Source organism: Streptomyces sp. NPDC001493 (assembly GCF_053597235.1).
The window spans coordinates 1-56,447 of record NZ_JBSFHV010000032.1; the positions used below are offsets into that span (position 1 = coordinate 1).

At 71.6% G+C, this 56,447-nt stretch carries 46 protein-coding genes, 3 pseudogenes and 1 riboswitch (1 of these 50 running past the window's edge); of the genes and pseudogenes, 34 read left to right on the forward strand and 15 right to left on the reverse strand.

Annotated features, from left to right (window positions below; genetic code table 11):
* Positions 1–142: 142 nt before the first annotated feature.
* Positions 143–350: pseudogene (locus ACWCWD_RS32200) on the reverse strand (transposase); the annotation flags it as partial.
* A 282-nt stretch (positions 351–632) separates the two neighbouring features.
* Between ACWCWD_RS32200 and ACWCWD_RS32205 the strand changes: the two are divergent.
* Positions 633–881, forward strand: a complete 249-nt coding sequence (locus ACWCWD_RS32205; protein WP_450778366.1) for a hypothetical protein — start codon at positions 633–635, stop codon at positions 879–881.
* Positions 859–1,593, forward strand: a pseudogene (locus ACWCWD_RS32210) (IS5 family transposase); the annotation flags it as partial. The gene ACWCWD_RS32205 and the pseudogene ACWCWD_RS32210, both read left to right, overlap by 23 nt.
* A 10-nt stretch (positions 1,594–1,603) precedes the next feature.
* Here ACWCWD_RS32210 and ACWCWD_RS32215 read toward each other — a convergent pair.
* Positions 1,604–2,032, reverse strand: coding sequence for a DUF6221 family protein (locus tag ACWCWD_RS32215; protein ID WP_450778368.1), 429 nt, complete (start codon positions 2,030–2,032; stop codon positions 1,604–1,606).
* Between the two features lie 347 nt (positions 2,033–2,379).
* On the opposite strand from ACWCWD_RS32215, the gene ACWCWD_RS32220 reads away from it, so the two are divergent.
* The gene (locus tag ACWCWD_RS32220) at positions 2,380–3,456 is read left to right on the forward strand and encodes a hypothetical protein (protein WP_450778370.1); all 1,077 of its coding nucleotides are present in this window, start codon (positions 2,380–2,382) and stop codon (positions 3,454–3,456) included.
* 67 nt (positions 3,457–3,523) lie between these two features.
* On the opposite strand, the gene ACWCWD_RS32225 is transcribed toward ACWCWD_RS32220, so the two are convergent.
* Together ACWCWD_RS32225 and ACWCWD_RS32230 are read right to left on the reverse strand one after the other, a co-directional pair.
* Complete coding sequence (locus ACWCWD_RS32225) at positions 3,524–4,015, reverse strand: NUDIX hydrolase (protein ID WP_450778372.1); 492 nt, start codon at positions 4,013–4,015, stop codon at positions 3,524–3,526.
* A gap of 89 nt (positions 4,016–4,104) precedes the next feature.
* Positions 4,105–4,521 (reverse strand): ATP-binding protein, encoded by a 417-nt coding sequence (locus tag ACWCWD_RS32230; protein WP_450778374.1) that lies wholly within the window; start codon positions 4,519–4,521, stop codon positions 4,105–4,107.
* 280 nt (positions 4,522–4,801) lie between these two features.
* On the opposite strand from ACWCWD_RS32230, the gene ACWCWD_RS32235 reads away from it, so the two are divergent.
* Entirely contained in the window at positions 4,802–4,969 is a 168-nt protein-coding gene (locus ACWCWD_RS32235; RefSeq protein ID WP_327174049.1) for a DUF5670 family protein, read from the forward strand.
* Between the two features lie 173 nt (positions 4,970–5,142).
* On the opposite strand, the gene ACWCWD_RS32240 is transcribed toward ACWCWD_RS32235, so the two are convergent.
* Positions 5,143–6,075 carry an aminoglycoside phosphotransferase family protein gene (locus tag ACWCWD_RS32240; protein ID WP_450778376.1) on the reverse strand — a complete coding sequence of 311 codons (933 nt, stop codon included), beginning with the start codon at positions 6,073–6,075 and terminating at the stop codon, positions 5,143–5,145.
* A 547-nt stretch (positions 6,076–6,622) separates the two neighbouring features.
* Here ACWCWD_RS32240 and ACWCWD_RS32245 point away from each other — a divergent pair.
* Positions 6,623–9,193, forward strand: a complete 2,571-nt coding sequence (locus ACWCWD_RS32245) for a discoidin domain-containing protein (protein WP_450778378.1) — start codon at positions 6,623–6,625, stop codon at positions 9,191–9,193.
* A gap of 127 nt (positions 9,194–9,320) precedes the next feature.
* Here ACWCWD_RS32245 and ACWCWD_RS32250 read toward each other — a convergent pair whose 3' ends face one another.
* Entirely contained in the window at positions 9,321–10,316 is a 996-nt protein-coding gene (locus tag ACWCWD_RS32250; RefSeq protein ID WP_450778379.1) for a polysaccharide deacetylase family protein, read from the reverse strand.
* 973 nt (positions 10,317–11,289) lie between these two features.
* Between ACWCWD_RS32250 and ACWCWD_RS32255 the strand changes: the two genes are divergently transcribed.
* The 7 genes from ACWCWD_RS32255 (at position 11,290) to ACWCWD_RS32285 (ending at position 22,320) form a co-directional block, all read left to right on the forward strand.
* Positions 11,290–14,586 (forward strand): LamG-like jellyroll fold domain-containing protein, encoded by a 3,297-nt coding sequence (locus ACWCWD_RS32255; RefSeq protein ID WP_450778381.1) that lies wholly within the window; start codon positions 11,290–11,292, stop codon positions 14,584–14,586.
* Between the two features lie 454 nt (positions 14,587–15,040).
* Positions 15,041–16,132 (forward strand): ABC transporter substrate-binding protein, encoded by a 1,092-nt coding sequence (locus ACWCWD_RS32260; protein WP_450778383.1) that lies wholly within the window; start codon positions 15,041–15,043, stop codon positions 16,130–16,132.
* Between the two features lie 161 nt (positions 16,133–16,293).
* Positions 16,294–17,943, forward strand: a complete 1,650-nt coding sequence (locus tag ACWCWD_RS32265) for a sugar ABC transporter ATP-binding protein (RefSeq protein WP_450778385.1) — start codon at positions 16,294–16,296, stop codon at positions 17,941–17,943.
* Entirely contained in the window at positions 17,940–18,914 is a 975-nt protein-coding gene (locus ACWCWD_RS32270) for an ABC transporter permease (RefSeq protein WP_450778387.1), read from the forward strand. The genes ACWCWD_RS32265 and ACWCWD_RS32270 overlap by 4 nt, the downstream gene beginning before the upstream one ends.
* The gene (locus ACWCWD_RS32275) at positions 18,911–19,981 is read left to right on the forward strand and encodes an ABC transporter permease (protein ID WP_450778389.1); all 1,071 of its coding nucleotides are present in this window, start codon (positions 18,911–18,913) and stop codon (positions 19,979–19,981) included. The genes ACWCWD_RS32270 and ACWCWD_RS32275 overlap by 4 nt, the downstream gene beginning before the upstream one ends.
* 41 nt (positions 19,982–20,022) lie before the next feature.
* Positions 20,023–21,051, forward strand: coding sequence for a LacI family DNA-binding transcriptional regulator (locus ACWCWD_RS32280; protein WP_390960620.1), 1,029 nt, complete (start codon positions 20,023–20,025; stop codon positions 21,049–21,051).
* Positions 21,052–21,240: 189 nt separating this feature from the next.
* The gene (locus ACWCWD_RS32285) at positions 21,241–22,320 is read left to right on the forward strand and encodes an aldose epimerase family protein (protein ID WP_450778391.1); all 1,080 of its coding nucleotides are present in this window, start codon (positions 21,241–21,243) and stop codon (positions 22,318–22,320) included.
* Positions 22,321–22,404: 84 nt separating this feature from the next.
* Here ACWCWD_RS32285 and ACWCWD_RS32290 read toward each other — a convergent pair whose 3' ends face one another.
* Both ACWCWD_RS32290 and ACWCWD_RS32295 read right to left on the reverse strand, forming a co-directional pair.
* Positions 22,405–25,422: a carbohydrate binding domain-containing protein gene (locus ACWCWD_RS32290; protein WP_450778393.1), complete on the reverse strand. Its 3,018-nt coding sequence runs from the start codon at positions 25,420–25,422 to the stop codon at positions 22,405–22,407.
* Positions 25,423–25,704: 282 nt separating this feature from the next.
* Positions 25,705–26,922, reverse strand: a complete 1,218-nt coding sequence (locus ACWCWD_RS32295) for a Dyp-type peroxidase (protein ID WP_450778395.1) — start codon at positions 26,920–26,922, stop codon at positions 25,705–25,707.
* Between the two features lie 289 nt (positions 26,923–27,211).
* Here ACWCWD_RS32295 and ACWCWD_RS32300 point away from each other — a divergent pair, with 289 nt between their 5' ends.
* Entirely contained in the window at positions 27,212–28,417 is a 1,206-nt protein-coding gene (locus ACWCWD_RS32300) for a cytochrome P450 (protein WP_450778397.1), read from the forward strand.
* Positions 28,418–28,451: 34 nt separating this feature from the next.
* On the forward strand, positions 28,452–29,582 hold the full coding sequence (locus tag ACWCWD_RS32305; protein WP_450778399.1) for a type III polyketide synthase: 1,131 nt from the start codon (positions 28,452–28,454) through the stop codon (positions 29,580–29,582).
* A gap of 160 nt (positions 29,583–29,742) precedes the next feature.
* Here the strand turns inward: ACWCWD_RS32305 and ACWCWD_RS32310 are convergent, their stop codons facing one another.
* Positions 29,743–30,363: an L-threonylcarbamoyladenylate synthase gene (locus tag ACWCWD_RS32310; protein WP_450778401.1), complete on the reverse strand. Its 621-nt coding sequence runs from the start codon at positions 30,361–30,363 to the stop codon at positions 29,743–29,745.
* A gap of 97 nt (positions 30,364–30,460) precedes the next feature.
* On the opposite strand from ACWCWD_RS32310, the gene ACWCWD_RS32315 reads away from it, so the two are divergent.
* The 3 genes from ACWCWD_RS32315 (at position 30,461) to ACWCWD_RS32325 (ending at position 32,686) form a co-directional block, all read left to right on the forward strand.
* On the forward strand, positions 30,461–30,778 hold the full coding sequence (locus ACWCWD_RS32315; RefSeq protein WP_390960630.1) for a cupin domain-containing protein: 318 nt from the start codon (positions 30,461–30,463) through the stop codon (positions 30,776–30,778).
* A gap of 231 nt (positions 30,779–31,009) precedes the next feature.
* Positions 31,010–31,969, forward strand: a complete 960-nt coding sequence (locus tag ACWCWD_RS32320) for a YihY/virulence factor BrkB family protein (protein WP_450778403.1) — start codon at positions 31,010–31,012, stop codon at positions 31,967–31,969.
* Positions 31,970–32,056: 87 nt separating this feature from the next.
* Complete coding sequence (locus ACWCWD_RS32325; protein WP_450778405.1) at positions 32,057–32,686, forward strand: GNAT family N-acetyltransferase; 630 nt, start codon at positions 32,057–32,059, stop codon at positions 32,684–32,686.
* A 15-nt stretch (positions 32,687–32,701) separates the two neighbouring features.
* On the opposite strand, the gene ACWCWD_RS32330 is transcribed toward ACWCWD_RS32325, so the two are convergent.
* The gene (locus ACWCWD_RS32330) at positions 32,702–33,562 is read right to left on the reverse strand and encodes a M12 family metallo-peptidase (RefSeq protein WP_450778407.1); all 861 of its coding nucleotides are present in this window, start codon (positions 33,560–33,562) and stop codon (positions 32,702–32,704) included.
* A 275-nt stretch (positions 33,563–33,837) separates the two neighbouring features.
* On the opposite strand from ACWCWD_RS32330, the gene ACWCWD_RS32335 reads away from it, so the two are divergent.
* The 5 genes from ACWCWD_RS32335 (at position 33,838) to ACWCWD_RS32355 (ending at position 38,465) form a co-directional block, all read left to right on the forward strand.
* Positions 33,838–34,719 carry an ABC transporter substrate-binding protein gene (locus ACWCWD_RS32335; protein ID WP_450778408.1) on the forward strand — a complete coding sequence of 294 codons (882 nt, stop codon included), beginning with the start codon at positions 33,838–33,840 and terminating at the stop codon, positions 34,717–34,719.
* Between the two features lie 48 nt (positions 34,720–34,767).
* Positions 34,768–35,286, forward strand: a complete 519-nt coding sequence (locus ACWCWD_RS32340) for a DUF6584 family protein (protein ID WP_450778410.1) — start codon at positions 34,768–34,770, stop codon at positions 35,284–35,286.
* Between the two features lie 297 nt (positions 35,287–35,583).
* Positions 35,584–35,847 carry a type B 50S ribosomal protein L31 gene (locus ACWCWD_RS32345; RefSeq protein ID WP_450778412.1) on the forward strand — a complete coding sequence of 88 codons (264 nt, stop codon included), beginning with the start codon at positions 35,584–35,586 and terminating at the stop codon, positions 35,845–35,847.
* A gap of 280 nt (positions 35,848–36,127) precedes the next feature.
* Positions 36,128–37,150, forward strand: a complete 1,023-nt coding sequence (locus ACWCWD_RS32350; protein ID WP_450778481.1) for a beta-ketoacyl-ACP synthase 3 — start codon at positions 36,128–36,130, stop codon at positions 37,148–37,150.
* Complete coding sequence (locus ACWCWD_RS32355) at positions 37,134–38,465, forward strand: beta-ketoacyl-[acyl-carrier-protein] synthase family protein (protein ID WP_450778414.1); 1,332 nt, start codon at positions 37,134–37,136, stop codon at positions 38,463–38,465. Before ACWCWD_RS32350 ends, ACWCWD_RS32355 begins: the two co-directional genes overlap by 17 nt.
* A gap of 51 nt (positions 38,466–38,516) precedes the next feature.
* Here ACWCWD_RS32355 and ACWCWD_RS32360 read toward each other — a convergent pair whose 3' ends face one another.
* Positions 38,517–39,014 carry a pyridoxamine 5'-phosphate oxidase family protein gene (locus tag ACWCWD_RS32360; RefSeq protein WP_450778416.1) on the reverse strand — a complete coding sequence of 166 codons (498 nt, stop codon included), beginning with the start codon at positions 39,012–39,014 and terminating at the stop codon, positions 38,517–38,519.
* A gap of 372 nt (positions 39,015–39,386) precedes the next feature.
* Here ACWCWD_RS32360 and ACWCWD_RS32365 point away from each other — a divergent pair, with 372 nt between their 5' ends.
* The 6 genes and pseudogenes from ACWCWD_RS32365 to ACWCWD_RS32390 form a co-directional block, all read left to right on the forward strand.
* On the forward strand, positions 39,387–41,309 hold the full coding sequence (locus tag ACWCWD_RS32365; RefSeq protein ID WP_450778418.1) for an acyl-CoA dehydrogenase family protein: 1,923 nt from the start codon (positions 39,387–39,389) through the stop codon (positions 41,307–41,309).
* A 293-nt stretch (positions 41,310–41,602) separates the two neighbouring features.
* Positions 41,603–41,863 carry an acyl carrier protein gene (locus tag ACWCWD_RS32370; protein ID WP_450778420.1) on the forward strand — a complete coding sequence of 87 codons (261 nt, stop codon included), beginning with the start codon at positions 41,603–41,605 and terminating at the stop codon, positions 41,861–41,863.
* Entirely contained in the window at positions 41,860–43,083 is a 1,224-nt protein-coding gene (locus ACWCWD_RS32375; RefSeq protein WP_450778422.1) for a beta-ketoacyl-[acyl-carrier-protein] synthase family protein, read from the forward strand. The genes ACWCWD_RS32370 and ACWCWD_RS32375 overlap by 4 nt, the downstream gene beginning before the upstream one ends.
* A gap of 127 nt (positions 43,084–43,210) precedes the next feature.
* Positions 43,211–43,399, forward strand: a riboswitch (cobalamin riboswitch).
* A 71-nt stretch (positions 43,400–43,470) separates the two neighbouring features.
* Positions 43,471–44,556, forward strand: a complete 1,086-nt coding sequence (locus tag ACWCWD_RS32380; RefSeq protein WP_450778424.1) for an ABC transporter substrate-binding protein — start codon at positions 43,471–43,473, stop codon at positions 44,554–44,556.
* A complete protein-coding gene (locus tag ACWCWD_RS32385) occupies positions 44,553–45,680 on the forward strand; it encodes a FecCD family ABC transporter permease (protein ID WP_450778426.1) in 1,128 nt (375 codons plus the stop codon). The genes ACWCWD_RS32380 and ACWCWD_RS32385 overlap by 4 nt, the downstream gene beginning before the upstream one ends.
* A gap of 50 nt (positions 45,681–45,730) precedes the next feature.
* Positions 45,731–46,483 (forward strand): annotated as a pseudogene (locus ACWCWD_RS32390) (ABC transporter ATP-binding protein); the annotation flags it as partial.
* A 115-nt stretch (positions 46,484–46,598) separates the two neighbouring features.
* On the opposite strand, the gene ACWCWD_RS32395 reads toward ACWCWD_RS32390, so the two are convergent.
* The gene (locus ACWCWD_RS32395) at positions 46,599–47,615 is read right to left on the reverse strand and encodes a PRC and DUF2382 domain-containing protein (RefSeq protein ID WP_450778428.1); all 1,017 of its coding nucleotides are present in this window, start codon (positions 47,613–47,615) and stop codon (positions 46,599–46,601) included.
* Between the two features lie 412 nt (positions 47,616–48,027).
* On the opposite strand from ACWCWD_RS32395, the gene ACWCWD_RS32400 reads away from it, so the two are divergent.
* Positions 48,028–48,702, forward strand: a complete 675-nt coding sequence (locus ACWCWD_RS32400) for an adenosylcobinamide amidohydrolase (protein ID WP_450778483.1) — start codon at positions 48,028–48,030, stop codon at positions 48,700–48,702.
* A 13-nt stretch (positions 48,703–48,715) separates the two neighbouring features.
* On the opposite strand, the gene ACWCWD_RS32405 is transcribed toward ACWCWD_RS32400, so the two are convergent.
* Entirely contained in the window at positions 48,716–49,972 is a 1,257-nt protein-coding gene (locus ACWCWD_RS32405) for a sulfite oxidase (protein WP_450778430.1), read from the reverse strand.
* A 239-nt stretch (positions 49,973–50,211) separates the two neighbouring features.
* On the opposite strand from ACWCWD_RS32405, the gene ACWCWD_RS32410 reads away from it, so the two are divergent.
* Positions 50,212–51,138, forward strand: coding sequence for an oxidoreductase (locus tag ACWCWD_RS32410; protein WP_450778432.1), 927 nt, complete (start codon positions 50,212–50,214; stop codon positions 51,136–51,138).
* Positions 51,139–51,253: 115 nt separating this feature from the next.
* On the opposite strand, the gene ACWCWD_RS32415 is transcribed toward ACWCWD_RS32410, so the two are convergent.
* Positions 51,254–52,126 carry an RNA polymerase sigma factor SigF gene (locus ACWCWD_RS32415; protein ID WP_450778434.1) on the reverse strand — a complete coding sequence of 291 codons (873 nt, stop codon included), beginning with the start codon at positions 52,124–52,126 and terminating at the stop codon, positions 51,254–51,256.
* A gap of 502 nt (positions 52,127–52,628) precedes the next feature.
* On the opposite strand from ACWCWD_RS32415, the gene ACWCWD_RS32420 reads away from it, so the two are divergent.
* The gene (locus ACWCWD_RS32420) at positions 52,629–53,432 is read left to right on the forward strand and encodes a GNAT family N-acetyltransferase (RefSeq protein WP_450778436.1); all 804 of its coding nucleotides are present in this window, start codon (positions 52,629–52,631) and stop codon (positions 53,430–53,432) included.
* A gap of 158 nt (positions 53,433–53,590) precedes the next feature.
* On the opposite strand, the gene ACWCWD_RS32425 is transcribed toward ACWCWD_RS32420, so the two are convergent.
* Positions 53,591–54,013: a GNAT family N-acetyltransferase gene (locus ACWCWD_RS32425; protein ID WP_450778438.1), complete on the reverse strand. Its 423-nt coding sequence runs from the start codon at positions 54,011–54,013 to the stop codon at positions 53,591–53,593.
* A gap of 169 nt (positions 54,014–54,182) precedes the next feature.
* On the opposite strand from ACWCWD_RS32425, the gene ACWCWD_RS32430 reads away from it, so the two are divergent.
* The 3 genes from ACWCWD_RS32430 to ACWCWD_RS32440 form a co-directional block, all read left to right on the forward strand.
* Positions 54,183–54,854, forward strand: coding sequence for a TetR family transcriptional regulator (locus ACWCWD_RS32430; RefSeq protein WP_450778440.1), 672 nt, complete (start codon positions 54,183–54,185; stop codon positions 54,852–54,854).
* Positions 54,851–55,627: an SDR family NAD(P)-dependent oxidoreductase gene (locus ACWCWD_RS32435; RefSeq protein ID WP_450778442.1), complete on the forward strand. Its 777-nt coding sequence runs from the start codon at positions 54,851–54,853 to the stop codon at positions 55,625–55,627. Before ACWCWD_RS32430 ends, ACWCWD_RS32435 begins: the two co-directional genes overlap by 4 nt.
* A 119-nt stretch (positions 55,628–55,746) precedes the next feature.
* A protein-coding gene (locus tag ACWCWD_RS32440) for an NAD(P)-dependent alcohol dehydrogenase (RefSeq protein WP_450778444.1) crosses the window boundary here: on the forward strand, positions 55,747–56,447 show its 5' portion. It continues 340 nt past the right edge of the window; the window shows 701 of its 1,041 coding nt (coding positions 1–701); its start codon is at positions 55,747–55,749; its stop codon lies off the right edge, out of view.

Sequence of the window (56,447 nt, forward strand, 5' to 3'; positions counted from 1 at the left end):
CCCGGCACGCACGCTCGCCGCGTTGTCGGGATCACCCCGATACATCCAGTATCGGGGTGACCCTCCGCCTTGCGATCGCACGCACCGGACGCCGCCGGACCCGCCCTCCGGGCGGACGGCGCCACTTTCGACACACGGCCTAGCACGTCATGCCCGAACCGAAGCCCAACTCCTGTGGCAGGAAATCCCATTGAATGCCCGTGTGGAGCACGGAGAGGATGCCGCACAGCACCTTTCCGGTCGGGCAACGGCTTCCGGCCCGAGTGCCGGAACCGACGCTCCTTGCGCGGCAGGAGCGGCTCGATCCGCTCCCGCACGTCATCCGACACGATCCACGGCGAAGTCCCCATGCACCGCCAACGCCCAACTCCTGACGCGGACACGGCCACCAAGGCCCAGCCGGCAAATGATCACGATGGGGGTGACTGCGTCGCGTTAAGCTGAGATGCCTTTCGTCCAGGACAACGATCTAGGCTGGCTCGATGGGGAATGATCGACGTCTCCGCCACCTCGTGGTCAACGAGACTGTCTGGTGTTGGACTGTCCGGCAGCGAGTGAGACGGGACTACGCCAACTGCCGGCTGACGCTTTCTCTCTTCCCAGAGGTCCCAGCGCAAGGCGTTCGACGTCGATTGACCTTGGTCTTTGCCCCGGGACCGGACAGAATCGTTTCGAACTCGTACTTCGAGGCAGGCACGGTCGTGCGCCTCCCGGACCGCGCCTGGCTCAACCTCTACGAGCCGGGAACGGTTCGACGCCTGCTCGACGCTGCGGCGCCTGCTCTGGACACCCGGCCATCGGTGCAGAACCTCGAAGTGGACGGCTGGCCCTACTTCGCTGAAGTCGTGGACCACGGCAATGCCGCCGAGTCTCATACTTGATCTTGAGGCTGGTCGTGGTGAGTTGACGGATGCGGCGTGGGAGCGGACAGCTCCGTTGTCGCCGGTGCTGGATGGCCGGGGGTCCTGGCGAGATCACCGGCAGGTGATCAACGCAGTGTTGTGGCCCTTGCGGACCGGGGCTCCGTGGCGGGATCTGCCGGAGCGGTACGGGCCGTGGTAGACGGTCCATGAGCGATTCGCCCGGCGGGAAGCCGACGGCACTTGGGCACGGTTGCTGGACTATGTTCAGGTCCGTGACGACGCGGTTGGCCACGTGGAGTGGACGGCTTCGGTGGACTCCACCATCAACCGGGCTCACCAGCATGCCGCCGGCGCCCGGAAGAAGGGGACCCGAACGGGGGCACACTGGAAGATCCGCAACGCTCGGCGCCGCGGCAGGCCCTCGGCCGGTCCCGCGGCGGGCTGACTACGAAGGTCCACCCGGTGATGGACGGCCGTGGCCTGCCCCTGTCGTTTGCCGTGACTTCCGGGAACGTGAACGACTCCACGGTGTTCGACGCGGTGCGGGATGCCATCAAGGTGCCCCGCTCCACGGTCGGCAGGCCGCGACGTCGTCGTCCCGACCGGGTGCCGGCCGATAAGGCGTATTCCTCCCGGGCCATCCGGGCCGACCTTCGGAAAACGCGGCGTCAGGGCCACGATCCCCGAACGCTCCGACCAGGTGGCCAATCACAAGCGCCACGGCGGGGCGTGTCACGCGTTCACGGACGCCAGGCGGCGAGGTAGTCCGGGTGGCCGGAGTGGGGCAGCGCCAGGTGGCGCACGGCCAACAGGACGGCGCTGCGCTCCGTGGCCGCCGAGAGGCGGTTCGCCGAGTCCGGCAGCGCGTCGCTCGACTCCGGCTCCTCGTAACGCCTCAGGAGCTGCCGTACCGCGTCGATCTCCCGCAGGGTGTGCTCCGGGTCGTGCAGCGCGATGTGTTCGGCGAGAGCGGCATCCTCGTCCGACCCGCCGACTTCCGGGCCGGTCGTGGCGAGCGGCGGGACGTCGTCCGCGAGGGCGGCGGCGGAGTACACACCCGTGCCCAGGGCCCGCCACGAGGAGTCATCGCCCCCGCCTCCGGCCGCGAGCGCCGCTGTTTCGCGCTCGGTGAGACGGGCCTGGAGGAAGGCCACCAGAGCATCGGACATGTTCGGTTCCTCGCTGTCGCGGACGTGGGGTCGTACGGGCGGACGATCTTCCCGCCTCCCGGCGGATGGTTCAAGGATGCAGCATTGCCTCGGGCACGACCGTGGAGGCGTGCTGACCCGCGAGGGCGGCTGCTCCCTGTGACGCGCGGCGGCAACTCCCACCCAGCAGGGATTCCTGTCACCGGCCGGCCGGTCGCCGGGCGGTGCACGAGCCGAGGCACGGTGGTCGCCAAGGGGCAGACGCACACTGACGCGGGGCCGGATCGGTGGGCGGGCACGGCCGGTTGAGCGCTGACGTGGATTCGGGCGGCAGGGGACTGTCAGTGGCCGGTGGCAGGATCACCGGCATGGGACTCGTACGCACTACGCCACCACGGCCGGTCGAGGTGACAGCTGTCTTTCCCGAACTGGCTCCGCTGGCACGTCCTGCGATGCGGCTGCATCCGCGTCCGGGGGCGCCTTCGGCCAGGGACAGCTCGGTCGGTGGGCCGTTGCTGTGGCCGGCGGGGGAGCCGTGGCCGCACTGCGAAGACGCGCACCTGCACGTGGACAGTGGATTCCGCCGGTCACCGGCCGAAGTACGGCTCGACAGACGCCTGCAGTCACGGTGGCGCCCCGACGGCCCGGCCGCCACGCTCACGCCCGAGGAAGAGGCGCTCAAGGAGCGCAATGCCGCGTGGCTCGCCGAGCGGCTCGACGCCGGTCCTCCCGGGCCCGCCGAATGCCCGGTGCCGATGCTGCCCGTGGCTCAGCTGTTCCTGCGTGACATACCCCTGTTGCAGCCGCCCGGGCAGGCCGATCTGCTGCAGATTCTCTGGTGCCCGTACGAGCACCGCCCGCACTACAAGCCGTCGACCGCACTGTTCTGGCGGTCGGCCGCGGAGGTCGGTGACATCCTCGCCGTACCACCGGAACCGTATGAGGCGGATTACCCGGGTTATGTGCCGGAGCCGTGCGTGCTGGCACCGGAAGCGATCACCGAGTACCCCAACCTCCTGGACCTGAGCCCGGAGCTGCGGCGGATGCTGGAGGACTGGGACAGGTGGCAGGCCGCCGGCACCGGCGTGGACAGCTCCTACGCGGAGTATCCGCCCGAGTTCTACTCCGTCCATCTGGGCAACGCGCCCGGCTGGAAGGCCGGCGGCTGGCCCCCGTGGGGCCGCACCGACCCGGTTCTCCGGTACTGCGCCGTGTGCGAGGCGCACATGGTCCCCCTGCTGACGATCGCCTCCTGGGAATGGGACGGCGGTGGCGGGCACAGCTGGGCGCCGCGGGAAGACCAGGCCGCCGCTCGCGCCGACTCCCACCACGCGGGCCGGTTCCCTTCGCAGCCGACGAGGGTGGAAGTGGGCAGCACGGACAACATGCAGATCTACGTCTGCCCGGCCTCCCCCGAGCATCCGCACACCGACCTGATCCAATGAGCTGCTGTCCAGCCGGCCGTGATCCCTCGGAAACGCCCGGCCACGTGATCGGCCGGGGCGGACGCGGTCAACCTTCCGATGGCCGGCAAAGACGGGCCAGATACGCGTCGAGCGGCTCGTCGGGGTGCCACCAGTGCACGGCGCCGATCTCGTCGTTGGCCTCGAACGGGAGGGGGCGGTCGATCCGTCCCGTGTACAAGGCCAGGAATTCGGTGCGTCGTTCCAGCCCCAGAAGGAAGTGCGCGAGCCCGACGAACCGCACCGGGCCGTCCGGTATCTGCCCTGTCTCTTCGAGCAGTTCGCGCAAAGCCGCCGCGCGGGGTGTCTCCTCCGGCTCGATCATGTCGCCCGGCAGCTCCCAGGACTTCCGGTACCGATCGTGGACGAGCAGCACCCTGCCTCCGCACCAGAGCGCCGCGGGCATGGGGTGATGCGCCGTGGTGAGGGCGTGCTCGGGGCCGTGGGTGAAGGAGACCGGCGCCTGACCGGTGGCGTCGACGGCGAGTGGCCGACGGTCTGTTCCGTCGTCCGCGGGTGCGCTCGTGGTGTCGTCGGGCATGGGCCGAGAGTGCCCGGGCGCTCCGTCTCCCACGCATGCGGTGGTGGGACCTTGTGTCCTCCGACCCGGCCGGCTCTCGTGCACCCGCCTCAGCGGGCCACCGTCGCCACGACGACCTTGCCGCCGCCCTCCCGGCTCCGCACCTGCACGTCGTGGGCGAGGCGCCGGATCATGGGCCAGCCGAAGCCACCGGTGCGGCCCGTGAGGTCGGGCGTGCGGTCCTGGGGGTGCGCGGAACTGTGGTCGGAGACACGGATCTGCAGGACCCGGCGATCGGCGGCGAGCCGGAGCGCACAGACGCCACCCGCGTGACGGATCGCGTTGGTCACCAGCTCCGACACGAGGAGGAGCAGGTTCTGGACCGCGTCGGCCCGGGGCGGTGGATCGAGTTGTTCGAGGAAGGCGGCGATCGCGTCCCGGGCCTCGGCGGCGCGCTGCGGCTTGCAGACGAATTCGACACGTGAGTCACGGGAGGTCGAATCTTTGGTCAGAACCTGGTGGTGCATATGAATTACCCCGTCAAGAGAATTCGATGGTCCCTCCTCGCGTACCCCGAAGGAAAGAGTTCAAGGACGGAGCCCGTCGATCGGTTGCGGAGAGTGTGCGGAAATGTGCGGGGCGCGTGAAGTCTCCTCGCGTGCGCGGTGCGCTCGCCCGTGCGGGAGTCTGTCGTAGCTGGTCACGGCGGCCCGACTGCAGGTGAGCGACGGCTGTCGGAAGCGTCTCGGGCGAGAGAGGTGTGCGCTTCGGAAGGGCGGGCACATGAATGGCCGGAGGTTGATAATCATGGTCCCGCTTCTTCTTGTTCTGCTTCTCGCTCTCATTCTCTTCGGTGCCGGATTCGCGCTGAAGGCATTGTGGTGGATCGCTGTGATCGTACTGGTGGTGTGGCTGCTGGGCTTCTTCGTACGCCCGGCTTCCAGCGGCCGGAAGGGACGCTGGTACCGCTGGTGAATCCGGCCCGCAATTCGTGACGGGACGGATTCTTGACCCACTGCCGGTCTGCGGGTGGCCCCGGTGACACGACGTCGCCGGGGCCGCCCGCGTTCCGTTCCGTCCCGTTCGGTGTTCTGTCCGGCCGGTGCTCACGAGGCGGTGCTCACGAGGCGATGCTCACGAGGCGGTGTTCATGAGCCCGGGGTGAGAAGGTCCGAGAGGTGCGCGGTGAAGGCGGTGAGACGGTCGAGGTCCGGTCCGCTCCGGGCGACGCGGAAGCCGTGGTGGATTCCCCAGTAGGTGGCGGTGACCGCGTGCCACTGGGCCCAGCGTCGGACGCGTTCGCGGTCGATTTCCGCCGCCTCCGCGTAGATGTCCAGCGTGCGGTCCACCGCACGGCGCAGGTTGTCCGACCCGATGAGGGAGAGGGCGCGTGATTTCAGGAAGGTCCCCGCGTCGTAGGCGGGGTCACCGGCGCAGCCCTTCGGGTCGACGGCCAGCCACGGTTCGCGGTCGGCGCGCAGGACGTTCCGGCCGTGGAGATCGCCGTGGACGACCGTATCCGGCTGAGCTCGGCCGAACTCCCGTACGGTCGACCGGGCATGGTCGACCACCCGGTCCGGCACCGCGTGTGGCATCCGTACGGCGTGGGCGCGCAGCTCCTCCTCCCAGAGGTCCGCCCGCTCCCGCAATCGGGGCAGGCCGGGCGGTGCGGGGACGGCGAGTCTGCGGCTGAGGGAGCCGGTGACGGCCGCGACCGTGTCGCCGTCCTCCGACTCCGCAAGCGTGGACGCCGCCACCCGTTCGAGGAGCATGGCGAACCGTTCGTCGTCCCGTTCGTGCAGCAGTACGGCACCGCGGCCACCCCACACCGAGAGGCCGTCCGGCTCGTGGACGTTGCCCGGATGAGGGAAGGACACCTTGATCACAGCCGGCCCCTCGGGCCGCCCCCGGACCGGTACGACGATCCCGACGCCACCATGGGTGACCTGCCCGTCCGGGGCGCAACTCCACCGGTCGAGCAAATCGTCGACGAGTGAGGGAAGTTCGTCGAGCCATGCTCTTCCGCGCGCACCCTCGCGGCCGACAGTGGCACGGGCGAAAGCGTCCGGAATCTCGGTCATCCGCTGAGGCTAAGGGCTGTCCCCGCCGGACCGTCCCGGCCCGGCCTCCGCCCGGACCCGCCCGGCCTCCGCCCGTCCCCGCCCGGACCCGCCCGAACCCGCCCGGCCTCCGCCCGGCCTCCGCCCGGCCCCCGCGGACGGTTCTGCGGGCGGGCTCGGAAAACGTGCTCGGAAACCTTGCGAGGATGAACGGACGGGCATCGCTCAGAGCGGTGGCGCCTCCACTTCCCGCACGCCGGCACAGCGGCAACTTCATTGTCACGTATGGGGTTTGGCCAGGTGGCGGGCGGTTCGCGGCCGCCTGCCCGCCCGCTCCTTCCGAAGCTGTCGGCCGATCTCTGCTGCATCTATTGACGGTCCAGGGGCCTCCTCCTACGGTATGCGCCGGGAGAGCGCTCTCTCCGAGTTCTCCTCTCTGCATCAGTTCTGATGAACCTTCACGCACTCTGACGGGCGGGGTGTGCGGCTGGGTGAGAGAGCGCTCTCCCGTAGGGTGGTCCGCCGGTCGGCGGGCTGCGGTGTGCGTTCCGAGAAGGAGCAGCGACATATGAGATTCAGACCCGGCCGAGCCGCGGCGGCAGTGGTGGCAGGCATCCTCGCCATCCCCGTCCTGGGAGCTCCGGCCTTCGGCGCCGACACGCCGGTCCTGCTGTCGCAGGGCCGGACCGTGACGGCGTCCTCCGAGGAGAACGGCGGCACCACGGCCGCGAAGGCGGTCGACGGCGACACCGGCACCCGCTGGTCCTCCGCCGCATCGGACAACCAGTGGCTCCAGGTGGACCTCGGCACGTCGTCCAGCATCAGCAAGGTGGTGCTGAACTGGGAGGCCGCGTACGCGAAGGGGTACCGCATCCAGGTCTCCGGGGACGGTTCCAGCTGGACCGACCTGCGCACCGTGTCGGACGGGGACGGCGGCATCGACACGCTCGACGTCAGCGGTACGGGCCGCTACGTGCGGGTCCAGGGCACCGTGCGGGCGACGCAGTACGGCTACTCCCTCTGGGAGTTCCAGGTCTACGGCTCCGCGTCGGGGACCACGAACCCGGGCACGGGCTCGGGCAGTTGCGGTACGGACAACGCGGCGCTCAACCGTACGGCCACCGCATCCTCCGTGGAGGGAGCCGGCACCCCGGCTTCCTCCGCCTTCGACGGCAACGGCGCCACCCGCTGGTCCAGCCTGGCGGCCGACCCCCAGTGGATCCAGGTCGACCTCGGCGCGGTCAAGAACATCTGCCAGGTGGACCTCTCCTGGGAGGCGGCCTACGGCAAGGACTTCGCCATCCAGGCGTCCACCGACGGCGCCACCTTCACCGATCTGAAGAAGGTCACCGGCGCCACCGGCGGCAACTCCTCCTACCAGGTGCAGGGTTCGGGCCGTTACCTCCGCATCGCGGGCACGGCCCGGGGCACCGCGTACGGCTACTCCCTCTGGGAGGCGGCCGTCCACGTGCAGGACGGCTCCACGGCGCCGATCCAGGGCGGTGGTGACCTCGGCCCCAACGTCAAGGTCTTCGACCCGTCCATGTCGGCCGCCACCATCCAGCAGCAGATCGACACGATCTACCAGCAGCAGGAGTCGGCGCAGTTCGGCGAGGGGCGCTACGCGCTGGCCTTCAAGCCCGGCAGCTACGACGTCAACGTCAACACCGGCTTCTACACCTCGGTTCTCGGCCTCGGGCGCAACCCCGACGACGTGACCGTCAAGGGAGTCAGCGTCGACGCCGGATGGTTCAACGGCAACGCGACGCAGAACTTCTGGCGCTCCACCGAGAACCTCTCCATCGCCCCGTACGACGGCACCGACCGCTGGGCGGTCGCCCAGGCCGCGCCGTTCCGCCGGATGCACGTCAAGGGCGGGCTCAACCTCGCGCCGTCCGGCTACGGTTGGGCGAGCGGCGGGTACATCGCCGACTCCAAGATCGACGGCACGGTCGGCCCCTACTCGCAGCAGCAGTGGTACACCCGCGACAGCTCCATCGGCGGCTGGACCAACTCGGTCTGGAACATGGTCTTCTCGGGAACCGAGGGCGCCCCGGCGACCTCCTTCCCGGAGCCCCGGTACACGACCCTGGACACCACCCCGGTCAGCCGTGAGAAGCCCTACCTCTACCTCGACGGCTCCACCTACAAGGTGTTCGTGCCCTCCAAGCGGGTCAACGCCCGCGGCGTGAGCTGGGCCAACGGCTCGACCCCCGGCACCTCGATCGGCCTCGACCAGTTCTACGTGGCCAAGCCGGGCGTCTCCGCCGCCACCATCAACCAGGCACTCGCCCAGGGTCTCCACCTGCTCTTCACCCCGGGCGTCTACCACCTCGACCGCACGATCGAGGTCAACCGCGCCGACACGGTGGTCCTGGGCCTCGGCCTCGCCACCCTCGTCCCGGACAACGGCGTCACCGCGATGAAGGTCGCCGACGTCGACGGCGTCAAGCTCGCAGGCTTCCTGATCGACGCGGGCACCACCAACTCGCCCACCCTGCTGGAGATCGGCAAGCAGGGCGTGCACACCGACCACGCCAACAACCCGACCTCGATGCAGGACGTGTTCGTGCGGGTGGGCGGCCAGTTCGCGGGCAAGGCCACGACGGCCGTCGAGATCTACAGCGACGACACGATCATCGACCACACCTGGATCTGGCGGGCCGACCACGGCTCCGGCGTCGGCTGGAACGTCAACGCCTCCGACAACGGCCTGCTGGTCCACGGCGACGACGTGCTCGCGACCGGGCTCTTCGTCGAGCACTTCAAGAAGTACGACGTCGAGTGGTTCGGCGAGCGGGGACGGACGATCTTCTTCCAGAACGAGAAGGCGTACGACGTACCCAGTCAGGCCGAGTGGATGGACGGCAGCAGCAAGGGGTACGCGGCGTACAAGGTCGACCCCGCCGTCAACACCCACGAGGCATGGGGCGTGGGAAGCTACTGCGCCTTCACCCTGACGAGCATCGAGACGGACCGGGGCTTCCAGGTCCCGGTGAAGTCCGGCGTGAAGTTCCACAGCATCCTGGCCGTCTCGCTCGGTGGGGCCGGGCGCTACAACCACGTCATCAACGACACGGGTGCCCCCGCGTTCGGGACGGACACCGTTCCGTCCACGGTGACGAACTTCTCCGGCTGATTCCGGGGTAGTCGACGGTCACACCGGCCTTCGGGCCGGTGGACCCGGCGGGGCGGGTGCCGGACGGCGGTCCGGTACCCGCCTTCGTCGTTCCGGGCGGAGGCGGCTCCTCGTGGACCTCGGGGGGTCAGCCCGCGCTGCAGGAGACCGTCGGCCAGGTCGTGGCGCCGTTGGTCTGGATCGTCACTCCCCAGTTGTTGCCGCTGCCGTTGGGCTTGGCGGTCAGTACCTGGGCGCTGGGGTAGGCCGCGGCGATGTTCCACGTCGCGATGATCTTCTCGGGGGAGGGGACGTTCATGGTGACGGTCCAGTTGGCGGAACCGGTGACCGAGACGTTGAGGTTGTAGCGGTCGCTCCACTGCTGGCCCGCGGAGAGTGTCGCGGAGCAGCCGCCGCCGGTGCCGCCCCCGCCGCCGGTGGTGCCTCCGTCCGGTGCCACGGCGCGTCCCGTCTGCGGCGAGATCATCCCCGCGCAGAGCCCGCGGGCCGCCAGCCCCTGGGCGATGCGCGGGATCGCCGCGAGGGTGGCGGCGGGCCATTCGTGCATGAGGATGACCTGGCCGTTGGTGAGTCGCCCGGCGGCCTGGACGATCGCGTCGGTGCTCGCGCCGTTCCAGTCCTGCGAATCGACGTCCCAGATCACCTGCGTCAGACCGTACTTGGCCTCGACGGCCTGCAGCGTCGCGTTGGTCTCACCGTACGGAGGCCGAAAAAGTTTCGGAGTCCCGCCGCCCGCCGCCGCAATGGCCTGCTGGGTCCGGGAGACCTCGGAGTCCACCTCCGCCTGGCTCTGCTGGATCAGGTGCGGATGGGTGTAGCTGTGGTTGCCGACCCACATGCCGGCATCGACCTCCGCCTTCACCTGGGCCGGGTAGGAGGCCGCGAACTGGCCCTCGTTGAACATGGTCGCCCGCAGCCCGTTCTGCTTGAGGGCGTTGAGTACGGCGGGGGTGTGGTCGTTCGAGGGGCCGTCGTCGAAGGTGAGCCCGACATAGCCGCTGCACGTGGCGGCGTACGACGGGGAGGCGGCTGTCGTGAGGGCGGCGACGGTGGTCACCGTCGTCATGATCGCCGCGAGGCCGGCGGCCAGGGAGCGCGGCGAGAAGACCGAGGGTGTTCGCATGTGTTCCTCCGTGGGGGAAGGCGCGCTGCTACCGGGCCGTGCCGGAAGACGGTTTTTGCAGCAGGGTGGTACTCGTCAAGTCCGGTGCTGCTGAGTCGAGTTCGGGCGCTGCGGTCGGATCGGCGCATCGGGGGTTCCGGGTCGGCGATCAGTGTTGACGTGGCTCCTTGGGCTGTCAATGGTTTCGGTCGCAGTGGCGAAAGATTCGAAGTGGTCCCTTCGGTGGGAGACGCATGCATCGGCAGAACATGGACGTGTGTCGGCCACGGCCTTCTGGAGGGCGCGGAGAGAGCAGGTGTGGGCGTGTCGGAGCGGGGCCTCCGCGGTCGAAAGTTTCGACGCCTGTTGCGGCACCGTGTCGGCCCGGCGGGTGTGACGGTTGTTCACGCCGGACCGCGTGAAAGTCGCTTGCGCGGGCCCGCGTGGCGGCTGCTCACGCCGGCCCGGGGCGGAGCCGTGAGGCGTCCGGTCGGTGAGTGAGCGCGCCCCGTCGGCGGGTGTCCCGCGCGGGCGGGTGACCCGCGCCCGGTGGCGGCGGGCTCGGGCGACCCGCGCCCGGTAGCAGCGGGCTCGCGTGTTCCGGTGGTCCGCAAGGGCATTCCGCCCGTACGTCGCACCGCCTCCGGGTCGCGCATGGGCGGTACGGATCCCTGACGGCCCCTCAGGCGGGGGGATTGGCTCAAAAGCTCCTTGCGGGCTCTGCCTGCGAGGGGGAGGCGGGAGCGTTCGCGTCGGCGGCGACACGGCGGCGAAACCCCTTCGGCCGCCTGCCCCGTGCAACGCCCCGCGTTCCGCCGGTTTGTTGGGCGCGTTTCCGTCGTGTGAACGGTACGCCCTCAGGTCACAAATTTCTATCGTTGAAAATTTTCTGTGCACGACCGTTGTGACAGGGCTGGGGGCTGTGGCTCAATGATCGACCATGTGCGGTGCCTCGCTCGTTCGAGGCGCTCAGCTCCTTCGTGAGGACAATGCCATGAGACGACAACTACCGCGCCGACGTGCGGCTTTGACGACGCTCGCTTGTACGGCGGCCCTGGCGATGCCCCTCGGCATCACCATGGTCCCGGCGGCTGCCGCGGCACCTGCCGGCCACTCGGCGTCCGAGGCCACGGCGCCGGCGTTCGTATCCGAGAACCCGGCCACTCTGGTCCACGGGCTCAAGGGCGAGTACTACGCGATGTCCGCCCCCGGGGCACGGGACTTCGCCAAGCTCGGCGCCACAGCCCTGGACCCGGAGATCAACTTCGGGGATCTCACGGGTACTTTCAAGTCGGCCACGGGCCAGACCGAGAACACCACCGCGCGCTGGACTGGCCAGATCCAGGCCCCGGCGACCGGTGACTACACCTTCTCCGCGAGCGGCGACAACGGCTTCCGGCTGCTGATCGACGGCGTTCCGGTCATCGACCACTGGGTGGGCGACTGGGACGTCGAGCAGACGAGCAAGACGGTTCACCTGGAAGCGGGTGTGCAGCACGACTTCAAGCTGGAGATGTTCCAGGACGTCGGCGGCGCCAACATGTACCTGCGCTGGTCGAGCCCGGCGCTCGCCAAGCAGATCATCCCCGAGTCGGCGTTCACCCCGCCCGCGGACTACGAGGTCTACCCGGTCGCCCTGACCGTCGCCGAGGACGGCAAGCGCCTCCAGGCCACGTTCGACGACAAGGTCGGCAACCTCGCCGCCGTGAAGGACCACCTCGTCATCGAGGCGGACACCACGCCGATGCCGATCAAGTCCGTCGTCAAGACGTCGGGCAAGGGCAACTCGCTCATCGTGACCCTGTCCGAGGCCATCCAGAAGGGCCAGCAGGTCAAGGTCACCTACGGCACCGAGGGTGGGCTCACGGTGGGCGGCGAGACCGTCCCCGACATCAGCCGCAGCGCCAAGAACCTGTCGACCAAGCGCCTCACCACGGTCTGGGGCGACAAGCTCGACCGCAACAACCCGCTGCCCGAGTACCCCCGGCCGCAGCAGGTCCGCAACCAGTGGAAGAACCTCAACGGCACCTGGGAGTTCGCCGGTGCCGCCGCGGGCGAGCAGCCCGTCTTCGGCAAGAAGCTCGCCGAGAAGATCACCGTGCCGTTCGCGGTGGAGTCCCAGCTCTCCGGACTGGAGCGCCACGAGGACCACATGTTCTACCGCAAGCTCGTGACGGTGCCGAAGAACTGGAAGGTGGGCAAGTCCGGCAAGGACAAGCGGCTGAAGCTCAACTTCGGCGCGGTCGACTACAACGCGACCGTCTTCGTCAACGGCAAGAAGGTCGCCGAGCACACCGGCGGCTACACCGCCTTCGACGCTGACATCACCGACGCCCTCAAGGGCACCGGTCAGCAGGAGATCGTGGTCGCCGTCACCGACACCACCGGGGACAACCAGCCCAAGGGCAAGCAGTCCTCCAACCCCGGCGGCATCGAGTACACCGCCACCTCCGGCATCTGGCAGACCGTCTGGATGGAGCCGGTCTCCACCGCCTCCATCGACTCGCTGACCACCACCCCGGACATCGACAAGGGCCGGCTCGCCGTCACCGTCAACTCCGGTGATGCCTCCGCCGACGCCCGCGTCACGGCCGTCGCCCGGGACAAGAAGGGCAAGGTCGTCGGTACCGTCTCCGGTCCCGCCAACCGTGAGCTCAGCCTGCCGGTGGCCAAGGAACACCTCTGGTCGCCCGACGACCCGTACCTCTACGACCTCGACGTCAAGCTGACCGACGGCCGTTCCACCGACAAGGTGGGCAGCTACTTCGGTATGCGCTCGCTCAAGGTCGAGAAGGTGGGCGGCTACCAGAAGCTCACCCTCAACGGGAAGCCGTTCTTCTCGCTCGCCCAGCTGGACCAGGGCTTCTACCCCGACGGTCTCTACACCCAGCCCAGCGACGACGCCCTCGTCTTCGACCTGAAGGCGCAGAAGGACCTCGGCTTCAACGCCGTGCGCAAGCACATCAAGGTCGAGTCGCCCCGCTGGTACTACCACGCCGACCAGCTCGGACTCCTCGTCTGGCAGGACTTCGTCTCCGCCGGCATCAACAACGAAGCCGGCCAGCAGGCCTTCGTCTCCCAGGCCCAGGAGGAGATGAAGCAGCTGCACAACTACCCCTCCATCGGTGGCTGGATCGTCTTCAACGAGGGCTGGGGCGAGTGGGACCGCACCGCGACCGGCAAGCTCACCGAGGCCGTCAAGGCCGCCGACCCCTCGCGCGTCGTGAACGCCCACAGTGGCGTGAACTGCTGCAACTCGAAGGGTGACTCGGGCGCCGGCGACATCATCGACCACCACGACTACGGCAACAACGACCCCGCCTTCCCGGACGCCACCCGGGCGGCGATGGACGGCGAGCACGGTGGCTTCACGCTGCGCTCTCCCGGACACATGTGGCCGGGCGCCCCGACGGTGATCTACAGCGGGGTCGAGGACAAGGCCGCGCTCACCGCCAAGTACGTGGAGAACACCGAGAAGTACTACCTCGAAGCGGCCGGCGCCGAGCTCTCCGGCTCCGTCTACACCCAGGTCACCGACCTGGAGCACGAGCTGAACGGCCTCTGGACGTACGACCGTCGTGAGGCCAAGGTCGACATCGCGGCGGTGCGCGCGATCAACGAGAAGGTCATCGCGGCCGGTGCCGCGGCCGGCAAGCGCGACGAGGTGAAGGGCGGAGCCGCCTGGAACCTGGACGAGAACAAGGGCACCAAGGCCGCCGACAGCGGCCCGAACCACGCTTCGCTCACCCTGACCGGTGGCGCTTCGTGGACGCAGGGTGTCTCGGGCTCCGCGCTGAAGTTCTCGGGCGACGCCCAGTACGCGCAGACCGCCGGTCCGGTCGTGGACACCACGAAGGACTACTCGGTCTCCGCGTGGGTCACGCTGGACCAGCTGCCCAGCAACTACGCCTCGGCGGTCAGCCAGGACGGCCGGCGCACCGAGAACCCGTTCTACCTCCAGTACGGACAGGGCGCGTTCGCCTTCTCCCTGCCGGGCGGCAACCGTGCCCGCGCGGTGACCACCCCCGAACTGGGCAAGTGGTACCACCTGGTGGGCGTGCGCCAGGGCGACACCATCTCGATCTACCTCGACGGCAAGCTCGCGGCGAGCGCCCCGGCCGGCGGTGCCGGTGACGTGAGCACCGGTCCGCTCTCCCTGGGCCGTGCCAAGTGGAACGGCAACCCGACCGACTTCTGGAACGGTTCGGTCGACCAGGTCCAGGTCTTCGACAAGGCGCTCGGCGCCGCCGACGTGAGCGCGCTGTACGCCGCTCACGCTCCGAAGGCCTGATCCGACGGTGGCCCGCCGGCGCGTCCATGGCGCCGGCGGGCCACCTTCCCGGCGGGGCGGAACGCTTCCGTGCGTCCGTGCCCGCCCTCTTGAACCTAACGGTTTTCCACCGGTGTTGGACCCTCAGCGGTCCGCAGCGGTGCTGTCGCGCGCCCGCATACGGCGCGGGCGCGCGGGTGCGCGCGAGCCGGGCAAAGGCCCCGTCCCTCGCCCCACGACACATTTTGGAAACGCATCCGTCGTGCTCTTGCCGTCGCGCCGAAGCCGCATATATAACGTTGTAAACCGAGCCGCCGACAGGCCGCGCCGCCCCTCCCGACCCCGGTCCGTACCCACGGAACATGTCGAGGACAGGCAACCGGCATCAGCCGCACATGAGCTGATGCTTCATCAGAAACAGCCCGACCGCACGTGGTTCCGCGTGCCGTCATCCCGCCCAAGGAGCGTCCCGCGCATGATGATCCAGCGCCGATCCCGTACCCTCGCCGCGGCCTGCGTGCTCGCCGCCACCGCAATGCTCACCGCGGCCGGCTGCTCGAAGTCGGAGACCAACGACACCGCCTCCTCCTCCGACACGGGGCAGGCCGCCCAGGCAGCCACCACGGCTCCCGACAGCACCTCCGGCTCCGGCTGCTCCCTCCAGACCTACGGGGCGCCCAAGCTCGACCTCAAGAACGCGATCGTCGGCTTCTCCCAGTCGGAGAAGGAGGCCAACCCGTTCCGTATCGCCGAGACCCAGTCCATCAAGGACGAGGCGGCCAAGGTCGGCGTGAAGAAGCTGCTCACCACCAACGCCCAGTCGCAGCTGTCGAAGCAGATCAGCGACATCCAGGACATGCTGTCCCAGGGTGCGCAGTTCCTCATCGTCGCCCCGCTCAACTCGGACGGCCTGGAGCCCGCGCTGAAGGCCGCCGCAGCGAAGAAGGTCCCGGTCCTCACCATCGACCGCAAGCTCAACGCCGGCGCCTGCAAGGATTACGTGGCCTTCCTCGGCTCGGACTTCGTGGAGCAGGGCAAGCGCGCCGCCGACGCGATGATCAAGACGACCGGTGGCAAGGGCAAGGTCGCCATCCTCCTCGGCACCTCCGGCAACGGCGTCACCACCGACCGCACCAAGGGCTTCGTGGACGAGCTCGCGGCGAAGGCCCCGGGACTGGAGATCGTGGCCCAGCAGACCGGCGAGTTCGCCCGTGACAAGGGCCAGCAGGTCATGGAGCAGCTGATCCAGTCGAAGCCCGAGATCACCGCCGTCTACGCCGAGAACGACGAGATGGGCCTCGGCGCCGTCACCGCGCTCAAGGCCGCCGGCAAGAAGCCGGGCAAGGACGTCAAGATCGTGTCGGTCGACGGCACCCGCAACGCCGTCCAGGCCGTCGTCAACGGTGACTACAACGCCGTGATCGAGTCCAACCCGCGCTTCGGCCCGCTGGCGTTCCAGACCGCCCAGAAGTTCTACGGCGGCGAGGAGATCCCCGAGAACGTCATCATCTCGGACCGTGCGTACGACGAGACCAACGCCAAGGCGTCGGTCGGCGGCGCGTACTGATCCGTCGTCCAGCCGGACACCACCTGAGGCTCTCCCGCGACCGCCGTGGCGCGAACCGTGCCACGGCGGCCGGGAGTTCCCTCCGTCGCCAACCGGTACGGGGGACCCTCCACCCCCGTGCCCGCCCTTTCGGCACCTTGGAACTTGGAAGGCCAGGATTCATGGCACCACCCGAAGCAGTAACCCAGCCGCCCGAGCCCGTCGCGACCGGCCAGGGCCCCGCCCAGGAAGCCGGCTCGGTCCTCGAAGCCCGCGGCGTCAGCAAGCGGTTCCCCGGCGTCGTCGCCCTGGACGACGTGTCGTTCTCCCTGCGGGCCGGCGAGACCCACGCCCTGGTCGGTGAGAACGGTGCCGGCAAGTCCACCCTCATCAAGGTGCTCACAGGGGTCTACCGGCCCGACGGCGGCGAACTCCGGATGAACGGCGGAGCGGTCCGCTTCGCCCGGCCCTTCGAGGCCCAGCAGGCAGGCATCTCCACCATCTACCAGGAGGTGAACCTCGTCCCGCTGATGAGCGTGGCGCGGAACATCTTCCTCGGACGCGAGCCCAAGAACCGCGTCGGGATGATCGACTTCGGCCGGATGCACCGCGAGACGACCGAGCTGCTCGACGGCTTCGGCGTCCGCGTCGACCCCAAGCGTCCGCTGAACACCCTCGGCATCGGCACCCAGCAGATGGTCGCGCTCGCGCGTGCCGTCTCGGTCAACGCCCAGGTCGTCATCATGGACGAGCCCACCTCCTCGCTGGAGCCCCGCGAGGTCGAGACGCTCTTCCGGGTCATCGCCAACCTCCGTGAGCGCGGCATCGCCGTCCTCTACGTCAGCCACCGCATGGACGAGCTCTACCGGATCTGCGACCGGGTCACCGTGCTGCGCGACGGCCGCCACATCCACACCGGCGACCTCGCCGACCTCAACCGGATGCAGCTCGTGTCGATGATGCTCGGCCGTGACATGGCCGAGGTCAAGCGGTCGGGCCTCACCAACTTCACCGAGGGCGGCCACGACACCACCCGTACGCCGGTCCTCACCGCGTCCGGCGTCTCCAGCCGCCACCATCTCGACGACATATCCCTGGAGTTGTACGGCGGCGAGGTCCTCGGACTCGGCGGCCTCCTCGGCTCCGGCCGCAGCGAGACGGCGAAGGCCCTCTCCGGCGCGCTGCCCGTCGACGCGGGGAACATCACCGTCGACGGCAAGAGCCTCGGTCGGCTGACCCCGGCCGCCGCCATCAGGGCCGGGATCAGCCTCCTCCCCGAGGACCGCAAGGCGGAGGGCATCATCCCCGGCCTGTCGGTGCGCGAGAACATCGTGCTCGCCGCGATGCCCCGCCTCTCCCGGGCCGGAGTCGTCTCCCGCGCCAAGCAGGATCGCGTCGTCGAGATCTTCATGAAGCGCCTGCGCATCAAGTGCTCCAGCCCCGAGCAGAAGGTCGGCGAACTCTCCGGCGGCAACCAGCAGAAGGTGCTGATCGCCCGCTGGCTCTGCCTGGAGCCCAAGGTCCTGCTCCTCGACGAGCCCACCCGCGGCATCGACGTCGGCGCCAAGGCCGAGGTCCAGAGCCTCATCGACGAACTCGCGGGCGAGGGCCTGGCGGTTCTGCTCATCTCCTCCGACATCGAGGAGCTCATCGAGGGCGCCGACCGCATCGTCGTCCTGCGCGGCGGAGCCGTGGCGGGCGAGCTCGCCGGCGACGAGGTGGCCGAGAGCCGGCTGCTCGAAGTGCTCGCCGACCACGCCCCGGACGCGTCGCCCACGAACGCGCCGGCCACGCCGGAGAAGACCCCGGTCGCACAGGAGGAACCCCGATGACCCAGGCCACCCTGGCCCCGCCCGCAGCGAACCCGCTGGCCCGGCTGCGCACCCCCGCGTGGTGGCAGGAGTACGGCGTCTACGCGGCCGTCGCCGTGCTGCTGCTCTTCAACGCGTGCTTCACCGACCACTTCCTGACGACCGACAACCTGCGCACGCAGCTCGTCCAGGTCGCCCCGATCGTGATCGTCGCCCTGGGCATGGCCCTGGTCATCGGCACCGAGGGCGTCGACCTCTCCGTCGGCTCCACCATGGCACTGGCCGCGGCGCTCCTGCCTCTCTACCTCGGGTACGGCCTGGTACCGGCGCTCGGCATCGCCCTGCTTGCCGGAGCGGTCGTCGGTGCGGTCAACGGATCGCTCGTCTCCCTGGTAGGGCTCCAGCCCATCGTCGCCACCCTCGCGCTCTTCGTGGGCGGCCGCGGCCTCGCCCTGGTGATGGCGGACGGCCAGCTCAAGCAGATCGAAAACCCCGATCTGCTCGCGCTCGGCACCGACTCCTTCCTCGGCATTCCGCTGGTCGTGCTCATCGCCGGCGTCCTCGCCGTCGCCGTGGCCTTCCTGATCGGGCGCACCACCTTCGGCCGCCAGGTCGTCGCCATCGGCGGCAACCGCGCCGCCGCCGGACTCGCAGGACTGCCCGTCAAGCGCGTCCTCATCGGCGTCTACGTGCTCTGCGGCGTGCTGGCCGCCCTGGCCGGCGTGCTGGCCACGGCCCGGCTCACCGCCAGCGACCCGTCCTCGCTCGGCACCCTGATGGAGCTCTCCGCCATCACCGCCGTCGTGGTCGGCGGAACCCCGCTCACCGGCGGTTCCGTCCGCGTGCTCGGCACCGTCGCCGGAGCCCTGCTGATGCAGCTCCTGCGCGCCACCCTCGTCAAGCACGACCTGCCCGACTCCACCGCCCAGATCGCCCAGGCAGCCATCATCATCGCCGCCGTCTACGTCGCCCGGGAGCGCCGGTCCCGATGAACGAAACCTCCTCCGCCCCGGTGGCCCGGACCACGGCCCCGCACGCGACCCCCGCTCCGGCCAAGGCGCCCGAGCCCCGTCTCCAGAAGGGTGCCGGCTCCACCGGCCCCACCACGGGACAGCGCGTCCTCGACCTCCTCCAGCGCCAGGGCGTCCTCGCCGTGCTGATCCTGGTGATCGTCGGCGCCTCCATCAAGTACCCGGCGTTCCACAGCCTGGACAACGTCCGCGGTGTCACCGTGCAGGCGTCCTTCCCCGCCGTGATCGCCCTCGGCATGACCATGGTCATCATCACCGGCGGCATCGACCTCTCGGTCGGCTCCGTCTTCGCCCTCGGCGGCGTCCTCGCCGCCTGGGCCTCGCAGTACGGATTCCTGCCCGCGCTGCTCGTACCGCTCGTGGTCTGCTCCGCGATCGGCCTGCTCAACGGGTTCCTCATCGCCCGTGCCGGGATGGCCCCCTTCATCGTCACCCTCGCCACCCTGCTCGGCGCCCGCGGTCTGCTGCTCTCCCTCACCGACGAGGGCGGCACCACCTACCTCGTACCGAAGGACTCGGCCTTCGCCGAGCTGGGACAGGGCGCGGTCTGGGGCTTCGGGTACCCGCTCCTGATCGCCCTCGCGCTCTTCGGGATCGGCGGACTCGTTCTCCAGCGCACCTCGTTCGGACAGTCGATCTTCGCCGTGGGCGGCAGCAGCGACGCCGCGACCCTGATGGGTCTCCCCGTCGCCCGGACGAAGATCATCGTCTACACGCTGAGCGGTCTGCTCGCCGGCCTCGCCGGCGCGCTGAGCGCGGCACGGCTCACCTCCGGCGTCACCATCGTCGGCGTGGGCATGGAGCTCGACGCGATCTCCGCCGTCGTCATCGGCGGAACGCTGCTGGTCGGCGGCGCCGGATCGATCAGCGGAACCCTCTGGGGCGTGCTGCTGCTCGCCGTCATCCAGAACCTGATCAACCAGATCGGTACCCTCAACTCCTCCTACCAGTCGGTGGTCAGCGGCGGCTTCCTTATCGTTGTCGTGGTGGCGCAGCGCTATCTGTCGCGCAACCGCAGAACCACGTGAGCGGAGCCGTTTCTCATAGCCGAACCGAGTGAAGGAGTGCCGTGGGCGTCAGCCTCAAGGATGTCGCGCAGCGGGCGGGCGTGTCGATCAAGACCGTGTCCAACGTGGTCAACAACTACCAGCACGTCACCCCGAAGATGCGGGCCAAAGTGCAGCAGGCGATCGACGAGCTCGGCTACCGGCCGAACCTCACCGCCCGCCACCTGCGCAAGGGCCGTACGGGCATCATCGCGCTGGCGGTCCCCGAGTTCGGCAACCCGTACTTCGCCGAACTGGCCGGAGCCGTCGTCGACGCCGCCGCCCGGCACGACTACACCGTGCTGGTCGACCACACGGCAGGACTCCGCGAGAAGGAACTGCTGGTCAGCCAGGGGTTCAGGTCGCATGTGATCGACGGGCTCATCATGAGCCCGATCCATCTGGAGACCGAGGACCTGATGGCCCGCGAGGAGACCGCACCCCTGGTCCTGCTGGGGGAGCGGGAGTACGAAGCGCCCTACGACCACATCGCGATCGACAACGTCGCCGCCGCCCGTACCGCGGTACGCCACCTCCTCGACCACGGGCGCAGCAGGATCGCCTTCCTCGGGTCCCGTACCGGCCGTGAACGCCAGCCCGCGCACCTCCGGTTGCGCGGCTGGCGCGAGGAGCTGACGGCCGCCGGCATCGAACCGGACGAAGCGCTGGTCGTGGTCACGGACGGATTCGGGCGTGAGGACGGCGCCATCGCGATGGCATCCCTGCTCGACCGGGGCGAACGGCCCGACGCGGTCTTCGCCTACAACGACCTGATCGCGATCGGGGCCATGCGCACCGTCACCGCACGCGGGCTGTCCGTCCCGGACGACATCGCCTTCGTCGGCTTCGACGACATCGAGGAAAGCAGTTACGGCACCACCACCCTCACCACCATCGCCCCCGACAAGGAGGCCATCGCCCGCCTCGCCGTCGACAGCCTCGTCGAGCGGCTCGCGGGCGAACCGGTGACCGAACCGCGGCGCCCACGCCCCGGCTACCGGCTCGTCGTCCGCGAGTCGACGGTCCCCCGGCCGCCCGGCCCGGCTGCCTGAACGGCCGCCCGACCGGGGCGCTCCACCGGCGCGCGCCGGGGCACCGAGCCCCGGCGGCGCGGGCCGCCCTGCCGGCTCGCGCCGGGCCGCGCGGCCACCCACCCGTCCACGACGGCCGTCGGCCGCCGTCCCTCCGGCCGACCGCTGCGCCCACCCGCACCGGCCGGCCGCTTCCACCAAGGAACGCCGATGCCCCGCCCCACCGCGCACCGCACCCCCTTCGGCTCCGCTCCCGGTAACGCCGAAGCAGACCTCTGGACGCTGGATTCCGGCACCGGAGTGCGGGCCGAAGTCCTCACCTACGGGGGCGTCCTGCACCGTCTCACCGTGCCGGACACCCACGGCGAGAGTCGACAGATCGTCAGATCTCTTTCGACGATAGATGAATACGCGAAGGACCACCCCTACTTCGGGGCGCTCGTGGGCCGTTACGCCAACCGCATCGCGCACGGCAGCTTCGCACTCGACGGCACCACCCACGAGATCCCCGTCAACGACCGCGGCCACGCGCTGCACGGCGGACCCGAAGGCTTCAACACCAGAATGTGGGAGGCCTCCGGCAGGGAGGACGGCGACGCCGCCTTCGTCGACCTGCGCCTGTACAGCCCCGACGGCGACATGGGCTTCCCCGGCGCCCTCGACGTCCGTGCCACCTACGCCGTCGACGCCTCGGGCACCTTCTCGCTCGACTGCACCGCCACCACCGACCGGGCGACCGTCGTCAATCTCACCCAGCACGCCTACTTCAACCTGGGCGACGACGACATCCTCGGGCACACCCTGGAGGTCGACGCCGACCACTACCTCCCCGTGGACCCCGAGGGCATTCCCGAGGGAGACCCGGCCGAGGTGCGCGGCACCCCGTTCGACCTCACCTCCCCCCAGGTGCTGCGCGAGCGCCTCGCCCTCCCGCACGACCAGCTCGCCTCGGCCGGCGGATTCGACCACTGCTGGGTCCTGCGCGACGAGGCCCCCGGCACCGGCGGACTGCGCCGCGCCGCCCGGCTCACCGCGCCCGACGCCTCCCGTGTGATGGAGGTGTGGACCACGGAACCCGGTATCCAGGTCTACACGGGCAACCTGCTGGACGGCACCTTCACCGACGGCGAGGGCCGCGTGCACGACCGCCACGGCGCGGTCTGCCTGGAGACCCAGCACCTGCCCGACTCGCCCAACCGCGCCGGCTACCCCACCACGGTCCTGCGCCCCGGCCAGACGCTCCGCACCCGCACGGAATGGCGCTTCCCGCACCTGAACACCGACCGGTAACCACCCGGCCGCTCCACGCCCCGCACACGCGCGAGCGCCGGTGCGGGCCCCGCGGACGGGCCCGCACCGGCGTTCACCGGCGCACTACTTCAGGTACGGACCGGCGGTGCCGACCTGCCCGGGAGCGGCGTTCTTGCCGCCCAGGTCGAGCACGTACACCCGGAGGTTTCCCTTGCCCGGCGCGGCCACCGTGAGCGTGCCGTCGGACACCGTCCGGACGTCCCCGGTCACGGCGTCCTTGTAGGTGCCGTTCGGGATCCCGGTGTACGAAGCGCCCCCGGTGACGGTCACCAGGGCGAAGGAGTCGACCCCGCTCGCCGCGTCGGTGTACCGGCGCTTGTACGCCATCGAACCGCTGATGCCCTCCGTGGAGTACTGGCCCATCTGGAGCGCCGGAACGGCCCGCCGGATCTGGTTGAGCCGCTGCACGTGCTTGACCAGCGGCTGCGCGAGGGTGTCCGCGACCGTGCCATTCGCCGAGGAGACCTTGCTGAAGTCCGAGGCCGTCACGTCACCGGCGATGCGGTCGCCGAAGTACGCCCGCCCGGTGGTCGCCAGCGGGCAGGTGGGCCCGCAGTCGATCTTCTTGCCCGCCTGGAACTCGACCTCGGAGCCGTAGTACAGCGTCGGGATGCCGCGGAAGGTCCACATCAGGGCCATGTTTTCCGCCCACGCGTCCGTGCCGCCCGCGTACCGCTCACTGCTCTTGTTGGGCCCGTAGTCGTGGCTGTCGACGTAGACGACGTTGTAGGTGGCGTCGTTGTAACTGTCGTCGGAGTCCTTGCCGTTGCTGTAGGCGTTGTTGGCGTCACCGAAGTTCATGTGCATCCGCATGTCGATGACGTTCATCCCGGAGAACTGGCTGTGGTCCGGCGTGTGGTAGGCGTTCCCCTTCAGGAAGGCGTTGTCGGAGACCGGCTGCTGCCCGGTGCCCAGCTGCTCCTCGTAGGTGTACATCTCCAGGGAGGCGGCGGCGTCGTCCGCGCTGTACTCCTTGCGCTCCTTCCAGGTGTAGAACTGCGCGGAGTGGTTGACCGAGCCGCGGTTCCACTTGTCGTTGACGAAGGCGCCGACCTCGCCGAAGACGAAGAAGTTCTTCGCGGCCTCGGCGCCGAACCGCGAGGTGACACGCTCCTGGATCGCCGGCAGGAAACGGCGGTTCCAGGTGGTACGCGGGATGTGCACGGCGGTGTCGATCCGGAAGCCGTCGACGCCCATGTCGATGTACTTGTCGTAGGCGCCGATCAGGTAGTTCTGCACCGGGGCGCTCTCGGTGTTGAAGTCCGCGAGGTCCTCGTGGAGCCAGCAGCTGCGCGAGTCCTCGCCCTCCCAGTTGCCGATCCAGCAGTTGTGGTAGTACACCGTCGGGAACATCCCGGACGTGGCGTTCGGCCACTGGCAGTTGTAGACCTTGTAGCCCTCGGCGGACGTACTCCCGGTGGGCTTGCCCCAGTTGAGGCAGGTGTTGCCCGACGGCTCGGCGGTCGACCACAGGTCGCCGTTGTAGTAGGACTTGCCGGACTTCGTCTCGACGGTCAGCCCGTCGTACTCGAAGCCCTCGTTCTTCTCGTCGTAGTACCAGCTCCACTGGGAGTCCCGCACGCCGTAGACCGTCGGGGTGAACAACCCCTTGGCGCCCCACCGCGAGGAGTGGTTGTAGACGACGTCCTGGTAGATCTTCATCCCCTTGGCGTGCGCCGCGTTGATGAGGTCCTGGTACGAGGCTCCGGCGGACTCCAGGCGCGGGTCGACCTTGTAGAAGTCGTAGCCGTGGTAGCCGTGGTAGTCGTAGTCCGAGCGGTTGAGCACCACGGGCGTGATCCAGATGGCCGAGAAGCCCAGCCCCTTGATGTAGTCGAGCTTCTTGACCAGGCCCTTGAAGTCGCCCCGGAACATGGGGTCGTTGTTGGCCGCGTTGCCGGACTTCACGTCCTGGCTGCCACCCCGGTTGTTCGTGCTGTCACCGTCGTTGAAGCGGGCGGTCAGGACGAAGTAGATCGGGTCCTTGCGGGGGTCGGTGCCGAGCGGCTGCCCCGAGGCCGCGGTCGGCGGCTTGTCGCCGGTGGCGGCGGTCGCCGCCGCCGAGGCCGCCGAGACGTTGCCCGCCGCGTCCACCGCCTTGACGGTGTAGCTGTACGCGGTCCGTTCCTCCAGCCCGGTGTCGGAGAACACCGTGGAGCCGGTGTCCGCCACCAGGGTGCCCTTCGTCCCGCCGGTACGGGTGACCTGATACTTCGTCACCCCTGTGTCGTCCGTGGAGGGTTCCCAGGTGACGACGACCGATACCCCGTCCGCTGCGGCGGCCGCCTTCGTCGGGACCGTCGGGGCGGTGGTGTCCGGGACCGCGGCGGCGCACGGGTCGGCGGCGTTTGGGGTGACCTGATGGTCCTTCACCGTGGTGCGCCCGGTCTTCAGGGCGTAGTTGGCCCCGTTGTTGTTGTCCCAGACGCCGTTGCCGTTGTTGAACGTGGCGTTGAGCCCGGTGGCCGTCCCGAGGTCGACGGTCCGCTTCACCCAGCCGGTGCAGGCCGCCTCCATGCCCACCCCGGGGACGGTGGTCCACGCGCCGCCCACCGGCTGGTAGTGGAGATTGGTGGTGGTCCAGCCCACCGTCGCGGTGGAGTAGTAGACCTCCGCGCTGTTCGTCCCGGTGGGGGAGGGGCTCGGAGTCGTACCGCTGTCCGCGCACGGGTCGCTGTGGGCCACCACGCCGTCCTTGACGGTGATGTTCCCGGTGCCCAGCGCGTAGTTGTTGCCCGAGTTGTTGTCCCAGACGCCGCTGCCGTTGTTGAAGGTGGCGGCCAGGCCCGTCGCGCTGCCGAGCGGGACGGTCAGCTTCACCCAGTCGGTACAGGCGGCGGTCATCGCGGTCCCGGGCACGGTGGTCCACGAACCCCCGTCCGGCGCCCAATGGAGGTTGTAGGCCGACCAGTTCTTCGTCTTCGTCCAGTAGAAGACGGTCGCCGAGTTCTCGGTGGCGGCGACCGGCGTCGCGGACACCTGTTCCGGCGCGGGTATCGCGGTGAGCAGGCCCAGCAGCGCGGTCGCCGTCGCGGCTGCCGCCACGGGGCGTCTCAGCAGCCGTAGGGGGGAGCGTTTCATCATGTCTCCAGGGGGAGGCCGTGGCGGGGGAGGCCGCGGCTGCCGACAACGCCGGTGCCCGGTACGGGCATCGGCCGAGATCCCGCCGGAGAACCCGGACGCGCCTCGGGGTTCGGGCGAGCGGAAGGATTCCGACGGCAAGAGCTGTCGGAATCTTTCTGCAATCTCTTGCGCCCAGGAAATTACCGGTGCATGTCAGGCGCGTAAAGGGTTCTGACAAGGAAGGGCCCGGGGAGACGCCGGCGCGCTCCCCGGGCCCTCCGGATCTCCCCCGAGGAGACCTCAGCCGGCCAGCAGGCTCGCCCCGAGCCTGTCCTTCGCGTCCTTCACGCCGGGCAGCACGAGGAAGTAGCCGCCGCCCCGCGTGACGGTGAAGTCCGCCAGGGGCTCGCCGTCCAGACGCCGCTGCACCGCCTCGAACTGCCGCCCGATGTCCTGCTGGTAGCAGCAGAAGTTCAACCCCACGTCGAGCGCACCATCGGGAGCCAGGCCGCGGTCGAAGTTGTAACTGCGGCGCAGCGGCAGCGAGTCGGCCGTCTCGGGCGTCCTCGGGTTCGCCCGGCGGATGTGCGAGTCGAAGGAGATCTTCCGGCCGTCCGGGTCCGACCGGTAGTCGGGAAGGTCCGTCTCCTTGGTGCCGGTCAGCGGAGCGCCCGTCGCCTTGTTCCGGCCGAAGGCGCGCTCCTGCTCCGACACCGGCAGCCGGTCCCACGCCTCGACCCGCAGCCGGGTCGTCCGCAGTACCTGGTAGCAGCCGCCCCAGGCCCAGGCGGGCGCCCCGCTGCGCGAACCCAGCCACAGCACCCGGTCCATCTCCCGCTCGGACGTCGTGTCCGGGTGGGAGATGCCGTCCTTGAATCCGACGATGCTGCGCGGCGCGCCGCTCGGCCGGGGCGGGTTGAGGAACCCGTCGCTCCGCCACCTCGGGGCGGCCGACCCCCGCAGCGCCAGCTGCAGATCACGCATCACCCCCAGGACGGCGTCGGGGTGCTCCGCGCAGACCTGGACCGACAGGTCCCCGTGGCAGGCGTCCGGGTCGAGGGCGTCCCCGGGGAACGCGGGCATGGTCCGCAACCCCGCGGGCCGGCGCGACCGCAGGCCGAAGCGCCCGTCGAAGAGGGACGCCCCGACGCCGACCGTGATGGTCAGGCGGTCGTCGGGACCACCCTGCGCGGAAGCCGCGGTGAGGGCCCTCGCCCGCTTCGTCAACACGTCGAAGACGTCGGCCAGTCCGCCCCGGTCCGTCGCGAGCACGTCGAAGGTGACGAACGCCACGAACGCCTGCTGCGGCGTCACGATGCCCGCCTGGTGCGGTCCGTGGAACGGCACCGCGGCCTTCCGCGCCACCTCGCCCGCCGCCTCCGGCCGCCGGACCGGTGCCGCGAAGGCGTCCGGCGCACCCGCCACCGCCCCGGCGAGCCCGACCCCCGTCAGTACGAACCCCCGGCGTCCGGGGAGGGGGTTCGGGCCGGCGGTCGAACGGTCGTCGATGTCTGTCATGGTCGCGCCTCTTCCACGTGCTCGATGTGCTGGCTCCGGCCGCGCCCTGTTTCGGACGCGGCCCAGTGAGCCCTACCAGCGAGGCGCGCACGCGGGCGCAAATTCATTCGTGCGGGTCACCGGCCGTGCGCCCTTCGGTCCCGTGCGCCGCGCGCACACCCCCTGATCGGCTGACTACTCAGCGTGGTGAACATGTTCCGGAGGGTAACGGGAATATAGCCGGGGTCCGGTCCCGGTCGGGGGCGGACCTGACCACCCATCAGCCGGACCGGTCCCTGGGAGAACCTCGGTGGAGAACACGGAAACCGTACGCAGCTGCCCCTTCGACTTCGCGCAGCAGCTCGAGTTCGACCCCCAGCTGAAGGAGTTGCTGACCACCGCACCGGTATCCCGCATCCGGATGCCGTACGGAGAAGGGGACGCCTGGCTGGTCACCCGGTACGAGGACGTCCGGACGGTCACCACCGACCGGCGCTTCAGCCGCAGCGCCGTGACGGGACGGGACTTTCCGCGGATGACCCCCGAACCCATCGTCCAGGACGAGGCCATCAACCTCATGGACCCGCCCGCCAGCAGCAGGCTCCGCAGTCTGGTGGCCAAGAGCTTCACCGCCCGCCGCATCGACGCCATGCGCGTGGGCACCCAGCGCATCGTCGACGGACTGCTCGACGCGATGGAAGACGGCGGAACCGCCGCCGACTTCATGGCGGCGGTCGCCGCACCCCTGCCGCTCGTGACCATCTGCGAAGTGCTCGGCATCCCCGAGCCGGACCGGCCCTGGCTCCGCGCCCACGCCCTCACCATGATGAACGTCGGGGCCGCCGGCAAGGAGGACGCCGTCCGCGCCAAGGCGGAACTCCGCGCCTACTTCGGCGAACTCACCGCCCGCCGCCGCCGGTCGCCCGGCGAGGACCTCATCAGCACCCTCGCCACCGCGCGGGACGGCGACGAACTCCTCGGCGACGACGAGCTGACCGTCATGGCCATGGTCCTGCTCATCACCGGACAGGACACCACCACCTACCAGCTCGGCAACATCGCCTACTCGCTGCTCATCCGCCCCGAACTCACCCGGACCCTGCGCGACTCCCCGGAGCGCCTGCCCCGCACCCTGGAGGAACTCCTGCGCCACATCCCGTTCCGCAAGGGCGTCGGCATCCCGCGCGTCGCCCTGGTGGACGTGGAACTCGGCGGCGTCAGGATCCCCGCCGGCGACGTGGTGCACGTCTCCTACCTGACCGCCAACCGCGACGCCGAGAAGTTCGAGCGCCCCGACGACCTGGACCCCGACCGGCCGTCCATCCCCCACATGACCTTCGGCTGGGGAGCCCACCACTGCCTGGGGGCCCCGCTCGCCACGATGGAACTGGAGACCGCGTTCTCGTCGCTGCTCCGCCGGTTCCCGCACCTGCGTCTCGACGCGCCGGCGGAGGACATCCGCTGGAACACCACGTCGATCTGGCGCTACCCGCTCGCCCTGCCCGTCACATGGTGACGTGAGCCCCCGCTCCCAGACACGAGGAGAACCCATGGCGACCCTGTGCCGCCCGGCCATCGCGGTGCCCGAACACGTCATCACGATGCAGCAGACCCTGGACCTCGCCCGCGAGACCCACGACGGCCACCCCCAGCGCGAGTTGGTCCTGAGGCTCATCCGGAACACCGGCGTGCAGACCCGCCACCTCGTCCAGCCGATCGAGGAGACGCTGCGCCACCCCGGCTTCGAGGTGCGCAACAGGGTGTACGAGGCCGAGGCCAAGAAGAGGGTCCCCGAAGTCGTGGGCCGGGCACTGGAGTACGCCGAGGTCGAGGCGGCCGAGATCGACCTCATCGTCTATGTCTCCTGCACGGGCTTCATGATGCCGTCGCTGACCGCCTGGCTGATCAACACCATGGGCTTCCGGCCGGAGACCAGGCAGCTGCCGATCGCCCAGCTCGGCTGCGCCGCGGGCGGGGCGGCCATCAACCGGGCCCACGACTTCTGCCGGGCCTACCCGCAGTCCAACGTCCTCATCGTGTCCTGCGAGTTCTGCTCGCTCTGCTACCAGCCCACCGACATCGGCGTCGGATCCCTGCTCTCCAACGGCCTGTTCGGCGACGCCGTCTCGGCAGTCGTCGTCCGGGGCGAGGGCGGCACCGGGATGCGACTCGAACGCAACGGCTCGCACCTGGTGCCCGACACCGAGGACTGGATCTCCTACGCGGTCCGCGACACCGGATTCCACTTCCTGCTCGACCGGCGGGTCCCCGGCACCATGGAGATGCTCGCCCCGGTGCTCCAGAACCTGGTCGATCTGCACGGATGGTCGGTGCAGGCCATGGACTTCTTCATCGTGCACGCGGGCGGTCCGCGCATCCTCGACGACCTCTGCCACTTCCTGCGGCTGCCGCCGGGGATGTTCCGCTACAGCAGGGCCACCCTCACCGAGCGGGGGAACATCGCGAGTTCGGTGGTCTTCGACGCGCTGGCCCGGCTCTTCGAGGACGGCGGCGCGGACGACGACGCGCAGGGCCTCATCGCCGGATTCGGCCCCGGCATCACGGCGGAGTGCGCGCTCGGAAGCTGGGTGCGCCGGCCCGACCACGAACTCGGCCGGGTGGACGAACTCCTCGCGTCGGGCGGAGTGCTGCCCGCACCGGGCGGTGCGCTGCTCGGCTGAGCGGGGAGCACCGAGGGGCCGGGGCCCGCCGCGTCGGCGGTGCCGTTCCAGCAGTTCAGTAGTCCAGCCGTCTGCGCGTCGGGACCGTGCCGCGCACGCGAGCCCGCGCTCCACCTCCACGACACGAGCGGCACGGCCCGCACGCGGCGACGCGGGACACTCACTCGAAGCGGGTGGTGTCCCCCGCCCCCTTGCGCACGACCGTGACCTCGCCGTCCGAGAAGTCGATGACCGTGGTCGGTTCCGTCCCGCAGTCGCCGGAGTCGACCACCGCGTCCACCTCGTGGTCGAGCCGCTCCTTGATCTCCCACCCCTGCGTCAGCGGCTCCTCCTCGTCGGGCAGCAGCAGCGTGCTGGAGAGCAGCGGCTCACCCAACTCGCTCAGCAGCGCCTGGACCACGGCATGGTCGGGGATGCGGACGCCCACGGTCTTCTTCTTCGGATGCAGCAGCTGGCGCGGCACCTCCTTCGTCGCGGGCAGGATGAAGGTGTAGCTGCCCGGCGTCGCCGCCTTGATCGCACGGAAGACGTCGTTGTCGATCTGGACGAACTGGCCCAGCTGGGCGAAGTTCTCGCACACCAGGGTGAAGTGGTGACGGTCGTCGAGATGCCGGATCGACCGGATGCGGTTGATCCCCTCCCGGCTGCCCAGCCGGCACCCGAGGGCGTAGCAGGAGTCCGTGGGGTACGCGACCAGGGCGTCCGAACGGATGAGATCGGCCACCGTGCTGATCGTGCGTCGCTGAGGGTTCTCGGGATGCACGTCGAAATACTTAGCCATCCGCCGAGTCTACGGGGTGCGCCCGGTCCGCCCCGCGAGGTCGGTACGACGCCACGCTCCGGCGGCGGCCCACCGGGTGCTGCGGCAGAGTGGCGGTATGAACGACCTCAACGCCCTCGCGGACGAGCACCTCGCCGCGGCGCGCAGCTCCCCGCACGGGCGCAGCGCGCACCGTCTGCTCCAGCAGCCACCACTGCGGCAGACGGTGATCGCCCTCACCTCCGGTTCCGCGCTGGACGAGCACAACGCGCCGCTCGCCGCCTCCCTGTTGGTGCTCCGCGGCGCGGTCCGCATCACCGCGCCCTCCGGTGACGTGGAACTGACGGCCGGCGGTCTGGGACCGATCCCCAGGGAGCGGCACGGGCTGCTGGCGCTGGAGGACGCGGTGGTCCTCCTCACGGCCGTCAACGACTGACGGCCGGGCGGCGGGCCCGGCGGCCGTGCGTGCCCGTACCGTTCCCTCGGGACCGGCCGCGTCCGAGCCCGGGACACCGATCCCCGGCGGCGGCCGAACCGGGCTCCCGGGGTGGCGGTGTACTCCCGCGAAACCGAGGCATGAGACAAAGGACGGCACCGGCGGCGTGACCGTGCGACCAGCACGGGCGTCCCGGGTGCCCCATCCCGTCCACGTCCCCCGGAGCGACGCGTGTTCCGCAAGTCCGTTGCCCCTGCCCGCGAGGCGGGCGACGCCCACCCGGCCGGCCGCGCCGCCGCCTGGTCCGCCGCGCTGCGACGGACCCCCGTCTCGCTGTGGAACGACGACATATCCGACTGGGCCGCCGCCCAGACGTACTACGCCATCCTCGCCCTGCTGCCCGCCCTGCTGGTCACCGTCTCCGTCATCGGCCTGGCCAGCCCCGGCGCCACGGCCGCGCTGATCACGGACATCACGGCCTTCGCCCCGGCGGAGTCCGGTGCGGCGCTGCGCCAGCCGCTCCTGGCCGCCACCGAGCAGCGCGCAGCGGGCTGGGTCCTGGTCGCCACCGGCAGCGTCAGCGCCGTCTGGTCGGCCTCCAGCTATCTCGCGGTCTTCCGCCGCGCCCTGCACGCCATGCACCACGAGCGCGACACCCGTCCGGCGCTGCGCAACGCGCACACCATCGTCACCTCGGCGATCGGCCTGCTCCTGCTGATGCTGACCAGTGCGTTCGTGCTGGTACTCACCGGTCCGCTCGCCCGCTGGGCGGCCCGGCGGCTCGGGCTCGCGGAGGCGGGACAGGCCTTGTGGTGGTTCCTCAAGTGGCCGGTCCTGCTGGTGCTGGTCACCTGTCTCATCACGGTCCTCTTCCGGACGGGACCGCGCTCGGTGCGAGGCACGCGCCAGGGGCTGCCCGGCGGGGTGCTCGCCGCCGTGCTCTGGCTCGTCGCCTCCGCGGGATTCGCGCTCTACGCCTCGCGCGTCGGCACCTACAGCCGGTTGTACGGCTCCCTCGCGGGGCTCGTCGTCTTTCTCATCTGGGTCTGGTTCACCAACCTGGCCCTGCTGGCCGGAGCACAGTTCAACGCCGAGCTGGCGGCGGAGCGGAAGGCTCGGGGCGCACGGCCGGCGGTGCCCCCGCAAGGGAGCGGCGAGGAAGCCGGCGAGGGGTCCGGGGGAGGGGACTGACCGGTCGGTGCGGGGTGCCCGCCGGATCCGTCGGGCGTGGCCGGACGGACCTTGTGGGAGCGCTCCCAGGATGGCATGCTCCCGGCCATGGGACAGTCCGCGTACATACGCTCCTACCGCCCCGGCGACCGTGCCGCGCTCGCCGACATCTGTGTCCGGACCGCCGACAACGGCGGTGACTCCCGGCACATCTACGCCGATCAGGAGTTGATGCCCAGTCTGTTCGCCGCGCCGTACGCGTACCTCGAACCCGACCTCGCCTTCGTGCTGGACGACGGTTCGGGCCGGGCGGTCGGATACGTGCTGGGCACCGCCGACACCACGGCCTTCGCCGCCGCCTTCCGGGAGCGCTGGCTGCCCCTGGTGGCCGGCCGCTTCCCGGCCTCCGACGCGCCGCCCAGCACGCCCACCGAGGAGATGATCGCGCTCCTGCACCGCCCCGAGCACATGCTCGGCCCGCAGGTCGCCGCGTACCCGGCCCATCTGCACATCGACCTGCTGCCGCCCTGGCAGCGCAAGGGCCACGGGCGGGAGCTGATGCGGGCCTTCCTCGACGCGCTGCGGGCCAAGGGGGTCGCCGACGTGTACCTCTCGATGCTGACGGCGAACAAGCCGGCCAGGATCTTCTACGACCGGCTCGGATTCCACGAGATCGACGTGCCCGACCCCGGGCCCCTGACCTACCTGGGCCGGACCACCGACAGCACCGGTCTCTAGGCGGTGTCCGCCGGCTCACGGGGCGGCGCGGTACCCGGCGACGATCGGCATCGTCTCCCGCAGTACCCGGACGCTGTCGTTGGCCGCGTCCCCGAGGCGGTGGCCCTTCCAGGTGCCCCGGGCGCTGGAGAAGCGGCTGATGCCGCGGCAGTGCTCACCGCAGGCGGCGCGGTAGGCCATGATCGTGTAGTACTGGCGGTCCTCGGTGACCCATCCGGTGTTGTACGGACGGGTGCTGCTGACCTCCATGGCCCCCTCGGACCCGCCGGCGAGCGTCGTACGGTCGTGGGCCAGGCCCAGGTTGTGGCCGATCTCGTGGCTCGCCGAGTCGAGGGCGATGCCCTGGACGTCCACGACCGCATAGGCGTACGCGTCCGAGTCGGCGGTGAGCCGGGGGGTGTAGTCCCCGGTGCCGCCGCCCCGGCCGGACGCGTCCACCACCAGCGTCACCAGGTCCGCCCCGAAGCTGTCCCGGCGCTGTCGCGCGAGCGGGCCGAGGGCGGGATCGTTGCCCTCGCGGAGCCCCTCGTACGCCGCGTCGAACTCGTCGGAGCCCTCGTACCCCTTCGCCGTGTACGGGTGCACGATCCGGATGGAGCCGCAGACACCGCCCGCGAGCAGGGACTCGTTCATCCGGGTGGCGATCTCCTGCGCCGACACCGGCACCCGGTGCACACCGCCCACCGCCGCCGCGGCCTTCGGCGTGTACACGGTGAGTACGTCGACCACCGGGCAGGAGGCGGCCGGCCGGGCTGCCGTCACCTCACGAGGGCTGTTCGGCGCGCTCCCGGGGGCGGTACCGCGCGCCGAAGGCGCGAGGCCGAGCGCGGCGACGAGGGGCAGGGCCAGAGCCGCCTTGAGAGCGGTCGCGGGCATGGGCGCATCCTTCCGTCCGGGACGGGTCGTGCCGGTCGCAAGGAATGTTTCTTGATCGATGCCGGGCGAAACCGGGTCGCGCCCGCGTGAAGAAGTGCGGGACGGCTTCCCCGTCGGCGTCCTGAGCGCTCGGGGCGTGTCGACGACACACCCTGGCGGGGGAGCGCGGACGCCGGTCCGGGGACGAGGGGTGCGGCGGTGAGGAGTTGGGCAGGTACATCTGTGCGAAGGGGGCCGGCGGCCGGCGGAAGAGCACGGATCAAGGGGTGGGGAACGTGACGGAACAGAACGGGTGGCGCTTCTCGGACGACCGGGGCCGGGTGTCCCGGGCCGGGCGGACCCCTTCGCGGGTGCTGGCGTACGTCCAGGCGGGGGCCACCCTCTGGGACCTCGGTGTCCGGTCCTACGGCGTCTTCGGCTCCGGCCACGACGGTGCCGGGATCGACCCGGCGAAGAGCGGGGAACTCCCGGTGGACGAGGTCGCCTACCTGGGTGCGGGTACCGCGCTCGACGTGGACACCCTGCTGCGCGACGCGCCCGACCTGGTGGTGGCCGTCAGTTACGGCGGCGGCCAGGTGTACGGACTCGACCCGGACACCGCCAAGCATCTGGAGGAACAGGTCCCGGTCGTCGTGATCGACGTCGGGCAGTCGCGCACGCTGGCGGGGACGTCGGACCGCTTCGCCGAGCTGGCGCGCTCGCTGGGTGCGGGCGAAATCCCCCGGGCGGACGAGGAGCTGGAGGCCGCGCGGGCCAGGCTGCGCGCCCCCGCTCCGGGCGGCGCGGTCCGGGTGGTGGCGCTCTCCCCGGCCGGCCCGGACCAGGCGTACGTCGCCCGCCCCGCCCAGTGGCCCGAACTCGCGGCCCTGGACGAACTGGGCGTCGGCCTCGTCGACCCGCCCGCGGGCCCCGGCGTCAACTGGCACACGGCCCCCTGGGCCGAAGTGGCGGCGCTCGCGCCGCACGTGCTGCTGACGGACGTACGCGTCAACGCGGCGCCGCTGGAGAGCCTCCGCGCCCAGCCGGACTGGGCCGCGCTGCTCGACGCCGGAACGCTCGTCGTGCCGTGGAACCCGGAACCGCTGTGCAGCCCGCACGCGCACGCACGCTTCCTCTCGACGGTCGCCGACGCGCTGGACACCGCGCGCCGGAACTGAGAGAAAACCTGTTCGACGCGGCTCGGTGCCGTACACGATCATGCGTCCATGCCCCTGAGAGAGACACTTGCCCGAGTCGACGCGGACCTGGCCGCCGGCCGGATCCCCGTCGCGCGCCAGCGCCTGCGCGGTCTCGTCTCGTCCTTCCCGCACGACCTGACGCTCCGTCGTCGCCTGGCCGAGGTGTACCGGCTCTACGGTGACGCCACCGAGGCCGGACGCTGGATGTACCTGGAGGAGGACCGGAACGCCGACGAGACCGCGGCCTTCGAGGCTCGGTACGGGTCTCCCGGGCGGCGGATGAAGGCCCTCGCCTGGCGCGGTCCCGAGGCGACGGCTGCCACCGCTTTCGCGGAGGGACAGCTGGTCGCGGTGCGCGCCGCCCGCGCCGAGGAGCTGGGACGTCCCGTCGACTGGGACGACCCCGCCTCGTACCGGGGTGGCCCGGAAAAGGAGTCCTCCGAGCCGTGGACGGCCGGCGGCGTACTGGCGGGCACCGGCTGTCTGGTGGTGGTCCTGGCGGCCCTCGCGATCTGGGTGAACGGACTCGTCGCCCTCTTCGGCTGAGGGAGTCCGGTCCCCAGGTCCCCTGGCGGGCCGGACTCCCCCGGTGGTGCGACGGGACGTCAGCCGGTCGCGGTCCACGGCCCGTCGGGATCGCCCGGGGCCTGATTGCGGGTGTACCACTTCGCCCGTACACCGTTCCCCGGACGGCTCGGCCCGCGCCCCGTACGGGCGGCCAGGGATCGCGTCCAGGGGCCGGGCTGGAGAAAGTGGTCGGAACCGGCATCCGTCCCGCCCGCTCCACCGGAAGAGGAGGGGCGGGGCCGGCCCATCCGTCCCACCGTCCCCCGGGAGCCAGTCATGCAGCAGGACAAGCACCCCGACTACCGGCCCGTCGTGTTCCGCGACCGGTCGGCCGGATACGCCTTCCTCACGCGGTCCACCGCGTCCAGCCAGCAGACCATCGACTGGGACGACGGCCGGAGCTACCCCGTCGTCGACGTCGAGATCTCCGCCGAGAGCCATCCCTTCCACACCGGCCATGCCCGTGTCGTCGACGCGGAGGGACAGGTCGCCAAGTTCGAACGGCGGTACGGAGAATCGGGAGATGAGGACGGTTCCTGAAGCTCCGTCCCGCGCGCTGCCGGGCGGCTCGGGAACTCCGCGGGTGCGACCGGGGCGGGCCGGCAGAGGGAATGGTGACCGGGCCGCAAGCCGCCACCGGTTGGGCCGATCTCCACTCGTACAGGTGAACGTCAGTCACCCGTTCGGCGGTGTCGAACGCATCCGCGCTGTGTGTTGTGCCGCTCGCATGACAGGGTACGGGCCGATCAGGGGAGCGGGGCGACGGGTGACGAGCGGACGGGCGGCAACGGGCGCCGGTGGCGGCGGCGTACGTACGGCGGTGCTTGAAGGCGTCGCGGGATGGGTGCCGGGAAAGCCGGTGGGCAACGACGCACTGCCCGAGGCCTGGGGCGTGGACGACGCGTGGGTGCGCCGTCGTACGGGCATCGTGAGCCGCCACCGGGCGGGTCCCGGGCTCTCCACCGGGGACCTCGCCCACGAGGCGGCCCGCCGCCTCGTCGACGGTGCCGCGCCCGGCCGGGTGGACGCGCTGGTGCTCGCCACGGCCACCCCGGACCACCTCTGCCCGGGTACGGCGCCCGCCCTCGCGGCCCGGCTCGGCCTGGGGACGGTTCCCGCCTTCGACATCGCGGCCGTCTGCAGCGGCTTCGTCTACGGACTCGCCGTCTGTCACGGGCTGGTCGCCTCCGGCCTCTACCGCCGGATCCTCCTGGTGGGCGCCGACGTCTACTCCACCTGGCTGGATCCCGGGGACCGTTCGGCCGGAGTGGTCTTCGGCGACGGGGCAGGGGCCGCGCTGGTCGCCGCCGGACACAGCGGCGACCCCGGTGAACTCCTCGCCTTCGACCTGGGCAGCGACGGTACGGGCCACGACCTGATCACCGTGCCCGGCGGCGGCGCGCGGGCCCGCGCCACCGGCGGACCGCCCGCCGAGAAGGACTCCTTCTTCCGGATGCGGGGCCGCACGGTCTACGAGCACGCCGTGCTGCGGATGACCGCGTCCTGCCGGGCGCTGCTGACGTCGGTGGGCTGGGACCCCGCCGACGTCGACCACTTCGTGCCCCACCAGGCCAACGGCCGCATCATGAGCGCCGTGGCCGAGCGTGTCGGCATCGGGCCGGACCGCTGCGTCACCCATCTGGACCGGGTGGGCAACACCGGCGCCGCCTCCATCCCGCTGGCGCTGGCGGACGCCGAGGGGCGGGGGCGCCTGCGCGCGGGGGACCACGTGCTGATCACCGCGTTCGGAGGCGGACTCACCTGGGGTTCGGCGGCACTTCGCTGGCCGGGGGCCCTGCCGACGACCACGACGGAAGGAACAGAGCATGTCGCAGTTGGCTGACGAAAGCACCAGGGCCACTTCTCGGGACCGGGCCGCCGAGTCGGCGAGAGCTGCCTGCCGCACCGCGCCACGCGGCGCGCGCCACGGGAGCCGGGCCGGTGCCGTCGTCGCCGTCACCGGTCTCGGAGTGGTCACCCCGGCCGGAGCGGACGAGCACTCCTTCTGGGCAGGGCTCTGCTCCGGCCGGTCCACGGCCCGTCACTGCGACGAACTCGCCGGACTGCCCGTCGACTTCGCCTGCCCGGTGGACAGTATCGACCTCGACGCCGCGATCGGCGGACGCTCCGTCTGGCGGATGGCACGCTTCGTGAAACTGGCCCTCGTCGCCGCCCGACAGGCGGTGGCCGACGCCGGGCACGACCCCGCGCGCTGGGACGGCGGCCGGGTCGGCGTGGTCCTCGGAGTGGGGGTGGGCGGTGTCTCGGTCCTCGTCGACAACGCCCGCAGACTGGCCGACGAGGGGCCGGACGCCGTGTCCCCGCTGCTGGTTCCCATGATGATCCCGAACGCCGCCGCCGGGGAGGTGGCCATCGCGCTCGGCGCCCGCGGCCCGAGTCTCGCCCCCGTCACCGCCTGCGCCTCCGGCGCGACGGCCATCAGCATCGCCCGCGATCTGCTGGACAGCGGCCAGTGCGACCTCGTGGTGGCGGGCGGCGCCGAATCCGTTCTCACCCCCCTCGTCGTCACCGCCTTCGCCCGGATGGGCGCCCTCTCCACCCGGTCCGGCGACCCGGCGAGCGCCTCCCGCCCCTTCGCCGCCGACCGGGACGGCTTCGTCATGGGCGAGGGCGCCGCCATGCTCGTACTGGAACGCGAGGAGGACGCGACCGCCCGGGGCGGGCGCACCCGCGCGCTGCTCGTCGGGGCCGGTTCCAGTACGGACGCCTACCACCCCACCGCACCCGAACCGGACGGCCGGGGTGCGCAACGCGCGGTGGAGGAGGCCCTGCGGCAGGCCGGCTGGTCGCGCGGCGAGGTCGACCACGTCAACGCCCACGGCACGTCCACCGTGCTCAATGACGCGATGGAGACCGCGCTCATCGGGCGCCTCTTCCCGCACGCGCCCACGGTCACCGCCCCCAAGGGCGTCGTCGGGCACACCCTGGCGGCGGCCGGAGCCATCGAGGCCGTGGCCACCGTCCTGACCCTGGAGCACGGGCTCGTACCGCCGATCGCCAACCTCGACTCGGTGACCGACGCGTTCGAGCTCGACTGCGTGGTGAAGGAGCCGCGCGGCCAGCTCGTCGAGACCGCCGTGAGCCACTCCTTCGGCTTCGGCGGGCACAACGTGGCGCTGGCCTTCCGGCGCGCCTGACGGGCGGCGGGGGCGCGCACCCGGAAAGGCGCGCCGGTGAGGGACCGGCTTTCACTCCAGCCAGGCTCCGTCGCGCATGACGACCCGCCCGGGCAGTTCCGGTTCGCCGCGCCAGGCGCGCACGGTCTTCGGGACCACGCGTACGTACAGGAAGGAGCCCTCCTCCCCGCGCGGATCCCAGCCGAACTTGCCGGCGAACGCCTCCGCCGCGCCTTCGGGCACCTCGGTGTCGGGGAAGTACTCCGCCTCACCCTGGAGGAGCACCACGTCGGAGGTGTCCGGCAACGACAGGCGCACGCGCGGTTCCGCGCGGACGTTCCGCGCGGTCGCGGACCCGGCGCCGGTGCACATCCACACCGCTCGCCCGTCCCACAGGAACCACAGCGGCACCTGGTGCGGCCCGTGAGCGGGATGAGCCGTCGACACCCATATGTCCCGCTCGATGGTGAGCCGCTCCAGGGTGACGCGCACCCGCTCCGCCGTCCCGCGACGGACGCTTCCGGTGGGGTCGGTGGGGTCGGTGGTCTCGGCGGTCTCCGTGGTCTTCATGAGGGCCGACCCTAGCCAGGCGTGGACGGAGCGCGCCTGGGGCGCGGGACCTACTTCCAGCGGCCGATGGGACCTCAGTCGTACTTCCGGAAGGCCGGCTTCGCCAAGACGCCGGCGCGACACGATGCCTGACGCGTAGTCACGTAAGCCGACCGTCGTCGGTCCCATCCCACGCGTTCGCGCCGCTCCCGTGCGGACGGGCTCTCGGCAGGCCGAACGCCGCCATCCGCTTTTCCCGGACGTGCAACGGCCTAGGCGCGGGTCGCCGATCCGCGTGCGCGGCGCGTGCCCGGTGGTGCACCGGCCGGGCACACGCACCGGGTGCCGGTACGGCGGCGGGTGTCCTCGCCGTCCCGCGATCGTTCAACGAACATGACCCCTCGACCGACCGCGGCGCTGCCGCCTGCCGTCACGGACGCCCTGACCGCTGTCCTCTTCGGCCCCGACTTCCGCCGGGAGCACGCCTTCTGGCGTCGGCTGACCACCACCGAGCCCTTCCGTGGCCGGCCGGACACCACCGACCCGGAGGGCCAACTGACCCGCGCCTACGACCGGTTGCGGCTGATCAACCGCTCCCTCGACAGTGCGGCCCGGCTCGCCTCCGACGTACGTGCCCTCACCGCGATGCACGAGTGGCTCGGGCCGGTCGACCCCACCCTCGCCACGGTGGCGGGGATTCACTACAACCTCTTCCTCGGCAGCCTGCTCGACCACGACCCCGAGGGCCACCGCGACCTCTCCGGACCCCTGCACATGGACGAGGTCGGCACCTTCCTCTGTACGGAGGTCGCGCACGGCAACGACGCGACGGAGGTGGAGACGACCGCCACCTACGACCCCGCGCGCGACGGCTTCGTCCTGCGCACCCCGCACGCGGGCGCGCAGAAGTTCATGCCCAACACCAGCCCGGCGGGCGGTCCCAAGAGCGGGCTGGTCGCCGCCCGGCTCGTCGTCGACGGGACCGACCACGGCGTCTTCCTCCTGCTGGTCCCGCTCACCGACGCCGTCGCGGCCCTCCCGGGCGTACGGGTGCGCAGGCTGCCGGCCCGGATGGGGTCGCCGGTGGATCACTGCCTCACCTCGTTCGACGGCTGCTTCGTGCCCCGGTCGGCGCTGCTCACCGGGGTGCAGGGGTACGTCGGGGACGGCGGTGAGTTCGGCAGCGCGCTCCCGAGCCGGCGGCGGCGCCTGCTCGTCTCCATCGCCAGGGTCACCCCGGGCAAGCTGGCCATGAGCGCCTGCGCGGTCGGCTCGGCGCGAGTCGCGCTCGCCGTCGCCGTGCGCTACGCCGGGCACCGTACGGTCGCCGGGCCGCGCGGCACCGGTGTGGTCCCCGTCTACGCCCACCGCACCCATCACGGGCCGCTGGCCGAGGCGTTGGCCACGGTGTTCGCGATGAGTCTGCTGCACCGCCGGGCGCTCGACCGGTGGGAGGCGGGCGCGGGCGAGACGGACCGGGGGGCGGCGGAGCGGCTGGTGGCCGTCGCCAAGGGGTGGATCACCTGGCGGGCCAGGGACGTGATCGTGGAATGCCGCGAACGCTGCGGCGCCCAGGGGCTGCTGGAGCACAACGGGCTCGCCGCGCTGGTCACCGGCATCGAGGGCACCATCACCGCCGAGGGGGACAACCTCGCCGTGCACGCCAAGGCGGCGGCCGAGATGCTGCTCTCGGCCCCGGAGCACGCCGCCGACGGGAAGGCGGGGAAGGCGGGGAACGCAGGGGAAGCAGGGAACACGGAGAGCGCGGGGAAGGTGGAGGAGGCGCCGGGAGACCTCCGGGACCCGGCGTTCCTGCGCGGGCTGCTCGCCGCGCTGGAGGCCCTCCGTTTCGCGCGGGCCCGGTCGCGGATGGGCGCCGCCCCGCCCGGGGACCCGCTCGGCCGCTGGAACGCGGCCTCGGGGGACGCCCTGCGCGGTGTGGAGGCGCACGCGGTGGGGCAGGCGGCCGGGGCGTTCGCGGAGTCCCTCGCAGCCCTGCCCGAGGGGCCCGCGCGCGAACGGCTCGCCGAGGTCGAGCGGTTGTTCCTGCTGCGACAGGTCGGGCAGGGCAGCGGGGAGCTGCTGGCCGACGGGGGGGTGACGGCCGAGCAGGTACGCGCCCTGCCCGGCCTGTACGAGGAGGCCCTGGCCACCGTCGCCGGACACGTCCCCGCGCTGGTGGAGTCGTTCGCGCTGCCGGACGAGCTCTTCGCCGACCGGCCGATCGCGGGGTCCGCCTACGCCGACGCCTACGACGATCCCGAAGGCCCCTGGCACCGGGATTCCGCCCGCCCGGCCCGGGAGGGCGCGCGGTGACCGGTGGAGCGGGCCGCCCGGTGACCGGCGAGGGAGGGAGCGCGGCGACCGCTTCTCGGGGACGCGTCCGACGGGTACGTGAGGCCATGGGCTCACTGGGGGTGAGGGCCACCCTTCTGGCGTACTGGGGAACGGCCTTCGTTGTCTCGATGGGGCAGAAGAAGCCGCAGGTGGGCGTAGAGGAATCGGTTCGCCGGAAGGCGTAACCAGATGGGGCTCAGCCAGTTACCGAGATGGGCCCGATGAACGCGCCCGCCACCCCCCAGGTATGTGCCGAATACAAGAGGAAGATCATGAAGGCCATTCATCCGAAGATCGTCGGCGTGCTGACCGATACGTTCAAGGTGCCCCCGGCCGAGATTCACCCGGAGTCCACGATGGACAGCCTGGAGATGGACTCGCTGGCGGTGGCGGAGTTCGCGGTCATCATCAAGGAAACCCTCGGCATCCACACCCCCGTCGACACCCTCCACCGGGACGCCACCCTCGCGGACATCTCGGAGTTCATCCGTACCGCCTCCCGCCGCGGGGAGCCGGTGAGCAACACCCGATGAAGAGGCCCGAGATCGCCGTCACCGGACTGGGCATGATCACCCCGGCGGGCAACGACACGGCCTCCACCTGGGAGGGCGTGCTCGCCGGGGTGTCCTCGGCCCGTACGGTTCCCGAACTGGAGGGGTGCGCGGTCGACTTCGCCTGCACGGTCACCGGCATCGACCTGGACGACGCCGTCGGCGGCCGGACCGCCTACCGGATGGGCAAGTACGTCAAGTTCGCGGTGCTCGCCGCCCGGGAGGCGGTGGCCGACGCCGGTCTCGACCCGGGCGGCTGGGACGGCGCCCGGGTCTCGGTCGTGGTGGGTACCAGCAGCGGCGGGTCGGCGGCCCTCTCCGAGCAGGCCGTGGTGCTGGACCGGCTGGGGGCCGAGGCGTCCTCGCCCGCGGGCATCCTGCTCACCATCCCCAACATGCCCGCCGCGGAGATCGCGATCCAGCTCGGGGCCACCGGCCCCAGCCTGGCTCCGTGCACGGCCTGTTCGTCCGGGGTCACCGCCCTGTCGGTGGCGCGGGACATGCTGATGAGCGGTCAGTGCGACATCGCCGTCGCCGGGGCGACCGAGTCGATCGTCTTCCCGGTGGCGATGACGGGCCTGGCCCGGTCCGGTGCGGCGGCCCTGCCGGACGGCGACCCGTCGCTGCTCTGCCGCCCGTTCGCCGAGGACCGCGCGGGCCTCGTCATGGGCGAGGGCGCCGCCATCATGGTGCTGGAACGGGCTGAGGACGCCGTGGCCAGGGGGGCGGTCCCCAGAGCGTTGATCGCGGGCACGGGAGCCACCACCGACGCCCACCACCCCACCAGCCCGCACCCCTCCGGCAAGGTGGCCAGGGCGGCTGTCGACGCCGCCCTGCGGGACGCCGACTGGCGCGCCGAGGACGTCGGCCACGTCAACGCACACGGCACCGCGACCCCGCTCAACGACGCCACCGAGGCCGCCCTCATCGCCCGGGCCTACCCGCACCGGCCGCCGGTCACCGCGCCCAAGGGCGTGCTCGGCCACTGCATGGGAGCGGCGGGCGCCATCGAGGCCGCGCTCACCGTGCTGACCCTCCAGCACCAGCTCGTCCCGCCGATCGCCAACCTGGACGCCCCGGCACCCGGGTTCGACATCGACTGCGTCACCAAGGCGCCCCGGCCCGTCGCCGTCCGCCGGGCCGTCAGCCACTCCTTCGGGTTCGGCGGCCACAACGCCGTGATCGCACTGCGGCTGCCCTGACCCGGGAGCCGTGAACAGCGGGGCGCCGCCGGACGACCTCCGGCGGCGCCCCGTCGGCGTACCCGGTCCGGGGCCGTGGCGGTGGTCGTACGGCACCGAACAGGCATCCGGCCGGCGCGGCGGGGCGTGATAGCTTCCCAGTGCCAGTCGCACTCCACACATGGGGTCAGGGAATCCGGTGAGAGTCCGGAACTGACGCGCAGCGGTGAGGGGGACGGGCGGGGCCACGGCCACTGGGAGACCCACGGGTTTCCCGGGAAGGCGCCCCGTCCGCACGAACCCGAGTCCGAAGACCTGCTGGCGCCCTGCGACCCGTACGGGCCGCAGCATTCCGTACAACGGGCCCCGCGCATGGGCCCAGAGACGCCGAGGTACCCCGTGCCCCCCATGGCCGTGTTTCGAAAGCCCCGCCCGTCGGGCGACGCCTGGCACGCGCGCGTGGCCCGATCCGCCCGCCGCGCCGCCCTGCTGACGGCGGGGCTCCTGCTGACGACCGCCTGCGGCGGCACCGGAGACGACGCACCGGCCGCCGCCGGTGCGGCCGTCGACGGATACCCGGTGACGCTCCACAACTGCGGACGCACCGTCACCGTCACCTCCGCCCCGCACCACGCGGTCTCCCTCAACCAGGGATCGACGGAGATCCTGCTCTCCCTCGGCCTCGCCGACCGGCTCGCGGCCACCGCCACCTGGACCGACCCCGTGATGAAGGGCCTGGAGAAGGCCAACGCGAAGGTCCCGAGGCTCTCCGACAACGCCCCCTCCTCGGAGAAGGTGCTGGAGCGGGAACCCGACTTCGTCAGCGCCTCGTTCGAGTCCACCCTCGGCAAGGGCGGGGTCGCCCCCCGCGAACAGTTCGAGGACCTGGGCGTCCCCACCTACGTCTCGCCCTCCGACTGCACCGGCAAGGACAACAGCGGCGACGGCGACGGCGCCCGCTCCACCGCCCTCACCCTGGACAGCGTCTACGGCGAGATACGCGACCTGGCCCGGGTGTTCGGCGTACCGGAACGGGGCGAGAAGCTCATCCAGGACCTGCGGGCCCGCGTGGCGAAGGCGACCGACGGCATCGACGCCTCCGGCACCACCCTGATGTACTGGTTCGCCAACTCCGAGGCCCCGTACCTGGCGGGCTGCTGCGGGGCGCCCGGCATCATCACCACCGAACTCGGCGCGAAGAACGTCTTCGACGACACCCACGAGGAATGGCCCCAGATCAACTGGGAGACCATCGCCGACCGCGATCCGGACGTCCTCGTCATCGGCGACCTCACCCGCAAGTCGCAGACGGCCGAGAGCGCCGAGAAGAAGATCGAGTTCCTGGAGTCCAACCCGGTCACCAAGAACATGGACGCCGTACGGAACAAGCGGTACGTCCTGCTCAGCGGCCAGGCCATGAACCCCACCATCCGCACGGTGGAGGGCATCGAGCGCGTCGCGGCGGGGCTGCGCGAGTTCGGCCTCGCCGGATGACGGCCGACGGCGACCCGGCGGGCGCCCCTGCCGCCGTGCCGGCCGGCACCCGCCCGGTGCCGGCCGACGCCGGCGCCCGGTCCGTACCGTACGGGCGGCGCACCGGCCTGCGGGCCGTGCCCGAACCGCTCCTGTGGGGCGGCGGAACCGTACTGCTCCTGGCCTCCGTCGCGGTGGCCGTCACCATCGGCCCGGCCCGGATCTCCGTCGCCGACGTGTGGTCGGTGGTCGCCGCCCACCTGGGCCTCGGCGAAACGGAGCTGAGCCCGATCCGGGACGGCATCGTCTGGGACCTCAGGATGCCGCGCACCCTGCTCGCGGCCGTCTGCGGCGCCGGGCTCGCGGTGTGCGGGACCGTCATGCAGTCGCTGCTCCGCAACCCGCTCGCCGACCCCTTCGTCCTCGGCGTCTCCTCGGGGGCGTCCACCGGCGCGGTCGTGGTCGTGGTGCTGGGCGTCGGCGGGGGAGCGGTCTCCCTCTCGGCGGGCGCCTTCGTCGGAGCGCTCGCCTCGTTCGCGCTGGTCCTCCTCCTCAGCCACACCCTCGGCGGCACCACGGACCGGGTCGTGCTCTCGGGCGTCGCCGTGATGCAACTCTTCTCCGCGCTCACCTCGTTCACCGTGATGACCGCCGCCGACGCGGAGCAGACCCGCGGAGTGCTGTTCTGGCTGCTCGGCTCGCTCAGCGGTGTCGGCTGGACGGATGTCCAGCTCTGCACCGGCGTGGTGGTGGTCACCTTGGCGATCTGTCTGGCACACGCCCGTACGCTCGACGCCTTCGCCTTCGGGCAGGACGCCGCGGCCACGCTGGGCGTCCACGTCGCCCGCACCCGGACCGTGCTGCTCTGCACCACCGCGCTGCTCACCGCCGCGCTGGTCAGCTCGGCCGGGGCGATCGGCTTCGTCGGCCTGGTGCTGCCGCACGCCGCCCGGGCGCTCGCGGGCGCGGGACACCGCAGACTGCTGCCCGTCACCGCGCTGGCCGGCGCCGTCTTCCTGGTCTGGGTCGACACCCTCGCCAGGACGGTCCTGGACCCGCAGGAGGTGCCGGTCGGCGTGGTCACCGCACTGATCGGGGTACCGGCCTTCGTGCTCGTCCTGCACCGCACCCGGAGGGTCGTATGACCGCCCCCGCCCAGGGACTGCGGGCCGACCGGGTGAGCCGGGCGGCCGGCGGCCGCCTCATCCTCGACGGTGTGACCCTCGCCCCGCCGCCCGGCGCCACCGTCGGCCTGATCGGCCCCAACGGCTCCGGGAAATCCACCCTGCTGCGGGTGCTCGCGGGCGTCCTGCCACCGGACGGCGGCCTCGTCACACTCGACGGCGAACCGCTGGCCGCGACCGGTCGGCGCACGGTGGCCCGGCGGGTCGCCGTGGTCGACCAGCACGCGGCGACCCAGGTCGAGCTGAGCGTCCTCGACGTCGTACGCCTCGGGCGCATCCCGCACCGCCGCGCCTGGTCCGCGCCGGGCCCGGCGGACGACGAGGCCGTCCGGCAGGCCCTGGAACGGACCGGACTGACCGACCGCGCCGGGCAGTCCTGGCACACCCTCTCCGGCGGCGAACGCCAACGGGTCCAGATCGCCCGCGCCCTCGCCCAACAGCCCCGCGAACTCCTGCTCGACGAGCCCACCAACCACCTGGACATCCAGCACCAGCTCGACCTGCTGACCCTGGTCTCCTCACTGCCCCTCACGTGCGTGGTCGCCCTGCACGACCTGAACCTGGCCGCCATGTTCTGCGACCTGGTCGTCGTGCTGGACGGCGGACGGGTGGTCGCGGCGGGCACCCCGCACGAGGTGGTCACCGAGCGGCTCATCGAGGACGTCTACCGGGTGCGCTCCGTGGTCACCCGGGACGGCCCGCAGGGGCGGCCCAGCGTGCGGTTCCTGCCCAGCGTGCGGTTCCTGCCCGCCGCCGGGGCGTGACCCGGGCAGGGCGCGGGGCACGTGAGCAGGGCGCGGGGGCGGAACCGTCACTCCGGTTCCGCCCCCGCGCCCTGCTCGGGTCGGCCCTCGGTCCTGCTCCCGGGACGGCCGGAGGTCAGCGACGTCCGCCCGGCCCGAAATCACCGCCCATGTCCTTGCCGGTGGTGGATTCCGTGCCGTCCGCGTAGTCGATCTTCTCCTTGCGGACCTCGGCGGAGACCTCCTTCTGCTCGGTCACCCGGTCCCTCTCCAGCCGTACCCGTTCCACGGCCACGGCCTCCTTGCGCACGGTCGCGCGCTCGGCGTGCAGGGTCACCTCGACGTCCTGCTCGCCGATGGCGCTCTGCCCGGTCACCTTCTCGCCCGGCGCCAACGGCTCCCGGACCACGCGAACCTCCTCGTGCGAGACGGGCACCGTGCGGGTGACCTCCTCCGTCACGACGTACTTGTGCAGACGGGCCTTCCCGCTCTCGTACTCCTCCGTGCCGACGCGCAACTGCTCCTCGGAGCGGATGAGTTCCTCCTGGCCGGCGAGGTCGGCCTTGGACATGTCGGGGGCGGACCTCGCGCCGGCGCCCGCCAGCGGCCGTGCTCCGGCCGTGGCGTCCGTGTCCCGGTGCGTGCCGGCGCCCGTCATGCCCGTACTCGTCATGCCCGCGGTACCGCCGGTCGCCTTGCCCGTGCCGGTGGTGCGGGCCGCGCCCGCCGCCCCGGCGCCGGCGGCCGCTCCGGCCGCGCCGCCCATCGCTCCCGTGCCGGCCGTCGTCCGGCCGTCCGCGCCCATGCCCGTACCGGCGGTGCTCCTGGGCTTCCTGGTGAGTCCGTAGTGGCGGTAGAGCTCCTCCTCCTCGGCGACGGAGAGATGGGCGTCCGCGTCGACCCGGGGGGCGTCCTTGACGCTCTCCTTCGGGTGCGCCACGTGCAGGTCCGCTCCGACCCGACGGGCTCCGGCGAGCGGGACGAAGCTCTCCTTCATCCCGAACATGCCGGTCTTGACCGTGACCCAGTCGGGCTTGCCGGTGTCGTCGTCGACGTACACGCGGCCGACACTGCCGACCTTCTCGCCCCCGTTGTCGTAGACGGTGAGACCGTCGAGCTCTCCGGAATCCGTGAAACCGTCAGCGGCTGCCATGACCGATGCCTCCTCGCCCGGACGCGTCCTGTGGTGGGTCCACTCAGGTGCGGCACGCCCGGTTCCATCGCGCCTCACCCGGATGGCCCCTGCAACCCACCGGCCATCGGGTGCCCGGCAGGCAGGGGGCCACGCGCCCGCCCCGCCCCGCGACCGCCGGGAAAGGTGACCCGGGCCACCCGTTAGGCCATACGGGTGACGATCCAGGCGGCAGGCGGCAGGCGGCACACCGGCCCGTCCGGAAGCCGGTCGGGAGGCGTATGGCCGGTGTCCGGCGGCACCGGGGGCGCGCGTAGGATCGACCGGCCGTCGTCGTCCGCACCGGTGGGCCGTCCACCACGGCCGGCCGCCGCACACCCCGGGAACCGCCATCGCCTCCGTACCCCTCCCGCGCCCGGTCCCGCAGGGCCGCCTGCGCACCCGGCACGAGGACGGCCACCGGCTGGGCCACTTGGTCTGGCGGCTGGCCCCCGGCAGCCGGGTATGCAGCAGCGCGGTCCTCGGCGGCGGCATCGGCCCCCGCGCCTGGATCCTCAACGCCCAGGTGCCCGGCGGGTACCCGAGGCTCGACCCCGACCGCCACCTCGCGGAGATCGCCGCGGCGGAAGGACTCGACGGACCCGGCGCCGGACTCATGACCGCCGCCGACGTCAGCGCCTACACCGAGGCGTACGACGAGGGCGTGACGGCCACCGTCACCAGCGGCCTCGGCGTACGCGGCTGGGCGGCCGCCCCGGCGCCGGGCGCGGACGCCCCGCTGCCGCCCGGAACGGTCAACATCGTCGTCGTCCTTCCGGTCGCCCTCAGCGACGCCGCCCTGGTCAACGCGGTCGCCACCGCCACCGAGGCCAAGGTGCAGGCGCTCCTGGACGCGGGGCTCGACTGCTCCGGAACCCCCACGGACGCCGTCTGCGTCGCCGCACCCGCCCCGGGCGCCGAGGGCGCGGAACCGTTCGCCGGGCCCCGCTCGCGCTGGGGCGCACGCCTGGCCAGGGCCGTGCACGCCGCCGTACTCGAGGGCGCGCTGCGCCACCTGCGTGACGCACGCGAGCCGAGCCGGCCGGGCGGTGGCGCCTCGCTCGGGTAGATCCCCGCCGCTCTCAGACCACCGTCACCGGGTGGCGTACCACGGCGTCGAAGAGGTACCCCTGCGTGTTGTACGCGGCCGTCTCCGGCTGGGTCCGCCCCGACCGGTCCGTGGCCCGCGCCAGCAGGACGCCCGGCCCGGTACGGTCCGGCACCCAGCCCGCGGACCAGCGCACCCAGCTCCCGGCGCGCGGCTCGTCGCGCAGCCGGGCCCGCCGCCAGCGGACACCGCCGTCCGTGCTGATCTCGACGGACCGGACCGGGGCGCCGCCCGACCAGGACCGCCCGGTCAGCTCGACCCGCCGGTGCGCGGTGAAGGACGCGCCGAGCGGAAGCTCGAAGGCGCTCTTGAGGGTCTGCCGGGTCAGCGGTGCGCTGCCCTCCGCGGGATAGCCGGGTCCGAACAGGCGGTAGAGGGTGGTGTTCCACGGGGACACCAGCGGCTCGGTGCTCACCTCGATGTCGCCCACCCACTTGATGTTGGAGACCCCCACCCACGAGGGCACGACCAGCCGCACCGGGAAGCCGTGGTCCGGCGGCAGCGGCTCGCCGTTCATCTCGTAGGCGAGCAGCACGTCGTCCAGGGCCTTCGACACCGGCAGCGGCCGGCGCACCCGCCCCAGGTTCACACCGTCGGTCACCACCTCCGCGTCCAGACCGCGCGGCAGTACGTCGACGGCGTGCCGGCCGATGCCCGCACGCCGCAGCACCGTGCGCAGCGGCACTCCGCGCCAGCGCGCGGTCCCGATCGCGCCGAGGGTCCATGCCGTGCCGCTGACCTGCTGGTTCTGCTGGGTGGTGTAGAAGCTGCGGGCGTTGCCCGCGCACTCGATGAACGTGGTGCGGGTGACCGACGGCAGGGCGCGCAGGGCGTCGTACGAGAAGTCCACCGGATCACCGGTCAGCCCGTCGCCCCAGACGGTGAGCTTCCAGTCGGCCGCCTCGATGCGGGGTGTCGCGGTGTGGTTCCGTACGAAGAAGCGGTCCGTGGGGGTGAGCAGCCCCGTCGTGCGCAGCGCGGCGAAGTTGGTCTCCGCGTTGGTGCCCCGGATCGTGAACAGGTCGGCGGGCAGCGGCTTCACCACACCGGGCAGCGACTCCGCCGCCCGCGCGGGAGTCGCAGCGGAGGCCAGCGGAACGGCCACCGAAGCGGCGGCCACCAGCCTCAGCAGATCCCGCCGGCCGATCCCGGCGCCCCGCGCCCTGCCGTCCGCCCACTGGCGCATGCGCATCCGGTCGTACGCGGACTCGGACAGCGGGGTGTGAACCATGGGCGCTCCTCGATGAATGCGGAGAGGTGGTGCCGACGCGGCTTCACCGCGGGCCGGTTACGGACCGTAGGGTGAGCCGTGCGCACCGGGAAGACGTTCCACCGCCCTGCCACGAACCCGCAATGCGGCTGCAACAGTCGGGCAGTTGATGCCGCGCGAGCGTCCGCGCGTGCCCGGGGAGCGAGGGGACGGGTCGAACTGGTTTGCCCGCGCCACCGTCGTACGACGAACATGGCGCCATGACCTCACCCACCATCACGGCAGACGCCTCGGGCACCTGGACCCTCGGCGACCTGAAGATCAACCGGATCGGCTTCGGCACCATGCGGCTGCCGCAGACCGGTGCCGCGTTCGATCCCGATGCTGCCCCGCGCGACCGTGACCAGGCGATCCGCGTGCTGCGACGCGCGGTCGAACTCGGCGTCAACCACATCGACACCGCCGCGTTCTACTTCTCGCGCCTGCGCTCCGCCAACGAGCTGATCAACCGGGCGCTGGGGCCCTATCCGGGCGACCTCGTCATCACCACCAAGGTGGGCCCCGGTCGCGGTCCTTCCGGTGAGTGGCTGCCCCACGCCACTCCGGAGCGGCTGCGCGAGCAGGTCGAGGAGAACCTGCGCCAGCTCGGCCGGGACCACCTCGACGTGGTCAACCTCCGTGTGCTGGGGCCCCATTCGCTCGCCGAACGCTTCGGCGTGCTGGCCGACCTGCGCGAGGAGGGGCTCATCCGTCACCTGGGCATATCCAACGTGACCCCCGAACACCTCGCCGAGGCTCAGAAGATCGCCCCCGTGGTGTGCGTACAGAACCTCTACGGCATCGGAGTACGCCCCGACCAGGACGACTTCGTCGACAGCTGCGGGGAGCAGGGCATCGCGTTCGTGCCGTTCTACTCGATCGCCGGTGCCGGCCGCGACGCGGGAGCCGGCGCGGCTCGGGAGCGGGACGAGGTGACGGCCGTCGCGCGGGCGCACGGCGCCAGTGCCGCGCAGGTCCGGCTGGCCTGGACGCTGCACCGCGGCCCGCACGTGCTGGGCATCCCCGGCACCGGCGATCCGGCACACCTGGAGGAGAACGTGGCCGCCGGGGCCCTGCGGCTGACCGAGGAGGAGCTGGCCCTCCTGGACGCCGCCCACCACGCCACCGAGCCTCCCGCCGGGGCCTGACCGCACCGCTGTCCCCGGCTCCCGGGCTACGGGACGGCGGCGGCACGCACGAAGGGCGCGGCCCGAAGGCCGCGCCCCGTGCTGTCCTCTCCCGGACGGTGCCCACCCCGCCGGGTCACTCCTCGGTCAGCATTCCGTCGCGCAGCTTGCGCAGCATCCGGCTGAGCAGCCGGGAGACGTGCATCTGGGAGATGCCCAGTTCGGCGCCGATCTGGGCCTGGGTCATCTCCAGGCCGAAGCGCATGTCGATGATCCGGCGCTCCCGCGCGTCCAGGTTGTCCATGAGCGGGGCGAGTGCCTGGAGGTTCTCCACGCCCTCCATGGCGGAGTCCGGCTCACCCAGCACGTCGGCGAAGGTCCGGCCGTTCGTGTGCGGGCGTCCCGACTCGCCGCTGTCGGTGGGCATGTCGAGCGAACCGGCCGTGTAGCCGTTCGAGGCGACGATCCCCTCCGTTACCTCCTCCGGCGACAGCTCCAGATGGTCGGCGAGCTCCTGGACCGTCGGGTCGCGGTCCAGCTCGACGGCGAGGGCGTCCTTGGCCTTGGCGAGGTCGACCCGCAGTTCCTGGAGCCGCCGGGGCACGTGGACGGCCCAGCTGGTGTCACGGAAGAAGCGTTTGATCTCGCCGACGATGTACGGCACCGCGAAGGAGGTGAACTCCACTTCGCGCGAGAGGTCGAACCGGTCGATGGCCTTGATCAGCCCGATGGTGCCGACCTGGACGATGTCCTCCATGTCCCCGCTGCCCCGGTTGCGGAACCGGCCGGCGGCGAAGCGGACGAGGGAGAGATTCATCTCGATCAGCGTGTTCCGCGCGTACTGGTACGCGTGGGTGCCCTCCTCCAGCTCCTGGAGGCGGTCGAAGAAGACCCGCGAGAGCTGACGCGCGTCCTGGGGTGCGACCTTCCCCGCGTCCTCGATCCACGGGAGCCCGTCCGTCACCTCCGCCTTGTCCGTCGTGGTGATCCGTGCCGTGTGTGCGGTCATCCCGTCACGCTCCCCTGCTCGAATGCCCTCAGGTACTGGCACCTTCCCCGGGCTTCGGGCCTCATGCGCCGTCAGCGAAAGGAATCAGGACAGGAGTTCGGAAATGGCCGGGAACGGACGGTGTCGGTCCCCACGCGTCGTCGCGATGGGGCCGCCGGGTACGCGGGCCCCACGGAACCGCCCCGCCAGTACGGGGGAGCCCGGCGGGGCGGTCGCCGTCAGAGTGCCACAGGCGGGCCCCGGAGGGAGCCGTACCGGCCAGGTTTCCCCCTTCCGGGAGGCGCCCGCGGTGCGGACCGCCGGGCCGGTCACCGAGGGCCTTTCCCTTTGGAGCATGCCGGGTCGGGGAGCGGTCCGGCACGATCCGAACGAAGGGACCCGGGCGTCCCTCCGGGCCCGACGGCCGGAGCCGGGAATACGCGGTCGCCGCAGGCGCTTTTCGCCAGATGCGGCGCCATCGTCCGGCGCCGGCCCCACCGAGGAACACCGGAGCGAGGAAAGCATGTCCGAGGCATACGTCACCGATCACCGCGGAGCCCCCGCGAGCAGGGGGAGCGGCCCGGTGGGCGCCCCCGTCCTCCGGCAGGAGAGCTCCGGCCATCCCCTCCACCCGCTGGACAACCCGTCCCTCGCCGCACTGAGCGGCCCGCAGGCGCACCTGGCCGAGTGGCGGGGCCGCGTCGTCCGCTACCCCGCCGACGTGGCGCCCTGGTTCGCGCTGCCCGAGGAGCCGGACGCGCGCGACTGGGCGGACGCCGCCGCACTCGCGGGGCCCGGCGCCCCGGTCATGCTCATGGGCGTCCAGCAGGCGCCGCCGCGGGACTGGGAGATCGGATTCGAGGCCGAGGGCGTGCAGCTGACCGGTGAGGGGCTGCGTCCGGAGGCGTACCCCGAAGCGGTGCGGCTCGGCGCGGCGGACGTTCCGGAGATGCTGGACCTGGTCGCCCGCACCCGCCCGGGGCCGTTCCTGCCGCGCACCGTCGAGCTCGGTACCTACCTGGGCGTCCGGCGCGAAGGGGTTCTGGTCGCGATGGCGGGGGAGCGGGTGCGCCCGGCCGGCTGGAGCGAGATCAGCGCGGTCTGCACCGACCCGTCCGTACGGGGCCAGGGCCTCGCGAGCCGCCTGGTGCTGGCCGTCGCCCAGGTGATCACCGAGCGCGGCGACATCCCGTTCCTGCACGCGGCGGCCGAGAACACCGGGGCGGTCCGCCTCTACGAGTCCCTCGGCTTCCGCCTCCGCCGCACGACCCTGTTCCGGGGCGCGACGACCCCGTCGGACCTGCCCGCCCCGGCCGTGGGCGTCTGACCGCCGTCCTGGCCGCCCCGGTGGGGGCCGCCGGGGCGGAGAAGGGGCGGCGGCGAGCGGACCTGCTCGCCGCCGCCCCTTTTTTTTCTGCCCTCTCCGCTCGCGTTCCCCGCGCGGGGCCACGGGGCTCCTCGCGCGGGGCTACGGGGCTCCGCGGCTCAAGGGGCCGGGGCGACCAGGCGGAACATGCCGGTCATGTCGCCGGGCGTGAACCCTTCGCGCGCGTAGAGCGCCGCGCCCTCCCCGGTGGAGAAGAGACCGACGAAGGCGGGCGCCGGTGCGGTGGCCCGGACGTGGTCCAGGAGCCGGCGCAGCAGCAGCGTCCCGATCCCCTCGCCCTGGTGGGAAGGGAGTACGGCCAGGTCCTGTACGTAGAAGTAGGAAACGCCGTCTCCTACCAGCCGTCCCATGCCGACCACCTCCTCGCCGTCCAGAGCGACGGCACCGGCCGTGGAGCCGGCGAGGGAGGCGGGCAGAAACTCCCAGGCGAAGGCGTGGGACCAGCCGACCGCTTCCGCGATCTTCCGGTGTTCGTCCGCCGTGGGGAGCCGGTCGGCCAGGGTGAGGGTGGTTCGTGCCATGGGACGGATTATCCGGCAGGTCCCGGCGGCCCGGCCGTCGGGTGTCCGCCCAGGGCCGTGGGCCGTCCCGGGCCACGGCGCGCCCCTCCCCGCGTGCCGCCGCCGTCCCGGTAAAAGTCCCGCCTCGACATTTGTCCCGCTGCGACATTTTTGGGTGTACGGTGCAGGCATGAGCACGGAACAGAGGGAACCGGAGAGGCGGGGCCGCAAGGCCCGCCGGACCCGGGACACGCTGGCCCGGGCCGCGTTCGAGCTCGTACTCGACCGGGGTCTGCGCAACGTGACGGTCGAGGAGATCGCGGAAGCGGCCGACGTCGACCGGCGCACCTTCAGCCGGTACTTCCGGAGCAAGGAGGACGCGGTTCTCGACGCCGTACGCGGCGACGGTGACCGCATCAACGAGGCCCTGCGTGCCCGGCCCGCCGCCGAGCCCCCGCTCACCGCCTACCGGCGTGCCGTACTCGACTGGCTCGACGACACCGCCGCCGGGCCCTGGCACCTGCGCCCCCGGATCTTCGAGCTGCTGGTCCTGGCCGAGGAGGAGCCGACCCTCTACGCGGCATACCACCACATCAGGGTGGACGCCCAGGAGGAGTCGGTCGCCATCCTCGCGGACCGGCTCGGCGTGGACCGCCGCGAGGACATCCGCCCCGCGGTGACGGTCGCAGCCGGAGCCGGAGCCCTGCTCGCGGCGCAGGCCGCCTGGGTCCGCGGCGGTCTCCCGGACGTCCTGCCCGAACTCGTGGTCCAGGCGTTCGACGCCCTCTCCGCGGACCTCCTGACCCCGGCCCCGCACGGACCGGCGCACCACGGCACCACAGAAAGAAGCACCTCATCATGAGCACTGACCTCTCCACCTCCTACGCGACGGAGTTCACCGGCAAGGTCGCGCTGGTCACCGGCGGCGCCTCCGGCATAGGCCTGGCCCTGTCGCAGCGCCTCGCGGCCGGCGGCGCGGCGGTCGTCGTCGCCGACTACGACGAGGAGAGCGCCCGCAAGGCCGTCGCCGAGCTGACGGCCACCGGCGCCCGCGCCGCCGCCGTCCGCCTGGACGTCACCGACCCCGCCTCCGTCGAAGCCGGTGTCCGGTTCGCCGTCGACACCTTCGGCGCCCTGCACCTCGCGGTGAACAACGCCGGCATCGGCGGCCCCGCCGCCCCCACCGGCGAGTACGCCGTCGAGGACTGGAACCGCGTCGTCGCCACCAACCTCAGCGGCGTCTTCCACTCGATGCGCTACGAGATCCCCGAGCTCCTCAAGGCCGGCGGCGGTGCCATCGTCAACATCTCCTCCATCCTCGGCACCAACGGCTTCGCCCAGTCCCCGGCGTACGTCGCCGCCAAGCACGGCGTCGTCGGCCTGACCAAGACGGCGGCCCTGGAGTACGCGGCGCAGAACATCCGCGTCAACGCCGTGGGCCCGGGCTTCATCGACACCCCGCTGCTCCGCAACACCGACGGTCCGGCGCGCGACCACCTGATCTCGCTCCACCCCGCGGGCCGCCTCGGCACCTCGGAGGAGGTCGCCGAGCTCGCCGCGTTCCTGCTCTCCGACCGCGCGTCCTTCATCCACGGCAGCTACCACCTGGTCGACGGCGGCTACTCCGCCTCCTGACCACCCGCCCCGGACACACCGGGGCGACGGGGGCACAGATCGAATGGGGCGCCACCGGCGGACCGGCCGAGACCCGGCCGGAACCGGAGGAGCGCCCGGTACAGAACAGAGGGAGAACCATGAAGGCAGTTCAGTACCGCACCGTCGGCGCGGCACCCGAGGTCGTCGAGATTCCGAAGCCCGTGCCCGGACCGGGCCAGATCCTGCTGAAGGTCACCGCGGCCGGTGTCTGCCACTCCGACATCGCCGTCATGAGCTGGTCAGCGGAACAGCTCACCTACCCGCTGCCGCTCACCCTCGGCCACGAGGGCGTCGGCACCGTGGTGGAGCTGGGCGAGGGCGCCGAGGGCGTCTCCGTCGGGGACAACGTCGCCGTGTACGGTCCCTGGGGCTGCGGCACCTGCGTGAACTGCGCCGAGGGCCGTGAGAACTACTGCCTGCGCGCCGACGAGCTCGGCATCATGCCGCCCGGACTCGGCAACCCGGGCGCCATGGCCGAGTACATGATCGTCGACAACGCCCGCCACCTGGTCCAGATCGGCGACCTCGACCCGGTCAAGACCGTCTCCCTGACCGACGCCGGCCTCACGCCGTACCACGCGATCAAGCGCTCGCTGCCGAAGCTGACGCCCGGCGCCACGGCCGTCGTCATCGGTACCGGCGGCCTCGGCCACGTCGCCATCCAGCTGCTGCGCGCGATGACCGCCGTCAAGGTCGTCGCCCTCGACGTCACCGAGGAGAAGCTGGAGCTGGCCCGCAAGGTCGGCGCCCACGAGACCGTGCTGTCCGACGAGAACGCCGCCGCCAAGGTCCGCGAGCT

What these genes read in the sequence shown, in the direction of transcription:
- ACWCWD_RS32215 (WP_450778368.1), bottom strand. Translation starts at nt 2,032, where the DNA reads ATGTCCGATGCTCTGGTGGCCTTCCTCCAGGCCCGTCTCACCGAGCGC.
- ACWCWD_RS32220 (WP_450778370.1), top strand. Translation starts at nt 2,380, where the DNA reads ATGGGACTCGTACGCACTACGCCACCACGGCCGGTCGAGGTGACAGCT.
- ACWCWD_RS32225 (WP_450778372.1), bottom strand. Translation starts at nt 4,015, where the DNA reads ATGCCCGACGACACCACGAGCGCACCCGCGGACGACGGAACAGACCGT.
- ACWCWD_RS32230 (WP_450778374.1), bottom strand. Translation starts at nt 4,521, where the DNA reads ATGCACCACCAGGTTCTGACCAAAGATTCGACCTCCCGTGACTCACGT.
- ACWCWD_RS32235 (WP_327174049.1), top strand. Translation starts at nt 4,802, where the DNA reads ATGGTCCCGCTTCTTCTTGTTCTGCTTCTCGCTCTCATTCTCTTCGGT.
- ACWCWD_RS32240 (WP_450778376.1), bottom strand. Translation starts at nt 6,075, where the DNA reads ATGACCGAGATTCCGGACGCTTTCGCCCGTGCCACTGTCGGCCGCGAG.
- ACWCWD_RS32245 (WP_450778378.1), top strand. Translation starts at nt 6,623, where the DNA reads ATGAGATTCAGACCCGGCCGAGCCGCGGCGGCAGTGGTGGCAGGCATC.
- ACWCWD_RS32250 (WP_450778379.1), bottom strand. Translation starts at nt 10,316, where the DNA reads ATGCGAACACCCTCGGTCTTCTCGCCGCGCTCCCTGGCCGCCGGCCTC.
- ACWCWD_RS32255 (WP_450778381.1), top strand. Translation starts at nt 11,290, where the DNA reads ATGAGACGACAACTACCGCGCCGACGTGCGGCTTTGACGACGCTCGCT.
- ACWCWD_RS32260 (WP_450778383.1), top strand. Translation starts at nt 15,041, where the DNA reads ATGATGATCCAGCGCCGATCCCGTACCCTCGCCGCGGCCTGCGTGCTC.
- ACWCWD_RS32265 (WP_450778385.1), top strand. Translation starts at nt 16,294, where the DNA reads ATGGCACCACCCGAAGCAGTAACCCAGCCGCCCGAGCCCGTCGCGACC.
- ACWCWD_RS32270 (WP_450778387.1), top strand. Translation starts at nt 17,940, where the DNA reads ATGACCCAGGCCACCCTGGCCCCGCCCGCAGCGAACCCGCTGGCCCGG.
- ACWCWD_RS32275 (WP_450778389.1), top strand. Translation starts at nt 18,911, where the DNA reads ATGAACGAAACCTCCTCCGCCCCGGTGGCCCGGACCACGGCCCCGCAC.
- ACWCWD_RS32285 (WP_450778391.1), top strand. Translation starts at nt 21,241, where the DNA reads ATGCCCCGCCCCACCGCGCACCGCACCCCCTTCGGCTCCGCTCCCGGT.
- ACWCWD_RS32290 (WP_450778393.1), bottom strand. Translation starts at nt 25,422, where the DNA reads ATGAAACGCTCCCCCCTACGGCTGCTGAGACGCCCCGTGGCGGCAGCC.
- ACWCWD_RS32295 (WP_450778395.1), bottom strand. Translation starts at nt 26,922, where the DNA reads ATGACAGACATCGACGACCGTTCGACCGCCGGCCCGAACCCCCTCCCC.
- ACWCWD_RS32305 (WP_450778399.1), top strand. Translation starts at nt 28,452, where the DNA reads ATGGCGACCCTGTGCCGCCCGGCCATCGCGGTGCCCGAACACGTCATC.
- ACWCWD_RS32310 (WP_450778401.1), bottom strand. Translation starts at nt 30,363, where the DNA reads ATGGCTAAGTATTTCGACGTGCATCCCGAGAACCCTCAGCGACGCACG.
- ACWCWD_RS32315 (WP_390960630.1), top strand. Translation starts at nt 30,461, where the DNA reads ATGAACGACCTCAACGCCCTCGCGGACGAGCACCTCGCCGCGGCGCGC.
- ACWCWD_RS32325 (WP_450778405.1), top strand. Translation starts at nt 32,057, where the DNA reads ATGGGACAGTCCGCGTACATACGCTCCTACCGCCCCGGCGACCGTGCC.
- ACWCWD_RS32330 (WP_450778407.1), bottom strand. Translation starts at nt 33,562, where the DNA reads ATGCCCGCGACCGCTCTCAAGGCGGCTCTGGCCCTGCCCCTCGTCGCC.
- ACWCWD_RS32340 (WP_450778410.1), top strand. Translation starts at nt 34,768, where the DNA reads ATGCCCCTGAGAGAGACACTTGCCCGAGTCGACGCGGACCTGGCCGCC.
- ACWCWD_RS32345 (WP_450778412.1), top strand. Translation starts at nt 35,584, where the DNA reads ATGCAGCAGGACAAGCACCCCGACTACCGGCCCGTCGTGTTCCGCGAC.
- ACWCWD_RS32355 (WP_450778414.1), top strand. Translation starts at nt 37,134, where the DNA reads ATGTCGCAGTTGGCTGACGAAAGCACCAGGGCCACTTCTCGGGACCGG.
- ACWCWD_RS32360 (WP_450778416.1), bottom strand. Translation starts at nt 39,014, where the DNA reads ATGAAGACCACGGAGACCGCCGAGACCACCGACCCCACCGACCCCACC.
- ACWCWD_RS32365 (WP_450778418.1), top strand. Translation starts at nt 39,387, where the DNA reads ATGACCCCTCGACCGACCGCGGCGCTGCCGCCTGCCGTCACGGACGCC.
- ACWCWD_RS32370 (WP_450778420.1), top strand. Translation starts at nt 41,603, where the DNA reads ATGAAGGCCATTCATCCGAAGATCGTCGGCGTGCTGACCGATACGTTC.
- ACWCWD_RS32375 (WP_450778422.1), top strand. Translation starts at nt 41,860, where the DNA reads ATGAAGAGGCCCGAGATCGCCGTCACCGGACTGGGCATGATCACCCCG.
- ACWCWD_RS32380 (WP_450778424.1), top strand. Translation starts at nt 43,471, where the DNA reads ATGGCCGTGTTTCGAAAGCCCCGCCCGTCGGGCGACGCCTGGCACGCG.
- ACWCWD_RS32385 (WP_450778426.1), top strand. Translation starts at nt 44,553, where the DNA reads ATGACGGCCGACGGCGACCCGGCGGGCGCCCCTGCCGCCGTGCCGGCC.
- ACWCWD_RS32395 (WP_450778428.1), bottom strand. Translation starts at nt 47,615, where the DNA reads ATGGCAGCCGCTGACGGTTTCACGGATTCCGGAGAGCTCGACGGTCTC.
- ACWCWD_RS32405 (WP_450778430.1), bottom strand. Translation starts at nt 49,972, where the DNA reads ATGGTTCACACCCCGCTGTCCGAGTCCGCGTACGACCGGATGCGCATG.
- ACWCWD_RS32410 (WP_450778432.1), top strand. Translation starts at nt 50,212, where the DNA reads ATGACCTCACCCACCATCACGGCAGACGCCTCGGGCACCTGGACCCTC.
- ACWCWD_RS32415 (WP_450778434.1), bottom strand. Translation starts at nt 52,126, where the DNA reads ATGACCGCACACACGGCACGGATCACCACGACGGACAAGGCGGAGGTG.
- ACWCWD_RS32420 (WP_450778436.1), top strand. Translation starts at nt 52,629, where the DNA reads ATGTCCGAGGCATACGTCACCGATCACCGCGGAGCCCCCGCGAGCAGG.
- ACWCWD_RS32425 (WP_450778438.1), bottom strand. Translation starts at nt 54,013, where the DNA reads ATGGCACGAACCACCCTCACCCTGGCCGACCGGCTCCCCACGGCGGAC.
- ACWCWD_RS32430 (WP_450778440.1), top strand. Translation starts at nt 54,183, where the DNA reads ATGAGCACGGAACAGAGGGAACCGGAGAGGCGGGGCCGCAAGGCCCGC.
- ACWCWD_RS32435 (WP_450778442.1), top strand. Translation starts at nt 54,851, where the DNA reads ATGAGCACTGACCTCTCCACCTCCTACGCGACGGAGTTCACCGGCAAG.